Origin of the sequence: Bacillus sp. FJAT-49736, from assembly GCF_018343615.1 — a bacterium.
Lineage (GTDB): Bacteria > Bacillota > Bacilli > Bacillales > Bacillaceae_C > Margalitia.
Map to the genome: position 1 here is coordinate 2,150,221 of NZ_JAGYPI010000001.1, position 57,671 is coordinate 2,207,891.

At 36.5% G+C, this 57,671-nt stretch carries 59 protein-coding genes, 1 riboswitch and 1 other annotated feature (2 of these 61 only partly in view); of the genes, 20 read left to right on the forward strand and 39 right to left on the reverse strand.

The window, feature by feature from the left end; translation table 11 throughout:
* A protein-coding gene (locus KHA87_RS11165) for a cell division FtsA domain-containing protein (protein WP_249310261.1) crosses the window boundary here: on the forward strand, positions 1–1,982 show its 3' portion. Its footprint begins 175 nt before the window's first position; only the last 1,982 of its 2,157 coding nucleotides appear in the window; its start codon lies off the left edge, out of view; the stop codon is at positions 1,980–1,982.
* A gap of 52 nt (positions 1,983–2,034) precedes the next feature.
* Here the strand turns inward: KHA87_RS11165 and KHA87_RS11170 are convergent, their stop codons facing one another.
* On the reverse strand, positions 2,035–2,379 hold the full coding sequence (locus KHA87_RS11170) for a YtxH domain-containing protein (RefSeq protein ID WP_213094124.1): 345 nt from the start codon (positions 2,377–2,379) through the stop codon (positions 2,035–2,037).
* A gap of 12 nt (positions 2,380–2,391) precedes the next feature.
* Positions 2,392–2,880: a DUF948 domain-containing protein gene (locus KHA87_RS11175; RefSeq protein WP_213094125.1), complete on the reverse strand. Its 489-nt coding sequence runs from the start codon at positions 2,878–2,880 to the stop codon at positions 2,392–2,394.
* Positions 2,881–3,116: 236 nt separating this feature from the next.
* Here KHA87_RS11175 and KHA87_RS11180 point away from each other — a divergent pair, with 236 nt between their 5' ends.
* A complete protein-coding gene (locus KHA87_RS11180; protein WP_213094126.1) occupies positions 3,117–4,232 on the forward strand; it encodes an aminopeptidase in 1,116 nt (371 codons plus the stop codon).
* A gap of 34 nt (positions 4,233–4,266) precedes the next feature.
* Here the strand turns inward: KHA87_RS11180 and murC are convergent, their stop codons facing one another.
* Positions 4,267–5,571, reverse strand: coding sequence for a UDP-N-acetylmuramate--L-alanine ligase (gene murC, locus KHA87_RS11185; RefSeq protein WP_213094127.1), 1,305 nt, complete (start codon positions 5,569–5,571; stop codon positions 4,267–4,269).
* Positions 5,572–5,908: 337 nt separating this feature from the next.
* A complete protein-coding gene (locus tag KHA87_RS11190; RefSeq protein WP_213094128.1) occupies positions 5,909–8,785 on the reverse strand; it encodes a DNA translocase FtsK in 2,877 nt (958 codons plus the stop codon).
* 220 nt (positions 8,786–9,005) lie between these two features.
* On the opposite strand from KHA87_RS11190, the gene KHA87_RS11195 reads away from it, so the two are divergent.
* Positions 9,006–9,593 (forward strand): YhcN/YlaJ family sporulation lipoprotein, encoded by a 588-nt coding sequence (locus KHA87_RS11195; RefSeq protein ID WP_213094129.1) that lies wholly within the window; start codon positions 9,006–9,008, stop codon positions 9,591–9,593.
* A gap of 61 nt (positions 9,594–9,654) precedes the next feature.
* Here the strand turns inward: KHA87_RS11195 and KHA87_RS11200 are convergent, their stop codons facing one another.
* The 6 genes from KHA87_RS11200 to KHA87_RS11225 form a co-directional block, all read right to left on the reverse strand.
* The gene (locus KHA87_RS11200) at positions 9,655–10,452 is read right to left on the reverse strand and encodes a DUF1444 domain-containing protein (protein WP_213094326.1); all 798 of its coding nucleotides are present in this window, start codon (positions 10,450–10,452) and stop codon (positions 9,655–9,657) included.
* A gap of 90 nt (positions 10,453–10,542) precedes the next feature.
* Positions 10,543–10,860, reverse strand: coding sequence for a thioredoxin family protein (locus KHA87_RS11205; protein ID WP_213094130.1), 318 nt, complete (start codon positions 10,858–10,860; stop codon positions 10,543–10,545).
* Positions 10,861–10,878: 18 nt separating this feature from the next.
* A complete protein-coding gene (locus KHA87_RS11210) occupies positions 10,879–11,385 on the reverse strand; it encodes a hypothetical protein (RefSeq protein ID WP_213094131.1) in 507 nt (168 codons plus the stop codon).
* A gap of 86 nt (positions 11,386–11,471) precedes the next feature.
* Positions 11,472–11,993, reverse strand: a complete 522-nt coding sequence (locus KHA87_RS11215) for a DUF84 family protein (protein ID WP_213094132.1) — start codon at positions 11,991–11,993, stop codon at positions 11,472–11,474.
* Positions 11,994–12,249: 256 nt separating this feature from the next.
* The gene (locus KHA87_RS11220) at positions 12,250–13,320 is read right to left on the reverse strand and encodes a M42 family metallopeptidase (protein ID WP_213094133.1); all 1,071 of its coding nucleotides are present in this window, start codon (positions 13,318–13,320) and stop codon (positions 12,250–12,252) included.
* 235 nt (positions 13,321–13,555) lie between these two features.
* On the reverse strand, positions 13,556–15,439 hold the full coding sequence (locus tag KHA87_RS11225; RefSeq protein ID WP_213094134.1) for an LTA synthase family protein: 1,884 nt from the start codon (positions 15,437–15,439) through the stop codon (positions 13,556–13,558).
* A gap of 152 nt (positions 15,440–15,591) precedes the next feature.
* On the opposite strand from KHA87_RS11225, the gene KHA87_RS11230 reads away from it, so the two are divergent.
* Positions 15,592–15,906 (forward strand): PepSY domain-containing protein, encoded by a 315-nt coding sequence (locus tag KHA87_RS11230; RefSeq protein ID WP_213094135.1) that lies wholly within the window; start codon positions 15,592–15,594, stop codon positions 15,904–15,906.
* 53 nt (positions 15,907–15,959) lie between these two features.
* Here KHA87_RS11230 and KHA87_RS11235 read toward each other — a convergent pair whose 3' ends face one another.
* Positions 15,960–16,802: a YtnP family quorum-quenching lactonase gene (locus KHA87_RS11235; protein WP_213094136.1), complete on the reverse strand. Its 843-nt coding sequence runs from the start codon at positions 16,800–16,802 to the stop codon at positions 15,960–15,962.
* A gap of 257 nt (positions 16,803–17,059) precedes the next feature.
* Entirely contained in the window at positions 17,060–17,704 is a 645-nt protein-coding gene (gene trmB, locus KHA87_RS11240) for a tRNA (guanosine(46)-N7)-methyltransferase TrmB (protein WP_213094137.1), read from the reverse strand.
* A 251-nt stretch (positions 17,705–17,955) separates the two neighbouring features.
* Between trmB and KHA87_RS11245 the strand changes: the two genes are divergently transcribed.
* Positions 17,956–18,234 (forward strand): YtzH-like family protein, encoded by a 279-nt coding sequence (locus tag KHA87_RS11245; protein ID WP_213094138.1) that lies wholly within the window; start codon positions 17,956–17,958, stop codon positions 18,232–18,234.
* Here KHA87_RS11245 and KHA87_RS11250 read toward each other — a convergent pair.
* From KHA87_RS11250 to thpR, 3 genes are all read right to left on the reverse strand, one after another.
* Entirely contained in the window at positions 18,231–19,010 is a 780-nt protein-coding gene (locus KHA87_RS11250) for a phosphotransferase family protein (protein WP_249310262.1), read from the reverse strand. The genes KHA87_RS11245 and KHA87_RS11250 overlap by 4 nt on opposite strands.
* Before the next feature lie 283 nt (positions 19,011–19,293).
* Positions 19,294–20,256 (reverse strand): NERD domain-containing protein, encoded by a 963-nt coding sequence (locus tag KHA87_RS11255; RefSeq protein ID WP_213094140.1) that lies wholly within the window; start codon positions 20,254–20,256, stop codon positions 19,294–19,296.
* A 2-nt stretch (positions 20,257–20,258) separates the two neighbouring features.
* Positions 20,259–20,840 carry an RNA 2',3'-cyclic phosphodiesterase gene (gene thpR, locus KHA87_RS11260; protein ID WP_213094141.1) on the reverse strand — a complete coding sequence of 194 codons (582 nt, stop codon included), beginning with the start codon at positions 20,838–20,840 and terminating at the stop codon, positions 20,259–20,261.
* Between the two features lie 150 nt (positions 20,841–20,990).
* On the opposite strand from thpR, the gene KHA87_RS11265 reads away from it, so the two are divergent.
* Entirely contained in the window at positions 20,991–21,146 is a 156-nt protein-coding gene (locus KHA87_RS11265) for a hypothetical protein (protein WP_213094333.1), read from the forward strand.
* Positions 21,147–21,346: 200 nt separating this feature from the next.
* Here the strand turns inward: KHA87_RS11265 and dat are convergent, their stop codons facing one another.
* On the reverse strand, positions 21,347–22,210 hold the full coding sequence (gene dat, locus KHA87_RS11270) for a D-amino-acid transaminase (RefSeq protein ID WP_213094142.1): 864 nt from the start codon (positions 22,208–22,210) through the stop codon (positions 21,347–21,349).
* Between the two features lie 180 nt (positions 22,211–22,390).
* Positions 22,391–23,824, reverse strand: a complete 1,434-nt coding sequence (pepV, locus tag KHA87_RS11275; RefSeq protein ID WP_213094143.1) for a dipeptidase PepV — start codon at positions 23,822–23,824, stop codon at positions 22,391–22,393.
* A gap of 382 nt (positions 23,825–24,206) precedes the next feature.
* Between pepV and KHA87_RS11280 the strand changes: the two genes are divergently transcribed.
* Entirely contained in the window at positions 24,207–24,428 is a 222-nt protein-coding gene (locus KHA87_RS11280) for a DeoR family transcriptional regulator (protein ID WP_213094144.1), read from the forward strand.
* Between the two features lie 264 nt (positions 24,429–24,692).
* Here KHA87_RS11280 and KHA87_RS11285 read toward each other — a convergent pair whose 3' ends face one another.
* A complete protein-coding gene (locus KHA87_RS11285) occupies positions 24,693–25,424 on the reverse strand; it encodes a pseudouridine synthase (RefSeq protein ID WP_213094145.1) in 732 nt (243 codons plus the stop codon).
* A 202-nt stretch (positions 25,425–25,626) separates the two neighbouring features.
* Here KHA87_RS11285 and KHA87_RS11290 point away from each other — a divergent pair, with 202 nt between their 5' ends.
* A complete protein-coding gene (locus KHA87_RS11290) occupies positions 25,627–25,875 on the forward strand; it encodes a hypothetical protein (protein WP_213094146.1) in 249 nt (82 codons plus the stop codon).
* Between the two features lie 87 nt (positions 25,876–25,962).
* Here the strand turns inward: KHA87_RS11290 and KHA87_RS11295 are convergent, their stop codons facing one another.
* Entirely contained in the window at positions 25,963–27,582 is a 1,620-nt protein-coding gene (locus KHA87_RS11295) for a putative polysaccharide biosynthesis protein (protein ID WP_213094147.1), read from the reverse strand.
* 249 nt (positions 27,583–27,831) lie between these two features.
* Between KHA87_RS11295 and KHA87_RS11300 the strand changes: the two genes are divergently transcribed.
* Complete coding sequence (locus tag KHA87_RS11300; RefSeq protein WP_213094148.1) at positions 27,832–29,103, forward strand: BaiN/RdsA family NAD(P)/FAD-dependent oxidoreductase; 1,272 nt, start codon at positions 27,832–27,834, stop codon at positions 29,101–29,103.
* A 25-nt stretch (positions 29,104–29,128) separates the two neighbouring features.
* On the opposite strand, the gene KHA87_RS11305 is transcribed toward KHA87_RS11300, so the two are convergent.
* The 7 genes from KHA87_RS11305 to KHA87_RS11335 all read right to left on the reverse strand — a co-directional run bounded on the left by KHA87_RS11305 (position 29,129) and on the right by KHA87_RS11335 (position 35,525).
* Positions 29,129–29,311 carry a sporulation protein Cse60 gene (locus KHA87_RS11305; protein ID WP_213094149.1) on the reverse strand — a complete coding sequence of 61 codons (183 nt, stop codon included), beginning with the start codon at positions 29,309–29,311 and terminating at the stop codon, positions 29,129–29,131.
* Positions 29,312–29,425: 114 nt separating this feature from the next.
* A complete protein-coding gene (locus tag KHA87_RS11310; protein ID WP_213094150.1) occupies positions 29,426–30,154 on the reverse strand; it encodes a peptidoglycan recognition protein family protein in 729 nt (242 codons plus the stop codon).
* A gap of 380 nt (positions 30,155–30,534) precedes the next feature.
* Positions 30,535–30,846, reverse strand: a complete 312-nt coding sequence (locus KHA87_RS11315; RefSeq protein WP_213094151.1) for a rhodanese-like domain-containing protein — start codon at positions 30,844–30,846, stop codon at positions 30,535–30,537.
* Positions 30,847–30,934: 88 nt separating this feature from the next.
* Positions 30,935–33,349 carry a leucine--tRNA ligase gene (gene leuS / locus KHA87_RS11320; protein ID WP_213094152.1) on the reverse strand — a complete coding sequence of 805 codons (2,415 nt, stop codon included), beginning with the start codon at positions 33,347–33,349 and terminating at the stop codon, positions 30,935–30,937.
* Positions 33,350–33,404: 55 nt separating this feature from the next.
* Positions 33,405–33,631: a binding site (T-box leader), on the reverse strand.
* A gap of 65 nt (positions 33,632–33,696) precedes the next feature.
* Positions 33,697–34,887, reverse strand: coding sequence for an MDR family MFS transporter (locus tag KHA87_RS11325; protein ID WP_213094153.1), 1,191 nt, complete (start codon positions 34,885–34,887; stop codon positions 33,697–33,699).
* A gap of 170 nt (positions 34,888–35,057) precedes the next feature.
* Positions 35,058–35,228 (reverse strand): glycogen biosynthesis protein GlgD, encoded by a 171-nt coding sequence (locus KHA87_RS11330; RefSeq protein WP_213094154.1) that lies wholly within the window; start codon positions 35,226–35,228, stop codon positions 35,058–35,060.
* A gap of 21 nt (positions 35,229–35,249) precedes the next feature.
* Positions 35,250–35,525, reverse strand: coding sequence for a YtzC family protein (locus KHA87_RS11335; protein WP_213094155.1), 276 nt, complete (start codon positions 35,523–35,525; stop codon positions 35,250–35,252).
* Positions 35,526–35,690: 165 nt separating this feature from the next.
* Between KHA87_RS11335 and mnmL the strand changes: the two genes are divergently transcribed.
* Together mnmL and mnmM are read left to right on the forward strand one after the other, a co-directional pair.
* Entirely contained in the window at positions 35,691–36,650 is a 960-nt protein-coding gene (gene mnmL, locus KHA87_RS11340) for a tRNA modification radical SAM protein MnmL/YtqA (RefSeq protein ID WP_213094156.1), read from the forward strand.
* The gene (gene mnmM, locus KHA87_RS11345) at positions 36,647–37,219 is read left to right on the forward strand and encodes a tRNA 5-(aminomethyl)-2-thiouridylate-methyltransferase MnmM (RefSeq protein WP_213094157.1); all 573 of its coding nucleotides are present in this window, start codon (positions 36,647–36,649) and stop codon (positions 37,217–37,219) included. The genes mnmL and mnmM overlap by 4 nt, the downstream gene beginning before the upstream one ends.
* Before the next feature lie 23 nt (positions 37,220–37,242).
* On the opposite strand, the gene KHA87_RS11350 is transcribed toward mnmM, so the two are convergent.
* Positions 37,243–38,367 carry a tetraprenyl-beta-curcumene synthase family protein gene (locus tag KHA87_RS11350; protein WP_213094158.1) on the reverse strand — a complete coding sequence of 375 codons (1,125 nt, stop codon included), beginning with the start codon at positions 38,365–38,367 and terminating at the stop codon, positions 37,243–37,245.
* Positions 38,368–38,380: 13 nt separating this feature from the next.
* Complete coding sequence (locus tag KHA87_RS11355) at positions 38,381–39,187, reverse strand: alpha/beta hydrolase (RefSeq protein ID WP_213094159.1); 807 nt, start codon at positions 39,185–39,187, stop codon at positions 38,381–38,383.
* A 343-nt stretch (positions 39,188–39,530) separates the two neighbouring features.
* Here KHA87_RS11355 and KHA87_RS11360 point away from each other — a divergent pair, with 343 nt between their 5' ends.
* Positions 39,531–40,289, forward strand: a complete 759-nt coding sequence (locus KHA87_RS11360; protein WP_213094160.1) for a C39 family peptidase — start codon at positions 39,531–39,533, stop codon at positions 40,287–40,289.
* A gap of 41 nt (positions 40,290–40,330) precedes the next feature.
* Here KHA87_RS11360 and asnB read toward each other — a convergent pair whose 3' ends face one another.
* Both asnB and metK read right to left on the reverse strand, forming a co-directional pair.
* Positions 40,331–42,229 carry an asparagine synthase (glutamine-hydrolyzing) gene (gene asnB, locus KHA87_RS11365; RefSeq protein ID WP_213094161.1) on the reverse strand — a complete coding sequence of 633 codons (1,899 nt, stop codon included), beginning with the start codon at positions 42,227–42,229 and terminating at the stop codon, positions 40,331–40,333.
* A 208-nt stretch (positions 42,230–42,437) separates the two neighbouring features.
* Positions 42,438–43,634: a methionine adenosyltransferase gene (metK, locus tag KHA87_RS11370; RefSeq protein WP_213094162.1), complete on the reverse strand. Its 1,197-nt coding sequence runs from the start codon at positions 43,632–43,634 to the stop codon at positions 42,438–42,440.
* A 238-nt stretch (positions 43,635–43,872) separates the two neighbouring features.
* Positions 43,873–44,055, reverse strand: a riboswitch (SAM riboswitch).
* A 273-nt stretch (positions 44,056–44,328) separates the two neighbouring features.
* Between metK and pckA the strand changes: the two genes are divergently transcribed.
* The gene (gene pckA, locus KHA87_RS11375) at positions 44,329–45,915 is read left to right on the forward strand and encodes a phosphoenolpyruvate carboxykinase (ATP) (RefSeq protein ID WP_213094163.1); all 1,587 of its coding nucleotides are present in this window, start codon (positions 44,329–44,331) and stop codon (positions 45,913–45,915) included.
* An 80-nt stretch (positions 45,916–45,995) separates the two neighbouring features.
* On the opposite strand, the gene KHA87_RS11380 is transcribed toward pckA, so the two are convergent.
* Together KHA87_RS11380 and KHA87_RS11385 are read right to left on the reverse strand one after the other, a co-directional pair.
* Entirely contained in the window at positions 45,996–46,238 is a 243-nt protein-coding gene (locus tag KHA87_RS11380; protein WP_213094164.1) for a DUF2584 domain-containing protein, read from the reverse strand.
* Between the two features lie 46 nt (positions 46,239–46,284).
* A complete protein-coding gene (locus KHA87_RS11385; protein ID WP_213094327.1) occupies positions 46,285–47,010 on the reverse strand; it encodes an alpha/beta hydrolase family protein in 726 nt (241 codons plus the stop codon).
* Between the two features lie 165 nt (positions 47,011–47,175).
* On the opposite strand from KHA87_RS11385, the gene KHA87_RS11390 reads away from it, so the two are divergent.
* Genes KHA87_RS11390 through KHA87_RS11400 form a run of 3 tightly spaced genes read left to right on the forward strand, consistent with a single transcriptional unit; the run spans position 47,176 to position 49,763 of the window.
* The gene (locus KHA87_RS11390) at positions 47,176–48,177 is read left to right on the forward strand and encodes an ABC transporter substrate-binding protein (RefSeq protein ID WP_213094165.1); all 1,002 of its coding nucleotides are present in this window, start codon (positions 47,176–47,178) and stop codon (positions 48,175–48,177) included.
* A 16-nt stretch (positions 48,178–48,193) separates the two neighbouring features.
* Positions 48,194–48,967, forward strand: a complete 774-nt coding sequence (locus tag KHA87_RS11395; protein WP_213094166.1) for an ABC transporter ATP-binding protein — start codon at positions 48,194–48,196, stop codon at positions 48,965–48,967.
* Positions 48,951–49,763, forward strand: a complete 813-nt coding sequence (locus tag KHA87_RS11400) for an ABC transporter permease (protein ID WP_213094167.1) — start codon at positions 48,951–48,953, stop codon at positions 49,761–49,763. Before KHA87_RS11395 ends, KHA87_RS11400 begins: the two co-directional genes overlap by 17 nt.
* A 32-nt stretch (positions 49,764–49,795) precedes the next feature.
* On the opposite strand, the gene KHA87_RS11405 is transcribed toward KHA87_RS11400, so the two are convergent.
* A complete protein-coding gene (locus KHA87_RS11405; protein WP_213094168.1) occupies positions 49,796–50,125 on the reverse strand; it encodes a hydrolase in 330 nt (109 codons plus the stop codon).
* Positions 50,126–50,256: 131 nt separating this feature from the next.
* Between KHA87_RS11405 and KHA87_RS11410 the strand changes: the two genes are divergently transcribed.
* From KHA87_RS11410 to KHA87_RS11425, 4 genes are all read left to right on the forward strand, one after another.
* Positions 50,257–50,508 carry a DUF6154 family protein gene (locus KHA87_RS11410; protein ID WP_213094169.1) on the forward strand — a complete coding sequence of 84 codons (252 nt, stop codon included), beginning with the start codon at positions 50,257–50,259 and terminating at the stop codon, positions 50,506–50,508.
* A gap of 110 nt (positions 50,509–50,618) precedes the next feature.
* A complete protein-coding gene (ytzI, locus tag KHA87_RS11415) occupies positions 50,619–50,780 on the forward strand; it encodes a YtzI protein (protein WP_213094170.1) in 162 nt (53 codons plus the stop codon).
* Positions 50,781–50,847: 67 nt separating this feature from the next.
* Positions 50,848–51,090, forward strand: coding sequence for a membrane protein insertion efficiency factor YidD (gene yidD, locus KHA87_RS11420; RefSeq protein WP_213094171.1), 243 nt, complete (start codon positions 50,848–50,850; stop codon positions 51,088–51,090).
* A gap of 203 nt (positions 51,091–51,293) precedes the next feature.
* A complete protein-coding gene (locus KHA87_RS11425) occupies positions 51,294–51,455 on the forward strand; it encodes a DUF1540 domain-containing protein (protein ID WP_213094172.1) in 162 nt (53 codons plus the stop codon).
* Between the two features lie 51 nt (positions 51,456–51,506).
* Here the strand turns inward: KHA87_RS11425 and menC are convergent, their stop codons facing one another.
* The 6 genes from menC to KHA87_RS11455 form a co-directional block, all read right to left on the reverse strand.
* Complete coding sequence (gene menC / locus KHA87_RS11430; protein WP_213094173.1) at positions 51,507–52,610, reverse strand: o-succinylbenzoate synthase; 1,104 nt, start codon at positions 52,608–52,610, stop codon at positions 51,507–51,509.
* Positions 52,607–54,091 (reverse strand): o-succinylbenzoate--CoA ligase, encoded by a 1,485-nt coding sequence (locus KHA87_RS11435; protein ID WP_213094174.1) that lies wholly within the window; start codon positions 54,089–54,091, stop codon positions 52,607–52,609. The genes menC and KHA87_RS11435 overlap by 4 nt, the downstream gene beginning before the upstream one ends.
* A gap of 77 nt (positions 54,092–54,168) precedes the next feature.
* On the reverse strand, positions 54,169–54,987 hold the full coding sequence (menB, locus tag KHA87_RS11440) for a 1,4-dihydroxy-2-naphthoyl-CoA synthase (RefSeq protein ID WP_213094175.1): 819 nt from the start codon (positions 54,985–54,987) through the stop codon (positions 54,169–54,171).
* A 118-nt stretch (positions 54,988–55,105) separates the two neighbouring features.
* Positions 55,106–55,921, reverse strand: a complete 816-nt coding sequence (menH, locus tag KHA87_RS11445; protein ID WP_213094176.1) for a 2-succinyl-6-hydroxy-2,4-cyclohexadiene-1-carboxylate synthase — start codon at positions 55,919–55,921, stop codon at positions 55,106–55,108.
* The gene (gene menD, locus KHA87_RS11450; RefSeq protein WP_213094177.1) at positions 55,912–57,663 is read right to left on the reverse strand and encodes a 2-succinyl-5-enolpyruvyl-6-hydroxy-3-cyclohexene-1-carboxylic-acid synthase; all 1,752 of its coding nucleotides are present in this window, start codon (positions 57,661–57,663) and stop codon (positions 55,912–55,914) included. The genes menH and menD overlap by 10 nt, the downstream gene beginning before the upstream one ends.
* Positions 57,656–57,671: the 3' portion of an isochorismate synthase gene (locus tag KHA87_RS11455; protein WP_213094178.1), read on the reverse strand. 1,373 nt of this gene lie beyond the right edge of the window; the window shows 16 of its 1,389 coding nt (coding positions 1,374–1,389); its start codon lies off the right edge, out of view; it ends in the stop codon at positions 57,656–57,658. Before KHA87_RS11455 ends, menD begins: the two co-directional genes overlap by 8 nt.

The window sequence follows — 57,671 nt, forward strand, 5'->3', positions numbered from 1 at the left end:
TTCGGGACGTAAAAGAAGAAATGGAAAAAAATCATGGACCACTAACGAAGGTTTGTGTTGCCGCTGCAGGTCGTGCCTTAAAAACAGAAAAGGCAAAGGTATCCATATCAATCAAGGGCAAGCCCATGATCACAAAAGAAGATATATTGCATCTTGAATTAAGTGCTGTTCAAAAGGCTCAGAGCATAGCAGCTGAGAAAAACTCCTCCACAGAAAGCAGAAATTACTACTGTGTTGGTTATTCCGTCTTCCAATATCAACTGGATGGGGATGAAATTGGAAGCTTAATTGACCAGCAAGGGGATGAAGCTTCTGTAGAAATTATTGCTACCTTTTTGCCAAGAGTTGTTGTAGAATCATTGATTTCTGCACTAAATCGTGCGGATTTAGAAATGGACGCATTAACTCTTGAACCAATTGCTGCAATAAATGTACTTATACCAGCATCGATGAGAAGATTAAATGTTGCACTTGTAGATATCGGGGCGGGGACATCTGATATAGCGTTAACAGAGCTTGGAACGGTTACAGCCTATGGCATGGTTCCTGTAGCTGGTGATGAAATTACAGAAGCCATTAGTGATCAGCTGCTCCTTGATTTTCCGCTTGCTGAGAAGGCAAAAAGAGACCTGTTAAATAATGAATCGATAGTAGTGGAAGACATCTTAGGTTTTCAATCGGAATGGACCCATGATAATGTTGTAGAGCAAATCGATTACGCAGTTGACCGCCTAGCGAATGCAATATCCAATGAAATAAAACAGTTGAATAATGGCAAATCTCCAAAAGCGGTCATGCTTGTTGGAGGCGGAAGCTTAACACCTAATTTGCCTAGGAAAATTGCTACTTGCCTTGACCTTCCTGAAAATCGCGTAGCTATCCGTGATTCCAGTGCCATCCAAGGACTTATTCTATCTGAACAGATTCCTAAAGGACCAGAATTTATCACACCAATTGGAATAGCTATTGCTGCAAAGCAAACACCGGTTCATTATGTAACCGTCTATGTAAACGACCAGCCGGTTCGTTTGTTTGAAGTGAAGCAGCTTACAGTTGGTGATTGCCTTTTAGCATCAGGTACGAAAGTGAGCTCACTTCACGGTAAGCCTGGTATGGCTATTATGATTCAAATGAATGGCCAGCAAATTACCATTCCAGGTGAACATGGGCAGCCTCCAATTATTAAAAAGAATGGAGAAAATTGCAGTCTGGATGAACCGGTTCAAAACGGTGATCAAATTATTGCCCTTAAAGGTATGGATGGGCGATCACCAGAAGTAAGGATTAGTCAATTTTTAGATGATATCCCTGCAAAAACCGTTTATATTAATGAGAAAAAATATGAAATTGCAACCATTATTAAAAGAAATGGAAATAATGTTACTTCAGAAGAAGTGGTTGCAGACCGGGATATACTGGAGGTGCAACTTCCAGATACAATTGAGGCGTTATTAAAGTCTACTAAGCACAATCATTTAATTGCGGATTTGGAACCGTTTAGAATCCGCTTAAATGGCAAGGAAACTTTTTTGCTTGCTTTTTCAAGCAAATTATTTTTAAACAATAAGCCTGCTAAACTTTCACATCCATTTCAAAATAATGATCATATTCAAGTGATAAAAAGCTCGTTAAATACGGTTAGACAATTGGCAGAAATAAAAAATATACCTTTGTATAATCTAATTCATGTCTTCTTCAATGGTGAGATGATAACAATGAAGAAATCAAAAACAGAATGGTATCGAAATGACGTTAAACTAAAGGAAGACGACATTATCTCGCACGGTGATATCATTGAAATGAAAACCATTGAAATGGAACCTTTTATCTTCCAGGATATTTTTCGTCATGTAGAAATCGATATTCCAAAGGAAAGCTCCGGAAAATTCCATCTATTAAAAAACGGTGAAGAAACTACCTTTTACGAAATAGTTAATGATGGTGATAAATTAGAAATCTTATGGGACCCCGTTTTACGTTAACAGTAAAAAACAAGCAGTGGTTGTTGTACCACTGCTTGTTTTTTATATAACATTATTTCGATGCTTTCTCTGCAAGATGCTTTGTCTTTTCTTTTACTGTCTCTGCGATATTCGTTCCTTTATCTATTGTCATATCACGTAATTGAGATGATTTTTCTTTTGTTAATGCAATAAATTCAGTACCTTTTTCGGAAGCAATCGTCTTTAGCTGATTGCTTTTATTTTTCAAAGAATCAAATTGTCCGGATAACCCACCACGGATTTCTTTTCCAGACTTCGGAGTTAACAATAACGCTGTTGCTGCTCCAAATACACCACCAACTATGGCACCTATAAGAAATGTCTTCGCATCTATTTTTTCATGCATTTCGCTTCTATTCATTTCTGTGTTTTCCATTATAGATTCCTCCTATTTACTTCTTACTCTCTTTACCTCTCTTAATTCCATATCTCCTTGATCCTCAAAGGTCTTCGTTTCATAATTTCTTTCTCTTTTTTCCATCCATTTGTCACGTAGCTCTTTAATAACCGTCCCCCATTGGATAACCTGTGCAATTTTATCCTGGTTATTAACTACTTGAGTGGAGAGACTGGATGACACCTTACGAATGGATCCGTTAAATTCCTTAATAGTTGTACCTACATCTTGAACAGCATAAACAACGCTGTTCAGCTTTTCGGATTTTTGTTGAATATCCTCTGCTAATTCATTTGTCTTATGTAATAGTGATGTTGTTTCTGTCGTAATACCTTGTAATTGTCCTTCCAAATTCTCCATTGTCTTTGATACACTGTCCATAGTTATTTTCATTGATTTCAAGGTTTTTGAAATACTGATGACAAGGATTAAAAATGCCACCGCAATTAATGCTACGCTTAAATAAAGAATAATAATCATATGCAAACCTCCAATTAAATAAACATTTCCCCAATTATGGACAACCTAAACGTATTTATGTATTCATTCTTCATTTTCATTTATCAATGTCCTAAATCGAGATTTCACTTCTACTATTTTCTCATAATCGAGTTGTTTCGCCAAATATTAAATTATTTAGACTTTTTCATACCACAACTTCTATCAATTTAGGTTACAATATAGTTGTACGTAAATTATTTTTGGAGGAATTCAACATGAAAGATCCACGAATTGAAAAACTGGCACATAATTTAATTAACTACTCCGTTCAATTAAAGCCCGGTGAAAAAGTACTAATTGAAAACTTTGGACTACAGCGGGAGTTAGTAGTTGCCCTTGTAAAAGAAGCGTATGCAGCAGGCGGATATCCGTTTGTTTCCTTAAAAGATCAACAGGTAGACCGTGCACTTCTAATGGGTGCTGTCCAAGAGCAATTCGATATGAAAGCAGACTTTGAAGCAAACGTGATGAAAAATATGGATGCCTACATTGGTCTACGTTCAGGAGATAACATTAACGAACATGCAGATGTTCCAGATGAAAAAATGAAAATCGAAGGAAATACCGTTGGCAAAAAGGTACACAGAGAAATTCGTGTACCGAAAACAAAATGGGTAGTACTTCGTTATCCAAACTCTTCTATGGCTCAGCTTGCAAAAATGAGCACGGAAGCGTTTGAAAACTTTTATTTTGATGTATGTAACTTGGATTACAGCAAAATGGATAAAGCGATGGATTCATTAGTAGAACTAATGAATAGGACAGATAAAGTAAGACTAGTGAGCCCTGGAACGGATTTGACTTTTTCTATTAAAGATATACCGGCAATTAAATGTGCAGGCCGTTTAAATATACCAGATGGAGAGGTATATACAGCACCTGTAAGAGATTCTGTAAACGGAACACTTACATATAATACACCATCCCCTTATCAAGGCTTTACTTTTGAAAATGTAAAACTTACCTTTAAGGATGGAAAAATTGTCGAAGCTACTGCAAATGATACAGAAAGAATTAATAAAATCTTCGATACGGATGAAGGAGCAAGATATGTAGGTGAGTTTGCTATAGGAGTAAATCCGTACATACTTCATCCAATGCAGGATATATTATTTGATGAAAAAATCGCCGGAAGCATTCACTTTACTCCTGGCCAATGCTATGATGTAGCTCCAAACGGGAATAACTCTAATATCCATTGGGATATGGTATTAATTCAACGACCAGAATATGGCGGCGGAGAAATTTATTTTGATGATGTTCTAATTCGCAAGGATGGTATATTTGTATTACCTGAATTAGAATGCCTAAATCCTGAGAGTTTAAAGTAACAATAAAAAAGGCTGCATTTGCAGCCTTTTTATTTTATTTTGCTTGAAGCATATTTTCATATGCCTTTTGAAACTTTTGAATATCTCCAGCACCCATAAACAAAAATACGCTATTATCAAGTTGTAATAATGGAGATGTATCTTCTTCTGAAAGGATTTTGGATCCTTCAATCTTTTCTTGTAAGTCTTTAATCGTTAATTTCCCATGATTTTCTCTAGCGGAACCAAAGATTTCACATAAGAAAACATCATCTGCCATACTAAGGCTTTCAGCAAATTCATTTAAAAATGTCTGTGTTCTCGTAAAGGTATGCGGTTGAAAAACAGCAACAATATTACGATCAGGAAATTTTTGTCGTGCAGCGTCAATGGTCGCTTTAATCTCAGTTGGATGATGTGCATAATCATCAATAACGATTTGGGATCCAATCTGTTTTTCCGTAAAGCGCCTCTTTACTCCCTGAAATGATTTGATATGCTCCTGAATAGCTTCTGTTTCAAACCCTTCATAATGACATAAGGCAATAATAGATAATGCATTAAGTACATTATGATCACCAAATGTCGGTATCTCAAAGGATGCATAGAAATTATTGCGGACAAACACATCGAATTTGGTTCCGGTCGTTTCTTTTATAATGTTTGTTGCTTGGAAATCGTTTTCTTCCTCAAATCCATAAAAAAGAACCGGTACTTTTGCTTGAATTTTTTGCAATTGTTCGTCGTCCCCATAAGCAAAAATTCCTTCTTTCACTTGTAATGCCAGCTCTTGAAATGCAGAGAATACATCGTCAATATTAGCAAAGTAATCCGGATGATCAAAATCAATATTCGTCATTATAGCATAATCTGGAAAATAGGAAAGAAAATGCCTTCTATATTCACATGCTTCGAACACGAAGTACTCAGCATTTTTCACACCACTTCCAGTACCATCTCCTATGAGATAGGAGGTTGGTCTTACATTTTTCATTACATGTGCTAACAATCCAGTTGTACCAGTTTTTCCGTGTGCTCCAGTAACAGCTACACTTGTGAATTGTTGCATAAAGTCACCTAGAAATTTATGGTAACGAATAACTGGAATCCCTTTATTTAATGCTTCTTCAATTTCTTCATGTGTATCAGGAAAAGCATTTCCTGCTATTACCGTCAAACCAGGCTGAATATTTTCACGCTGGAAGGGCAATATTTTTATACCTGAATCTTCCAAGGCTTTCTGGGTAAAAAAATACTTTTCATAATCTGATCCTTGCACCTCATAACCCATATCATGCAGTATTTGTGCCAAAGAACTCATTCCGGAACCCTTAATGCCTACGAAATGGTATACAGTCATAATAGAACCTCCAACAATGTCTATATGTATGCATTATATGACAAAGACTATTTTTTGCTAAGAAAAAACCTGCAATTTTACATTAGTATGTATAGCAATAAATTGCCGAATAATTTCGTTTCATGTCTTCGCCATATTATCTATACGAAAAACATACTTAATTATTATAGCACTTTTTATAATTGGTGACTATGGTATCTTCGGAGGAGTTATTTGTACAGATAGCATTCCCTTTTTTAGGGATTTTTATCTTAAGAATACGAATGCAATGCAAACTTATATGCTAATTTAAAAAAAGATCGGGGCACTGAATATAACGCCCCGACTAGCATTCTTTTTAAACCTCCGACGTTCCGGAAAGAATTTCATATTCCTCTTTTGAAATCAAAATATCCCTAGGTTTGCTACCCTTCGCCTCCGAGATAATCCCTTGCTGTTCCATCATTTCAATCAAGCGCGCCGCCCGATTATAGCCAATCCTAAAGTTTCTTTGAATAAGGGAAGTAGAGGCAGCTCCTTGTTCCATAACAAACTCACATACATCTTGAAAAATTTCATCCTCTTCATCTTGGATGATCGCTTTTTTCAACAATTCCTCTTGTTCAAACAAGTAATCAGGCTTTCTCTCGGCACGTACGTGGGCAACTACGTTATCAATTTCTTCATCCGATACATATGTGCCTTGTAATCGTACAGGCTTAGATGATCCATTTTCTAAGAAGAGCATATCTCCCCGTCCTAATAATCTTTCAGCTCCACTAATATCGATAATTGTTCTCGAGTCTACTTGCGAGGAGACAGAGAACGCAATTCTCGTTGGAACATTTGCTTTAATGAGCCCAGTAATGACATCAACGGATGGCCGCTGTGTTGCAATAATTAAGTGAATTCCACAAGCTCTTGCCTTTTGGGCAATCCGGCATATTGCTTCCTCTACATCAGTTGGTGCCATCATCATTAAATCTGCAAGCTCATCTATGACAATCACAATAAATGGCAGCTTTTGATTAAATTGCCTACTTTGTTCTGCGAGTTCATTGTATCGCTGAATTTCTCGGACACCAGTATGAGCAAATAGTTCATATCTTCTTTCCATTTCCTCCACTGCCCATTTCAATGCTGCCGTAGCTGCTTTTACGTCGGTTATTACAGGGCTGACTAAATGTGGAATGTAATTATAGGGTGCGAGTTCCACCATTTTTGGGTCAATCATCAATAGCTTTAGTTCATCCGGAGTTGATTTATATAATAAGCTTACCAATATCGAATTAATACAAACACTTTTACCAGATCCTGTGGCACCGGCAATTAATCCATGCGGCATTTTCCTTAAGTCCGTAATAACCGGTTTCCCGGAAATATCCAGTCCTAAAGCAGCAGTCAACGGTGAATCACTGTTTTGAAATATTTCGCTGGAAATAATTTCGCTAATATAGACTGGCCTGCTATCAGCATTAGGGAGTTCAATTCCGATGGTATGCTTGCCTGGAATTGGTGCCTCAATACGAATATCTTTTGCAGCTAGGCTCAGCTTAATATCATCACTTAAATTAGTTATTTTATTAACCTTTACACCTGGCTCAGGCTGGACCTCAAATCTTGTTACGGATGGACCTTGACTTACATTTACGACCTTAGCACGAACATTAAAGCTCATTAAAGTTTCATCTAGTAGCTCACTTTGCCTTAATACCCATTGCGTATCTAATTCATGTAAAACAGGAGGATTTAATAATGTTGGGGACGGAAAAACATAGTCCTCTAATACATATTCCTCTGTTGCTTCCATGCTTGCTGCTGATTCAGATTTTGAAATCAGAAGTTCCTCTGGCAATTGTTTATGAGCTAATTTTTCTCGATCTTTTTTGAGCATTATCACATTGAATGGTATATGAGAGCGGACAGATGAATCACCACTTTTTCCTAATTCTTCCTCAGATTCCGTCTCCGGTTCCACTTCGTTCATTTCATATGATGGAAACGATTCATTTTCCATATTTTCCGCTGATTTACTATGAAACAATTCGGATTGCTCATCTTCTATTAGTTCATCCAATGATGTATCATTAATCTTTGGGATTTGCTCTTGCTCGACTTTCTCTCCCATGAATTTATAATCTCTCACTAGGGTCTGCTCATATTCTGTTTCCACTTCCATGGATTTATCATCAATTACTATGGATTGCTCACATGCTTCTTCCTCTTCCATAATTTCATCAGCAATCATTGTTGACTGCTCTTGTTCCACACTCTTCATGAATTGATTCTCTTTCACCGGGGATTGCTCACATGCTGTTTCCTCATCCATAGTTTCATCAGCAATCATTGTTGACTTTTTTTCTTGTTCCACGCTCTCCTTGTATTCATTCTCATTCACTGAGGATTGTTCACGTGCTGTTTCTTCATCCATAGTTTCATCAGCAATCATTATTGACTGCTCTTGTTCTATGCTCTCCATGAATTCATTCTCTTTCACTGAGGATTGCTCACATGCTTCTTCCTCTTCCATAATTTCATCACCAATTATGCGGGGTTGCTCTTGTTCATCTTCCTCGTCCATAGATTTATGATACATCTTTGCGGATTGTTCATATTCTACTTCTTTATCTTTTGGTTCATTATAAAAGTATTGAGAATGCCGCTCCAGTTCATTCGAAATCGAATGAATTATTGCCGGTTCCAATTCCTGTACTGATTCTACAATTTCATCGTTTTTAAAATCGGTTTGATGACTTTTGGAAAGCTTTGAGTCTCTTCCTACGTTTTCACCTAGAATATTGTCCTTTAAGCCATTTACAAAATCATTTGTTTTAATTCTTTTCGGTGGCTTATTAAAACCATAAACCGGTGAAGGAATTTCTGTAGGGCGAAACGGTTGTTTTATTTTTGGTTCAATTTTCACATGATTTCTCTCATGTGGAACTCGGGGAGCTGATTTTTCAGAAGGACGACTGACCTTACTCTGTGATTGTTTCTCTTTTACTGCATAATTGGGTTTAATCTTCGGCTCATGTGAATTTGTTTGCGTTATATTATTTTTTTCTTCCAAATGTAATGGAAAGCGAAAATTTCCTTTTGGATATTGATATGTAACTTTAGTTTCCATTTGTCCAGCTTGTTCATTTTGCTTTGATTTAATATTATTTTCAGATTCCTCATAATCAGCCTCTTCATGAGAACCAAATAATTTCATTATGTTTTTAAACCAACTCATCTTATCACTCTTTCTATTGTTCAACCTTTCCCATATAAATTAAAAAATGGCATAAGGTATCTCTACTATTCATTATACAGGGATATAGCGAAATTTCGAGGTATTTTCTTTTGGAGTAAAAAAATAAGAAAATAAGCCGCCTATTATAACAATATTTAGCAGAATAAATCGATTTTTGTATGGAAAATTAATAAGGATTAACGAAAAAAAGGAGGTTTTTATGTTGAAATTCGTTAAAACAGTTATATCTATTGGTATTGCATCAAGCTTATTATTAGGATGTACCAACAATAACAACGGAAAAAGCAATGTAAGTCCTGTACGTTATAATCCAAATACAAACACGGATAATAACAACAATATGGACCGTGTAAGCTATAACGACAATTTAGGTCCTGGAGCCAACGTTAACTACCGTAATCGTACAGACAATCTTGGCACAGATGTCAGCTATAACCGATATAACAATAGAGGCAACTATAGGATTGCCAAAGAAGCTGCCGACCGAGTAGCAAATTTAAAAGAGGTCGATAGAGCAAATGTATTGGTGACAGGAAACAATGCATATGTTGCGGTATTGTTGGACGATCGTTCCAGAAATGAATTACCAAGAACATTTAAAAATAAAATTTCAAATGAAGTAAGAAAAGCAGACAATTCGATTGATAATGTATATGTAACAACGAACCCTGATTTTTATGATCGTGTGACTGATTATGGAAGAGAACTGCAAAGTGGACATCCAGTTAGAGGATTATACGATCAAATTAGCGGTACCATTAAAAGGGTATTCCCAAATAACAGGTAAGAAAATAATTGCGAATTAAACATGAAGCAAAGCAAAGGGTCAGCTAATCACTGACCTTTTGTTATTTATTTCTACGATTTTTCGCCATAATAAAAATAGGCTCCAGCTCTCCATCTTCATACATGAAGGATAAAGCTGTAATTGGAACATGACCGTTTGTAAAGAAACTCATTGTCATTTGAGCTAAAATATCATAGCCTGTTTCATTTTGAATATCACATATGATTAATACATCCTGATGAGGGACAGCAATAGCCATCTCACCTTTTATTTTTTCTGAGGTTTCCTTTAAAAACCGATCATTTAATATCCTGCTTGCATCATAACCATCATTTGTATTCAAAAAATAAAAATCATTTCCTGCTACTGTATCTTTTTTCATTTCCGTTGATAGGGAACGAAGATTAAACCTTGCGATTTCACGGATTTTATCCTGATCCCATCCTTCTTTTTGCAATAACTCTTCATCCACTAATCGATAAGTATTTCCCAAATCTAGAGCATAGTAAATTCGAGTTTCTGCTGTATGCTCATCCGTAATAAAATTATTTCCATCGGACGATTGTTGTGGAAATGAGGTAGAGCGTATGACTGGAAAGATTTTTTTTTCGTTTCCTGCCATTCTTTGGTCTTTTCCCATGACACCTAATGCTTCCTCGACATAATATACTACTTCATTAATTGCTTTTTCTTGTTGTTCATGCCATTTTGAGACAGCACTGGCTAAGGATACAGTAATTCCTTTTCCTGTTTCCTTATTTTCAATCCGAATAGTTTCTTTTTCACGATCATACTGAATACTGCGATTTTCTTGTTGCAGCCTTGTTTCCAGCTCTCTTTTCATTTTTTTTGTATCCATTTTCACCTTTTATCATCCTCTTTGCTAAGAAATTCATTAGCCTTATATTACAGGAAAAAACCTCTATCATAAAGACAGAGGATTTTTCTTTTATTGTTCCAGTCCATTAATGAAGTTTTCAATCTCTTCTTTTGTTTTACGATCCTTGCTTACAAATCGGCCAATTTCCTTTCCATCTTTACAAGCAATAAAGCTCGGGATGCCAAAAATGCTTAATTCCCCGCAGAGATCAATAAATTGATCACGATCCACATAAATAAAAGTAAAATCAGGATATTCCTGTTCAATTTCTGGAAGAACAGGTTCTATAAAGCGGCAGTCCGGGCACCAATCCGCTGAAAACAAAAAGATGTGTTTTCCTTCTTTTATTAACTTATGGTATTGCTCCGCAGATGTTAATTTTTCCATAGTGATCCTCCATTACTTCTATTTTTTATAGCTCGCTGAATTAACTATTGTCATCATCCGTTCGGCATCATCAGCAATATTGTCCATGCTGGTTTCCGTTGTCATCTTAATACCACCGATTCCCGCTGTCACTTCATAAAGATTCTTTTTTACCTTGGAGATAAGCAAATAACCAAATTTCTTCTTTGTGGTAAACTGTTTATCCACTGCAAGTCCTTTATTTGGCTTGGAGATTTCGTATATTTCATGGCTTTTTTTATCTTCTTTTTGATTGTAAAATAAAATATAACTTTGTTTACCCCTGTTAATAATAATATTATTTGGGGATTTCTTATTAACATGCATTCCAAATGGCAGATAAAATTTTATCTGTTTTGCGGATTCTTTTGCCGTTTTTGGTTGGCTGGAAAAGACTTCGCTTACATTTTTAATTGCAACCTTTTTTTGTTCCTTTATGGTGGTACTGCAGCCGGATATTAGGCATGCCATTAATAATAAAATTAATCCCACTATTAATTTACGCAAAATAATATTTTCCCCCTATGCACTTGGGTCTTCCATACTATTTTAGCTTTTTCAGACAAATCTTGACAAGTATAGAATTTTTCTGCTCAATGCTTTAAGTCTTGAAACTGATATTGACCTATTAATAATTTCATGACATGAACAAACATTTCCTCTCGAGTCACAAGTCCATTCGTAAAAATTCCTACTGCACCTTCTTTTTTGCGAACGTTTTGCTTATGAGCGTAGTCATCCATTACTGGTCCTAGCTCGTTACCAGTTCTCAGGCGTGCAGAAATTTCTTCAGGCAATATGAACCTTGCTCCTCCCGCAATAATAGGGTTACTTCCTTTTACAATTAGCGCTCCCCAATTACATATGCTTAAGCCATATTTCGTTTCTGTTACTCCACCTTCAAGACCAATAGCTATATCCATTTTCGGGTCCATTAAACAATTTTCAGCTCTTTGAATTGCCCCTTTGATTGTTTCTTCATCTGAAAAAGGCTGTGCACTTACTCCTGAAGGAACATCCATGGGTTGTAAGTTTATATCAACCTTGATCTCCTTAAAAGCAAGCTTAACTGCATTTATTTTTGCCGGGTTTTCCGAACCAATTGCAACGAACATTAGAATCTCTCCTTACAACACCTTATGTTTAGTCAAGCGCGATATAATGATTAACATAGGCAATTTTTATATAAACAGTTTTTTCTCGTATATTGTTATAAATCCTCATCAAGGCGTGGTTTCGTAGCATCATTATTTATAGGATTACAGAATCTTATCCTAATATGGAATGGTATAAGATTTTGTTAACAAAAAAAGCAAATATGAAATGAACCTTAAACAAAAGAGAGGAGCAATAAGCTCCTCCACTTCTCCATTATTTAGCTCGAATTGCATCAACTGTTGATTGATCACAGGCTTTTACAAGCTTCACAAGCAGAGCCTTAGCGGCTGCGTAATCATCCACATGGATGATAGAAGCATGTGTATGGATATAACGGGAACAAATTCCCACAACCGCACTTGGTACCCCATCGTTAGAAGTATGGACACGGCCTGCATCCGTACCACCTTGGGAAACAAAATATTGATAAGGAATATTATTGCTTTCCGCTGTATCAAGAACAAATTCACGCATTCCCTTATGTGTTACCATGGAACGGTCGAAAATACGTAATAATGTTCCTTTTCCAAGCTGACCAAACTCATTCTTATCTCCAGATATATCATTTGCAGGACTAGCATCTAGTGCAAAGAAAATATCCGGTTTAATCATATTTGCTGCTGCTTGCGCACCGCGGAGACCTACTTCCTCTTGTACATTAGCTCCTGAATAAAGAGTATTCGGTAATGTTTCACCTTGTAATTCCTTCAATAATTCAATCGATAATCCACAACCGTAACGATTATCCCATGCTTTAGCTAATATTTTCTTTTCATTTGCCATCACTGTGAAAGGACAGATTGGAACAATTTGCTGGCCGGGCTTAACCCCAATTCTAATAACATCTTCTCGATCATCAGCACCGATGTCAATTAGCATATTTTTAATATCCATTGGTTTATTACGCTGGCTGTCTTCTAATAAATGCGGTGGAATGGAGCCAACAACCCCTACAATTGGGCCATTTTCCGTAATAATTTGTACACGTTGAGCTAATAGGACTTGACTCCACCAGCCGCCAAGGGTTTGAAAGCGAATCATTCCATTATCCGTAATGGAAGTTACCATAAAGCCTACTTCATCCATATGACCTGCAACCATAACTGTTGGGCCGTTTTCTTTTCCGCGCTTCACACCAAATATACCGCCTAAACCATCTTGCACCACTTCATCTGCATATTTTGAAAGCTGTTCGCGCATAAATTTTCTAACTTGATGCTCATTTCCAGGTGCTCCAGGCAATTCCGTTAATGTTTTAAATAATTCCAGCGTCTGATTTTCCATGTTCATACCCCTTTACTAATGGCTCATTTCTTACATATTGTTACTTTTGTAATCGAAAATCTTATAAACTTCCTCTTTCGGGTTAGAATCGATATCCATTTTTAAGAAGATACCCCTATTAAGATGTAAAATATTTACGAATAGCAAGCAACAATTTGCAAAAATAGCCTTAACTAATATGTACATTTCCATTTTACAGAACTTTCATACTGCTTGCCAGTCATCTGTTTGAACATTATTTTTTCAGGGCAGGATTTCTAATAATAATTCCATCACTTTCCAAAAAGCGGAGCAAATCCCCAAAAATCACATTATCTGAATACATTAATTCATTTTGTACTTTATCCTGATAAGATGTGCAAAGGTTTCTCTTTACCTTCTCACCAGTTGTTTTGCGGTAGCAGCCATTTTCTAAGTATGCATACTTATTTGTCACAAAACTTCCATCACGGAAAATAACTAAATTTTTCTGATCCGTTGAGAATAAACTTCTGCCAAAGTCAATTGCCTCTTTTTGTGGTTCCACACCCATTATGTCAAAAATGGTTTGCCTTATATCTATTTCGCCACCTAAGGAATTTATTTGTTTTCCTCTTTCACCTGGCACATGAATAATAAAGGGAACCTTTTGAAGATCGAGTTGATCCGTGTTTGAAATTTTCTTCCCTAGTACTGCCTCCAGCTCTTGATCATAGCTTTTGGAGATACCATAATGATCCCCATATAATACGATGATAGAATTATTGTACAAGCCTTCTTTTTTCAGCATTTGAAAAAATTTCTTGATTGCCTCATCCTCATATCGAACTGTTGCAAAATAACGATGAACCAAATCGGCATTATTCTCATCTATGCTTAAATAAAGATCATCTTTATTATCAAGCAAGAATGGAAAATGATTCGTCAAGGTCAAAAATTTAGCATAGAACGGCTGTGGAATATTTTTTAAATAAGGCATGGATTGTTGAAAAAACGGAATATCCTTCAATCCGTAATTCACGGAATTTTCGTTACTCACTTCATAGTCCTTTTTTGAAAAAAAGCGGTCATATCCCAAGGTTTGATACATATTACCTCTATTCCAGAAGGTTTCATCATTACTATGAAAAACGGCACTGTAATAGCCTTGTTCCTTTAAAATTTTCGGCAGTGCATAATAATCATTATGGGGCCTTCTTACAAAAACAGACCCTCCTGAAAGAGGATACAGTCCGTTGTCTATCATAAATTCTGCATCAGATGTTTTTCCTTGTGCAGTCTGATGATAGAAATTTGGAAAGTAATAGCTCTCTTTAATTAATTTATTTAAAAATGGCGTTATTTCTTCACCATTAATTTTCCGATTTAAGACAAAGGATTGGGTCGATTCTAATGAAATTAAAATAAGATTTTTCCCCTTCGCCTGCCCATGATATTCCGATTTAGATAATGCAGAATTATTTTCTTTCTTCAAATAGTTTTCTACTTTATGAATATCATTGCTTTCTGCAAATGCAGATTGAACGAGCATCTTAGAATTAAAGAGGATATCGTATGCATGATAATTGAAGGTTCCAATCGTTTTTACTAGAAGCTCCCTATCATATGTTTTCTTATAAAGGCTTGGATTTTCAACTTCACCGCCCACTAACACTGTTAAAATCATCATGATGCTAACAGCTAATGAAGCTCGAGATTGTTTCTTTGATAGTATTTGGGATGTATGGATGAATTTCATTCCAAACCAAATAAGAAATAATAAATCTATAATAAGTAGCGGGTCTGTCCATCTTAATAATTCTACTGTGCTCTGACTTAGTCCACCTACATTTTGAAATTGAAACAACACTGGTACTGTCACATAATCTATGTAAAATCGATAATAAAGGATGTTTCCAAAAAGTATACCAGTCAATATCGTATACATGACCAGCATTAACGTACGTCTAAATTTTTTAGAAAAAAAGAAACTTATTCCTAGTAAAAAGGTAATCGAGCCAATTGGGTTTATTAACATAAATATTATTTCCAAAAATGATTTACTCCGTAAATCAAATTCGAAGAAATAGACAAGAATTGTTTTAACAGACAATAATAATACTGCCAATATATAAAAAGTAAACTCACTCCATTTTTTCATCTTGCATCCTCACCCCGCTTTCTATATAGTAAAAAATTGGACAACATATTACAAGAAAAATCATTTTATATTTTAAATGTTACGAAAATGATAAACATGATATACTAAAATTGTAATGGGACAGGACACTTAAAAACAGGAGGTTTACATATATGACCTGGAAATCCTTTATTAGTGGTCTTGCTATAGGGGCAATTAGCGGTTATTTATTAAATGAAGCAGTAAAGAAGAACACTACACTCTCCAGTGAAACTGTGTTAGCAAATGTAAAGAAAGCATTTAAAGAAGAAGGACCCATCGATGGGTCTTGGATTCAAATGACAAAAGAGGATTTTGCCAGATATGCTGTTAAAACAAAGATTTATCGCGGTGGAATCACAACGAATCAAAATGGAGAAAGAAAGCAATTTGAATTTATTGCAGACGCATATACAGGCAGTGTATTAGATGTATATCCGATCTCTTAAAGTACATAACTAGTAAGGAAGGAGAGTCCTATGACCCTCCTTCCTTATTTAATTTAGAGCTCACATTTTACAGCATCGATTAGATTGCCCTCTTCATCCCATTTTATCGCACGGTAAATTGCATCATGATAAAAAATAAACCATGCACCATCTTGAATCGCTTCTTTAATCCATTTTTCTTTTGCAAAAATAGAGGTCATTGGATAATCATCATAAGCCATCACCCATAATGGATTTTGATGTGCATGCGTCGGCATAATGTCAGCCATATGAATTGCCTTTTCTCCATTACTTTCAATAAGGATGATAGAATGCCCGTCACTATGCCCCCCTGTATGAACCATTCGTAGTGCTCCTTCAATCAATACTTCATTTTGAAACGGCACAACCTGAGACTCGATTGCTTCCCAGTTCTCTTTCCAATACGTACTTTTTGAACGAATATTAGGTTGCTTCATTTCGTCCCATTCTATTTGCGAAGTATAAATGATAGCATTGGGAAACACGGATACATATCGATCTTCTTTCGGTTTTGTGAGTCCACATACATGGTCAAAATGCAAATGTGTCATGCAAATTATATCGATGTCTTCTGGAGTAATTCCTAGATCCTTCAACGATTCCTCCAGCTTCGATTCTTCTGTAACACCAAAATTTCTCTTTTGCTTCTCTGTTAATTTGCCATTTCCAATTCCAGACTCTATTAAAATATTCTTACCATTAATCTGCAGGAATATCGGATGGGTTAATAAAGGAATTTGATTGTTCTCATTGACTGGGTATTTTTTCGACCATAATGCTTTTGGAACAACACCAAACATTGCTCCTCCATCCAGATGAGTGATTCCTCCATTTAACCATTTCAATGTTATGTCGCCGATTGTTAGCGTTTGCATTTTTACTCCCTCCCTACTATTCTCTTTATTTTACCATTATAAGAGGTTCTTTCTTAAATAATAAAGCTTATATAAAGTATATTTTTTCTAAAATTCTTTACAAGAATTGAACTCATTAACAAAACGCTATCGCCATCCGACATTCATCCCCCACCTACACACTGGGCTTCGCCTTTCCGTCTTTCAGTCGGAAAACGATAAAATAATGAAAAAAATACCTTCTTGCAAAAATGCTCGATAGAAGGTATTTTACAATTTTATTTATTTTGGTATTGTACTTCACATCGGTAGATTCGCTGACCCCGTGAGGAAAACTTTTCCTCATACTCCGTCATGATATTATTTTCGAAGTCACTGTTGTGTAAATCGAGGCTTACAAATTTCAATAAAAGTCCATATTCCGAAAAACTCATTAAGGAAAATTCGAACAGCCCTTGATTGTCTGTTTTAAAATGAATTTCACCATTGTTTACAAGAATATCCTCATATAATTTTAAAAAGGTTTTATACGTAAGTCTCCGCTTTTCATGGCGTTTTTTTGGCCATGGATCAGAGAAATTCAAATAAACCCTGTCTACATCGCCTTTTGCAAAGAAGTCCCTCAAATTAGAACCGTCTACATTAAGAAGCTTAAGGTTTGACAGCGGTTCTTCAATTATTTTATCAAGCGCAGAAACAATAACACTGTCTTGCATCTCAATTCCAATGTAATTTATATCCGGATTTGCCTTTGCCATCCCATATATAAACTGCCCTTTGCCGGTGCCAACCTCAATGTGGATAGGTCGGTTATTTTGAAAGATTTCACTCCATTTATTTTTAAAGTTTTCAGGGTTTTGCACAACATATTCTGAATACTCCCGAAGCTTATCCTTTGCCCATGGTTTATGTCTCAGACGCAATTTACACACCTCATTTAATATTATGTTGATTTTTAATTGAATAAAGTTAGAAGAATTTCGAAAAACTATACTGTACCAGAACTAATCCTCTAGCCGATGGCTGCTTAGGCTAAATGTAGACGATTTTCCGACAGTTATACAAAAAGGTTAATTTTAATAATTTCCTAAAACGCAAGAACGAAACTGGCCGGTTCGCCAGTTTCGTTGCCTACGATTTTTAAAATAATGATGTTGAAAGGAATGTACTCAAAATGCCACTAAGTCATCGAGACCAAATGACATTAATAAAAGATATATTAAGCAATCATCAAACGGACGCCTGCGGTTCCGTTGCCGAATGTGAACAATTAAAAAGACTGGTAAAATCTCTTTTAGTAAATCCAAGTATAAATAATAATATTAGACCGATTTTAGAGCAAGTATATTCCTATAGTCAAGACGGAATGAATACTCAGCATTTGGATGACCATATCCTATCCAATCAAAATAATCTTTCCAAGTGGGTGGAGGATATGAATTCATATTCCTAGCCTTTCATAACTTCCTGTAAAAATTGAATCCAATTGTTCATTTCATGAAAACGATGCTTATCTTTATGCCACTGAATATATATCAACGCTTGCCTTATTACATGCCACTTCATCCTGAGCAAAAGATTGTCCGTAAAATCTATACCATATTGGTCTAGCCACTGGGACCAATTTTCACGTGGGATATAAAGGTAAAGAAGCATGCCTATATCTAATGCAGGGTCAGCAATTACCGGGCCATCCCAATCAATTAAATATAATTCATCATCATCCGAAAGCAGCCAATTATTATGATTAATATCGCTGTGACAAACGACAAATTCTGTATTTTTAACGTTATTCAGTTCACTTTTAAGAAATCTCATTGCAGCACTAGCATTGGGGAGTTGTATAATTTCGTGATCGATGCTGCTTTCCAGCTCTAGAAGCATCTTTCCCGGTTCAAATGAAGCCTTTCCTAATCGTTGAAGCATCGAAACTAATGGAGTAGAATCATGTATCTTCTTCAAAAGCTTTGCAACACGTTCTTGGCTCATTTCTTCAGGCTTTAATTCTCTGCCGTTTAACCATGCTTGAGCTGTTATGACATCCCCATTTTCCATCCTTTTTGTCCAAACGAGCTTCGGAACAATTCCTTCAGCTGAAAGAACTGCTAAAAAAGGAGATGAATTTCTTTTCAAAAATAATTTCTGTTCTTGATGTTTGGCAAAGAATGCTTCTCCTGTTGCCCCCCCAGCCGGAGTTATTTCCCAGCCATGACCAAGTATGTGTTCCAACTTCATTCACCTTCAGTTTCATTCGCATGTATCTCTCATACGACTCATCTTAAATCAATATTATATACTAAAATAAGTAAAAAACCTATTGTTTCATTAATGGTAAACAGAAAAAAAGATAGCTATTGAAACAATATTAGACAACAATAGCCATCTTTTAATAAATTTTATCGCTTTTTGACTTTTTTCGTCAAGGTGATTTTTCGCATTCCTTTTTTATCCAATGCGCTTTTCTTAAATAAAGATGCTAAGTAAGCGATTTCTGCCCTGTTCAGAGTTCCAATCAGTTTAAATTTTCCTCTTCAAAAGGATCTAGACTTTCTTCATCCCATTCCATTCTTTTGAAACTGGCAGTTTGACAATAGTCAAGAAGGATTTTTGCCGCTTTCAGCTGCATATGTTTTAGCGGAGCACGGGTATTTCTCATCTGCTCGAACCATTTCGGATACTCCCGTTTTTCCAAAATAGATAAATCGTATGGCTTCTCTGGGAAATCTATGTATCCGTTTCTGCAAACAATTGCTTTTTTTATTGGAAGATCCACTTGATAATGAGATAAAATTTGCTGTACAATTTTAGTCATCCTATTTAAAGAAATCATTGGGTTCAGCACTTTCCTCTCGCTTTTATTGGATCTTTTTAACCAGAACCGATCAGTGGAGCCTAAGAATACCGCATCCTTCTCTTCTTCCAGAAAAGTAATACACCATATTTCCATTGGGGTGATTAAAATTATCTCCATTTCAACAGGTGCTTTTTTCAATAATAAAACTGGCTCGTACAAAAGGAGAAATGTATCCGGAAATCTTTGTAGAAAAGTATGTAATTTATCATCATAATAATATTTCATATGAATATTTGATTTTTCATATATGGTGGAACTTGCCCATTTTAATTGGAAATTAAATAACTGATCCAAGAATATTTGCTTCAATTCATCTTCTGTATCAGGCCGGAACGATAAGAGTGGAGCAAATTGGAGGGAGTTATTCGGTTTAATTTCCACTTCTTCTTGAATCTCTATTTTTTCTTTTTTAAATAAGCCTGTCACCTTATTTAACAGATTTGTTTTTTTCTTTTCTATTTCTTCCCATTCAAACTCTTCATAATGAAGGGAGTTTGTTTCCCATGCTTTCTTCAATTTTTCCCATTGCTGCTTTTTCAATCGAATATACTGAGAAGGGTACCGGAATGCATCCTGTTCATACCGTGAAACATAGTCTTGCAGCTTAATTAATTGCGCCAAATTCAGTCCTTCCCCTTTCCAACTGCTGTTTCTAGAAGCTTATATTTTTTCTTTATAACGTATTTAGGAGTTTTGTCTAAATGTGTTTCATATAACACAATATACTGAGCAATAAAATCTTGTCTTACCGATAGTCTTTGTTTCAATTGTTCCAATTGAAACCGATCTTCCCCGGACCAATTTCTTGCGAGCGTAATATGAGGCTTAAATGGTCTCGGATCCAGTTGGAAACCCGTCTTCACACAGGCATCATAAACTTCCTTTCTTAGCTTATTTAAGCTATCTGAAGAAAAAGTATTTGCCCAAAATATTCGTGGTGATTCCTGGCGCCCAAAGACTCCAAATTCATTTAAACATAATGGAAAGCTTTCAGCAGTATATATTGCATTTTGTATGTACTCATCCGCTCTCTCAAGTTGTTCCTTTGTTGCATGGCCTAAAAAAGCCAGAGTAATATGGTAATCCTCTTGATGAACCCATCTTATAAAAGGAAAATCACACTTTATCTCATCGCATTTTTCACGAAGATATTCTTTAATCGATTGAGGCAATAGCAACGCATAAAAATAATGATGTCCTTCCAATTTATAAACCTCTCATTTCTTAATTTATAATTATATTTTAGCAAACTTCTTGCTCATAGACATATTTCTCTTTTTATTGACATATATTGATTTCGAATTATTACTATTTTAATTCATTCACAAAAAATCATTTATGAGGAGAGAATATCGATGAAAATAGGTGATATTGTTGAATATAAAGGAGAAAAATGTGAAATTATTTATTTATATGATAGCGGTTATTGTGAAATAAAAAGACCATTCAGAGTAAATATCCAACTAGTAAAGCAATCTGATATTAGAAAAGCCCAAGCACCGCAGCTCTAGTGTATGGATGCAAGGTTTAGGTAACAAGGTGAATGGTAATTCGTTGTTTCCTTATCTTAGGGGAGAAGACGGAGAAATCCATTTACCGACGGCTGCTAGCACTAGACTTATACTACATGCAACCTATGTAATTGGAATAAAAAACATTATACTTTCCTCTACTCTAAATGAAGACCCGCCAAAAAGGCGGGTTCTAATCATTAATGTGAAAGAGCTTTTTCACATTGTTTTTGGATTTCATCTTCAAAAATTTGTTGAAGCTTTTTCGTGATTTCTCCCGGTTTTCCATTTCCAATTGCGATACTATTTAATCCTACAATCGGCATAATTTCAGAAGTAGTACTAGAAATAAAAACCTCATCTGCTTCTGTTAGTTCACTAACGGAAAACTCTACTTCTTTAACCGGAAATTCATTTTCCTTGCAAATTTTTAAAATGACCTGTCTTGTAATACCATTCAAGATTAAATTTGTTACAGGATGTGTTTTTAAAATTCCATCCTTTACCATAAAGACATTGGAAGAGGAGCCTTCTGTAATCTTATCGCCGCGATGTTGTATAGCTTCATAGCAATCTGCCTCCGCAGCTTTTTGCTTGGCTAAAATATTTCCAAGTAAATTTAAGCTTTTAATATCACATCGTAGCCAGCGGATATCCTCGACAAGTAATCCATTTACTCCGGATTTCATCAAATTTTCGGCACGCTTCATTTCCTTTGTGTATGCAACAAACACTGGTTCAACTTCCTTTTCAGGAAAGCCGTGCTGGCGTGGATAAACTCCTCTTGTAAACTGCAAATAGATGATGCCAGTATCTAGACTATTCACCTTTACTAACTCTTCTAATTTTGAACCAAAGGCATCTTTATCATCCTTTATTTTCAAACCGATTTTTTCTGCACTTTCATATAAACGCTGAATATGCTCATTCTTCGTAAAGAGTTTGCCATTATAGACCCGGATTACTTCGTAGATTCCATCGCCAAATTGATAACCGCGATCTTCTATATCAATTGCAGCAGTAGTTCTATCAACAATTTCTCCATTAAAAATAATTTTAGCCATGGCCCTCTCCCCTTTTCCCTTATTAATTATGGCTATTTTCGCATAGATTGTTTTTTTTCGTATAAGTTCATCAACCCGTATATTCACGACATCTTTTCAGGAAAATGCGAAAATTGACTAGAAACTTAAGTTTTTGCTCCTTATGAAGGTCCAAAAGGAACAAAGTTTATGAAAAGAGCCTTAATTTGTTTTCTCTCCAGCTAGCTCATAAATGGCCTGAGCATAGATTGCAGTTGCTTTCAATAAGTCTTCAATGAACATATACTCATCTTTTTGATGCATAACATCCGGTCTGCCTGGAAAGAGTGCACCAAATGCTACACCGGACTTTAATGAGCGCGCATATGTCCCGCCTCCAATGGACAGTAGTTCCGCTTTTTCCCCTGTTTGCTCTTCATACACTTTCTTTAATGTTTGGATTAATTCATCCTTTTCATCTACATGGTGAGGCTTAGAATCAGAGAAATTTTCAATCGAAAAGCCTTCTTTTGCAACAATCTCTTCGATTTTATTTTTCCCTTCTGTCATGTCAAATGTGACAGGATATCGCATATTTAATCCAAATCTGCCGCCATTATTTTGAGTGTACTCTATTTTTCCGACATTAATCGTCAGCTCGCCAGTAATATCATCCTTATATTGAATACCAAATCCTTCACCGCGGGATTGATCCAATAAATGATTTACTGCAAATTGGATAAATGTTCCGCCTTGTTCATCAAGTATAGTATCTTTTAGGAAGGACGCCAATAACAGACCAGCATTTTTCCCGTTTTTCGGCTCCATACCGTGTGCAGAAATTCCCTCTAATTCTAATATTAATACACCGGATTCTACATAATACTTACCTTTTACCTCTAACTGTTGAAGAAAATCATTGTATTTTTGTAAAATCTCTGTTTGCTTTTCTTTGACTAGAAGTTCTGCTCTAGCAAAATCAGGCACCATATTATATCTTCTTCCAGATTGGAAAGAAATTAATTGAGCAGCCTCCTTTTTATCGGTCTGAACATTACTCGATAGATTTTGAACGATATCATAATCAGATATTCCCTTTTCCGCATATATAATTGGAAAATCTGCATCAGGTGCAAATCCCATATCGGGCATTTCCTCATGCGTGAAATAATGAGATACACATCGCCAGTCACTTTCTTCGTCCGTTCCAATAATCATGCGTACACGTTTTTCTAGTGGAACACCTAGCTCCTTTACAATTTTCATCGCGTAGTAAGCAGCCATTGTTGGCCCTTTATCATCACTGGAGCCACGAGCAAAAATTTTATCGTCCTTCACAACACCGCCATAAGGATCAACAGACCAACCGTCCCCTTCAGGAACGACATCTACGTGACAAAGAATGCCAACTAACTCTTTGCCTTTTCCCATTTCTAGATGACCAGCCAGGTTACCTACATTTTTAGCAGTGAAACCATCCTTCTCTCCTAAATTTAATAAATATTGTAATGCTTCTTTTATCCCAACGCCTAATGGAGCATCTTCAGTTGCATTTTCCTCATCTAGTACACTTTTAATTTGGAGCAGACCTTGTAAATCTTTAATTAAATCATCTTTTCTTTTTAAGACCTCATCCATCCATTGAATTGACATCATATTAACTCCTTTAAACCATGTTTTGAAAAGTTTCTTTATTCCAGATTATTTTACTCCTTTTTATTACTCAATAAAATATATAGTCATTATTTTTTGATATTCCGCTACCAAACCATACCTTAAACCTATACTAATTATTCTTTCTATACATAATATAAGATAAAGTCAATTTCTTAAAATATTAGTAAATTCCCACTATAGACTGGAAATTTATGAAAAGTAGGTGTAGAATGTAATTGTCTGACATCTAAAGTCTTCGAAAAATGTCGAGAAAGAAGGAGTTGTCTGCAAAAAGGTTTTTCAAAGCTTGAAGAGATTTTCTTCAAACCAATTAGTCGTCCGTAGTCTGAAGTCTTTGGAAAAAGGATGAGGGAGTGGTTTTTTGAAACCTTCAACAAACAGGATGTTAACCCGAATTAAATCAATCTATGTGTTTATTAAAGAAAATGGTACTGTAACAACACAGGAGCTGGTGGATGAGTTCGGAATAACTCCACGTACAATTCAAAGGGATTTGAATGTACTTGCTTATAATGACTTAATTAAAAGCCCACACCGTGGGACGTGGACAACAACAGAGAAAAGGGTAAAAATGTCATCATAATAGAAGTAAAGCGTCAGCGCCTAAAGGGAGGAGAGGAAGAACTCCACTAGCCATAGGCGCTGGTGAAATTTGAAGTTCTAATTTCACTTGGTAAAATTTGAAGTTCTAATTTCACTTGGTAAAATTTGAAGTTCTAATTTCACTTGGTAAAATTTGAAGTTCCAATTTCACTTGTAACTAGACAAATACTAATCTAATTTAGTGATCAATTATACAAAAAATTATATATGTGAAAAAAAGAGCTGTCTTATTTGGACAGCTCTTTTAACTTATTTCATTTGGTGTTTGATAATCTTTTAGTAATTGTATTTCCTCATCCGTTAATTCACGATACTGTCCTAGTTGCAGGTCTTCATCCAGCATAAGCGGTCCCATAGAAATGCGTTTTAAATAGACAACTTTTTTTCCTACTGCTTCAAACATTCTTTTTACTTGATGAAATTTTCCCTCTGTAATCGTTAACTCTATATCAGATCGAATGCCTGATTTCAAAATTTTTAATTCTCCTGGCTTCGTGTGATAGCCATCATCTAATATTACCCCTGACTTAAACGCTTCGACATCGGTCTGTAGGACCTTCCCTTCAATGACAGCAAAATAGGTTTTGGGAACGTGCTTCTTCGGAGACAAGAGTCTGTGTGCCAATTGACCATCATTTGTTAATAATAATAGTCCTTCCGTATCTTTATCCAGCCTCCCTACAGGAAATGGATTTTGTACAGAATCTTGTATCTCTAATAAATCAAGGACTGTCTTTTCATGATAATCCTCCGTTGCCGAGATGACTCCTTGCGGTTTATTCATCATCAAATAGATGAATTCTTTATAGACTACTTGCTCCCCATGGATAGTAATAAAGTCATCAGTTGGATTGACATGAGCTTTTCCGTCTTTTACAACCACTTGATTTACCATCACGATACCATCTTTTAATACCTTCTTTACCTCTTTCCTACTACCATAGCCAATATTTGCAAGCAACTTATCCAATCTCAAATAAAACACCTACCTCTTTCGTATCCATAATATTATTTTTTTATAGGCAGCTACCCATACGTAAAACATTCGCCTACATAGGCTATAAGGGAATGGCAGAAGAGATTTTAGTTGTATTTTCTTTAGAGATAATTAAAAGAAACCAAGAAATTTACAGCTAAAATCTTCTAGCCTTAATTATTTTAATGAGGTGAAATGCAAAATGGATTACAGACAGCAAATGTTTCCCCAAATGTCTATGCAGCCCGGCCAACAATATGGGCAATTTCCGACATCCATGCAACAACCAGGAGGTCAAATGTCTTCAACAGGTGCATCCTTTCCAGGAGGTGGCCAAGGCCAATTCAGTAGGCGTTTGGACCGACTAGAAAGACAAGTGGATAGAATGAATCGTCGAATTACTCAGATTGAGCGCCAAATGCAATTTTGGGGGCAAATGGGACATCACTAAGGGAGAAACATAAGTTTTAGGTCGATAGCTAGGAAGACTCGAAGACCTTATAGAAGGAGGTCACTAATTATAGCTGACCTCCTTCCATTATCCTATATGAAGTCTTCTTTTTATTCCTTTTAGCCTTTCGCCAAATAATTTATCCGCAAGCCCAGATCTTAATCCTAGATAACCATAAACAATAGCTCCAACCGCACCGCACACAATAACCATTATTAAGGATTGCATTTTGGAGGCTGGCGATAAAAACAAGGTCAGAAGCTTGTAAAGTACCATAACAACTGCGATCATAATCGCATTGAACAGGAGGATTAAAATACTTCTTCGAGCCACTGTTTTAAAAGGATAATCGGCAAAAAATTTGATGACAATTAGATTAATAATGATGGAAACGGAATATCCCAAAGCTGTCGCATATACTGCTCCATCGGTTTGGAATAACTTTATGAAAGGAATATTTAAAGTGAGTTTTACTAGCAAGCCAGTCAACAAACTTAAAATTGTAAACCTCTGTTCATTAATCCCTTGCAAAATAGCTGCTGTAACAGAATATAAGGCAAACAGTATGGCAACAGGTGCATAATGTCCTAAGACATCGGCACCGAGCTTACTATGCTGATAAAATACTGTAAAAATGGGGTCGGCTAGCATGGAAAGACCCATTGCTGCAGGTACGGTTAAAAACAAGAGAATTTGAAAGGTTTGATCAACCTGTCGAATCATGGATCCGCGATTCCCTTTTGCGAATGATTCCGTAATAAGCGGAACAAGAGTTAAAGAAAAAGATGTTGCAAGGGAAACAGGAATAATGACTAGCTTATGTGAATCGAAGTTAAGAATACCAATCGCCTCAAGTGCTTCTTTTCCCTTATTAATAGCAGCCATTCCTCTTGTAAAAGTCAATTGATCTACATATTGATAAAGGGAATTAGCTACACCTACAAATACAAATGGCAGAGCATAGATAAAAATTTCCTTATACATTTCAGTCAATGACACATGAAGAGTTCCTCTATCTCTTTCCAGCAGTTCATCAAAATGATGTTTTCTTTTTTTCCAATACCAAAATAATATAATTAAACTCGCTATACCACCTACAAATGCTGCAAATGTGGCAACACTTATAGCCGTAACCATGCTACCATGGAACACGTGTAGAACAAAAAAGGCTCCGAGTAAAAGAAACACAATCCTTACAATTTGCTCAAGTACTTGCGAAACCGCCGAAGGACCCATCGATTGATGACCTTGAAAATAACCGCGAATTAAACTCATCACTGGGATAATGATGAGCGCAAAGCTGACCGCCCGTATAATAGTCGTTACATTATCGATGGAATATTTCTTGGATTCCACTCCTGACATACTTAGCTCGGCAAAGGTTGGAGCGAAGATGTACATAATTAGAAAACAAACAATTCCTGTCATTAGCATTAATATAATGCCTGATTTAAAAAGCTTTCTTCCTACTGCATATTCCTCAAGTGCATTATATTTTGCAATATATTTGGAAACAGCAAGCGGAACACCTGCCGTTGCGATACTAATAAATAATGTATATGGGACATATCCAAATTGATATAATGCTTCCGGCTCTGAACCGCCGATGATGGCGTGAAACGGTATAACGTAAAATAAGCCGATAAATTTGGAAATAAACGTACCTAACGTTAAAATAAACGTACCACGAATAAGTTTTGAAGACATATAATCCCTACTTTAACCATGATTCAACGACATTTTATTAAATTCACTAATTAGTAGTGTACAACTAACAATGGCAATTGACAATTTATTCGAAAAATCTTTTTTTTCATTGTGCAATACAACTTTCATTACATTCTTGATTTAGTAGGCTATTCATACTAAAATGAAGCGAATATAGATTGGAACTTAGATGTCAGTGCTAAACACTATCCTTTAATTTATTTTTGAAAAGGTGTTGAAATTTGAAATATGAAATATGACGTAATTGTGATCGGAGGAGGTCCATCCGGATTAATGGCAGCTATAGCAGCAGGGGAAAGCGGAGCGAAGGTTCTATTAATCGATAAGGGGGACAAGCTTGGCCGAAAGCTTGCAATTTCCGGCGGCGGAAGATGTAACGTGACCAATCGCCTGCCAATAGATGAAATTGTGAAGCATATTCCAGGAAATGGGCGATTTCTATACAGTGCATTTTCTATTTTTAATAATGAGGATATTATTCGCTTTTTTGAAGGTCTTGGAATAAAACTTAAGGAAGAAGATCATGGAAGAATGTTTCCAGTATCGAATAAAGCCCAATCCGTTGTTGATGCTCTTTTAAAAAGACTTGAAGAATTAAACGTATCTATTAAAATCAATACTCCCGTAAAAAAAATATTGTATGATAATGATCAAGCTTCGGGCGTGGAACTTAAAAATGGCGATATTATTTTTTGTTATTCTATTGTGGTGGCTGTCGGCGGAAAATCTGTTCCACAAACAGGTTCCACTGGAGATGGATTCCCATGGGCAGAGAGAGCAGGTCATACTGTTACAGAGCTCTTCCCAACAGAAGTACCAATTACCTCTAATGAGGAATTTATTAAAGAAAAAACATTACAAGGATTATCGCTACGTGACGTAGCTGTAAGCGTCCTAAATCCAAAAGGCAAACCGATTATTACACATAAGATGGATATGATTTTCACACATTTTGGCATTTCTGGGCCCGCTGTTTTAAGATGCAGCCAATTTGTGGTAAAGGCCAAAAGAAAATGGGATTTACATGAAGTGCAAATGAGCATTGATGCAATGCCGGATGAAAATGAAGAGCAACTTTTTCAACATATTGTGAAGATATTAAAAGAAGAACCGAAAAAAGCAGTTAAAAACTGTTTAAAAGGTTTATTGCCTGAGAGATATTTATTATTTTTACTGCAGCGCTGTGAAATAGATGAAAATATGCAAGCTTCCGCCATTCCTGCGGATAAATTGCGTGCTTTTTCACAAGCATGCAAGCATTTTACCTTTCAGGTTAATGGAACGCTACCGCTAGAAAAAGCATTTGTTACAGGCGGAGGTGTTTCCGTAAAAGAAATTGAACCGAAAACAATGGCCTCCAAATTAATGCCTGGCTTATATTTTTGCGGAGAGGTCCTCGATATTTATGGATATACGGGCGGTTATAATATTACATCAGCCTTAGTAACAGGAAGATTAGCTGGGATGAATGCAGCTGATTATTCCTTGCAAAGAGTATAAGATATTTTAGAGCCTTTTATAGGCTCTATTTTTTATATAGGACCATTGCGCTGAAGCAATATATTTGCTCGTCTTCTTCCTCAGCCATGACAGCGACATGATACTTAATATCTAATAAGTTTTGATCATCAATTGTTTTTAAAAATCGATTAACATCTTTTTCTAAATCCTTTTCATGCTCGTAATCAAATACCTTTACTTGAATCATCCTATTATCCTCTCTCCTTTTTATTCCTATTGTAGACAGGATAGTGAATTTTCAAACAATAAAAGGAGGTTTGAAACATATTCCATGCTTTCACCTCCTTTAGTTTGTTTTTGTTTACTTCCACTCTTTTGCTGCAATTTCCTTCATTTTTTTGGATATGAGAGGGTATAAATTATTCTTTGCACTTGTTGTGCTATTACCACCAAAAAAACCTGTTCCTGGGCATGTTTTTACTGCATGACCTTTACCATTATCTAAAACCCTTTCCCCCGTTTTAATATCCCACCAATGATGGTATGTGATGCTGTCAACCGTAGGCGTTAATCCGTACTTAATACAAAGGAGTGCTGTTACGGTTACGATAGTTTCTTTTTGCTCTCTCGTCATTTGATCATGCCCTTTATCGAAATCCCCGATATTTTCAATCGCTATTGAATCCGCTTCAATAGCTCTCATAACAGCTTTATTATTTAAACCAAACGTTCCTTCCGGCGGAAGGTTAAATGGTCTCCCCAAGGCTACCCTTCCATCAGGAAATATGGTTAAATGCTGGCTGATATGACTCCACTTCATCCGGCTCTTATGATAATTCTCCATGCCCTTTAACATTCTCAAGTGATTCGATCCATCAAATTGCTCGTATGATGGCTTCCATGTATGATGGAGCTGAATTTTCCCTACCTGTCTAGAGAATGTTTGGTTAAATAACCAATTCTTAAATTCATCTCTCGTCATAATTTTAAATGAAGTGTTTTCCGTTTGATTTGCTGCTTTTGCAGGTGTCAAAAAGTTCATTCCCATTATAAAAAGAAAACTACAAACCAATAACCTTTCTTTAGTCATTTTTTTCTATTTCCTTTCTTTATTGCTTGATTCTGCATTTATAGTCTTATAAATGGGAATGAATTTATTCAAGGTATTAAACGATTTACCAATGAATGAGGTTTAATAAGGATACAGGTTCCGTTATTGTTCGCAAAAACCACTATTTCATCATATCAGAGGACTCACAATCCGTTATATTATGAAAATCACTCTAATTATGAAAATCACTCTAAAATAGCTAGATTTTACCTTGATAACGGAACGTGTGTCCTCAAAACCAAAAATACACCTTTTTTGTCACAGATAACGGAACCCTGTCCTTTTTCAAACCTTTCTTACAATCAACCGTTGCTTGAAGGTATAAATACTAACATTTGCGTATTCCGGTCCGGTTCTTTTTACAATTTTGGCTTTATTTCGCCTTTCCATTGAAGCATGCCACCTGTCATATTAACCACATTATATCCTTGATCTTTTAAGAAAAGACAGACCTTTTCGCTGCGACCACCTGAACGGCAAATAATAATATATTCCTCATTCTTATCTAATTTATCCAAAGAATCTGGGATATCACCCATTCGAATATGGATAGCTTCTGGTATCATTCCTTCCGCCACTTCATCGTCTTCACGAACATCAATTAAATTTAAGGTTTCATCATTTTTTAATTTTTGTTCTAGTTCTTCCGGTTTTATTTGATTAATTTCCAAGCCATTCATTCCTTTCCATTAATTTCTTTACGATTATATCAAATACTTTTAGCTAATAACAAAAGAAGGGTTATATAACCCTTCCTCATTAATTTGCAACGATATTCACAAGCTTTCCTGGAACTGCAATAACTTTACGAACGGTTTTTCCTTCCATCATCCCTTTAATCGTCTCATCATTTAGAGCGATTTCTTCCATTTCCTTAGGAGAAGCGCTACGGGAAACTGTCATTTTCGTACGAACTTTTCCATTTAATTGAATCACAATTTCTACTTCATTATCGACCAGCTTCGTTTCATCGTAAGTTGGCCATGCCTCATAAGAAATAGATTCTGCATGCCCAAGCTTTTCCCAAAGCTCCTCGCAAAGATGCGGTGCAATTGGGGAAAGCATTTTTACGAAACCTTCCACATATTCTTTTGGAAGAACGTCTGCTTTATAAGCTTCGTTTATGAATACCATAAGTTGAGAAATAGCAGTGTTGTAGCCAAGGTTTTCATAATCCTCTGTAACCTTCTTCACGGTTTGATGATAAACCTTTTCCAGCACGTTTTTGTTGCCATCTTGAATCTTACTGGAAAGCTCGCCAGTTTCCTCTACAAACAAACGCCAAACTCGATCAAGGAATCTTCTAGCTCCATCAAGACCATTTGTTGTCCATGCAATGGAAGCGGTTAGTGGACCCATGAACATTTCGTAAAGACGAAGTGTATCCGCTCCATGACTGGAAATAATTTGATCCGGATTCACAACATTCCCTTTAGATTTACTCATTTTTTCATTATTTTCTCCAAGAATCATTCCTTGATTAAGCAATTTTTGGAAAGGCTCCTTAGTCGGAACTACGCCAAGATCATACAAGAACTTATGCCAGAATCGAGCATATAGCAAATGAAGAACAGCATGTTCAGCTCCGCCAATGTACGTATCCACAGGTAGCCATGCTTTTAGCTTTTCTGGATCTGCAATCACTTGATCATTATGCGGGTCGATATAACGGATAAAGTACCAGCAGCTTCCCGCCCATTGCGGCATTGTATTTGTTTCCCTACGTCCTTTTTTACCTGTTACCGGGTCCACTACATTTACCCAATCTTCGATATTGGCTAGCGGTGATTCACCAGTTCCGGATGGCTTAATATCCGTTGTTTTTGGTAGTGTTAGCGGCAGCTCCGCTTCAGGAACAGCAGTCATCGTTCCATCTTCCCAGTGAATAATAGGAATAGGCTCTCCCCAATAACGTTGTCTGCTAAATAGCCAATCACGAAGGCGATAGGATATTTTCTTTTCACCAATACCCTTTTCCTCTAGCCATTCGATGATTTTCTTGATACCATCTTCTTTATTTAAGCCATTAAGGAAATCGGAATTGATATGCTCGCCATCTCCAGTATAAGCTTCCTCCGCAACATTCCCTCCTGCTACAACCGCTTTAATTGGAAGGTTGAATTTTTGGGCAAACTCATAATCTCGTTCGTCATGTGCAGGTACCGCCATTATTGCTCCTGTTCCGTAGCTCATTAGCACATAATCAGCAATCCATATTGGCATTTTTTCATTATTCACCGGGTTTACTGCATAAGCACCTGTGAATACACCTGTTTTATCTTTAGCCAAATCAGTACGTTCAAGATCGCTTTTAGATTTAATTTGATCAAGATATGCTTCAACAGCCTTTCTTTGTTCTGCTGTTGTAATTTCTTCTACAAGTGGATGCTCCGGTGCAATTACAGCATAGGTTGCACCAAACAATGTATCCGGACGGGTTGTAAATACAGTGAAGGTTTCTTCCGTACCATCTATAGGAAAAGTAACCTCTGCACCCTCGGATCTGCCAATCCAATTTCTTTGCATATCTTTAAGGCTTTCTGGCCAATCAAGATCATCCAAATCTTCTAGAAGTCTGTCTGCATAAGCGGTAATTCTTAGAATCCATTGTCTCATTGGGCGGCGTTCAACCGGATGACCACCGCGCTCGCTTTTCCCGTCTATTACTTCCTCATTTGCAAGGACCGTTCCAAGAGCAGGACACCAGTTAACTGGCACCTCATCCACATACGCAAGACCTTTTTCATATAGTTTTAGGAAGATCCATTGGGTCCACTTATAATAATCCGGATCTGTCGTATTGACCTCTCGATCCCAATCAAAAGAAAAACCAAGAGAGTTTAACTGCCGTCTGAAAGTTTCAATATTATGTTTTGTAAATTCAGCAGGGTCGTTTCCGGTATCAATGGCATACTGTTCAGCAGGAAGACCGAAAGCATCCCAGCCCATTGGATGAAGGACATTGTATCCTTGCATTCTTTTTAATCTCGCCAGGATATCGGTAGAAATATATCCTTTTGGATGCCCAACATGAAGACCTACACCTGAAGGGTAAGGGAACATATCTAGAGCATAATAATTTTGTTTTTCTTTCTCTTCCGTTGTTTTAAATGTTTGATGATCTTTCCAATACATTTGCCACTTTTTTTCGATTTCAATATGATTGTAACTCATGAAAATTGCCTCCTTTTATTTAAAAACAAACAAAAAACCTCTCATCCCTATTAAAAATAGGGACGAGAGGTTGCTTTATCTCCCGCGGTACCACCCAAATTAGTGCAATGCACTCGCTTCATTCTTCCTTAACGCGGAAAACGGCAAGAATTACTAAGGGGTTTCCCCGTTCACGATTGCAACTAATAGGTGAGTTCATGATGTATCTGATTGGCTTGCACCAACCGCCAATTCTCTATTTTACAGATAAACATCATTACTAGTCCTACTTAACGTTTCAATTATGATTAAATTATTTATCATTTTAGCCAATTTTAATCTTGGTTGCAAGCCTTTTTTCTTTTTTTTTACATCGATATTGTTTGCTCTTGTTTTGCAGTTGACTTTAATGGTCTATCATAAATAGCAGACAATCCAATCGAAATAATAAATAAACCAATTAATGAAATAAATAAAGTGGACATATTCGATAAATCAACAATTATTCCACCTAATAATGGCCCCACCATACGGCCCCCAGTAGCTGTACTATTAACAATTCCCTGGAAAAGCCCTTCCTTCCCTTTCGGTGAAAGTTGATTTGCAATGGTAGGAATAGCTGGCCATACAAGCATTTCTCCCAATGTAAGAATGATCATTGCTATGACAAAAGCACTTAAGCTATGTGCAACACTTACAACGGCAAAGGAAATAATGAAAATAATGATACCAGTAACAATTTGGCCTTTCATGCTAGCACGGAATTTTTTGATGAGCGGTGTCATAACCGGCTGCGCAATTACAATTAATGCGCCATTTATAGTCCATAGAAGACCATATTCTTTTAATGTTATTCCAATATGCTGTGTGTAGCTTGAAATTGTAGCCTGCCATTGAACATAGCCAACCCAGCATAATAAATATGCTGAACATAGCATTATTAGTGCCTTTAGTACTTGTTTATTTTTTATTCTGCTTTGCTGAGCAATCACGGTTGCTTGTTTTCCTTGCTCTGCTGACATATTTTTATAACCAAAGAACGCGATGAGTAAAAAGATAATAAACATCAGTAAATTTGCTATAAAAATATAGCTAAATGAATAAGATGCCACGAAACCGCCTAATGCAGAACCGACAGCAACCCCTACATTTTGGGCCACATAGATTGCATTGAAGGCTCTTCTTCCCCCTTCTTTCCAAACAGAACCTGCCATAGCAAATACACATGGAAAAATAATACCGGATCCGAATCCAGTAATAGTTAGGAAGATAACGTAGTTCGGCCAATCATGCCATAAGGTAAGCCCAAGCGCGGCTAAAATGGTGAGGATAATACCGAAAAGTACAGTTCGATAACCGCCTAATTTATCAAAAAGTGCTCCACCCAGTAAATTACCTATAACACTCGCAGCTGAGTTTAGCATTAGTACAAATCCTGCAACTGATAATGATTTCCCCAAATGTTCATTGATGTAAATAGTGTTTAATGGCCATAAAAAAGAAGAGCCAGTTGTATTCACCATCATCCCAATTACTAAAAGCCATAAGGATTTAGGCATAAAAAAAACCCTCCTTTTCCCCTATATTGTTCAATCCAATCCCCATTTTATTCTTTTTAAACTTACACTACAAGGGGTAAAAAAATAATTTTGTTTTCAGAAAAAGGATAGGAAGGAGTACTGTACTCCTTCCTATCTTTTCTAGTGCAAGACGCTTCTGCTTTTCCTATTTAATCCGGATTCTCGATATGCTGCTTAGAACGAACCGGCTGACTTTTTTTTGCATTTTGCTTTTTTAACTTCTTTACCGGATCATAGTCTTTACCAAGCTCCATATCTTGATTATTAATTCCATTTCGGGTTTTTTGTTCAGGGTTATTTTGTTTGGATCTTTTTTTCATATATTACCTCCATAATGAATATTATATCGGCCTATCATGATTGAGGAGGATCATTTGATTTTGCAGTTGCTGTAGCATAAGACGCTTTCGATGTAAAATTTCCCTTTGCTGCGAGTTTGCACTATTTGCTAATTGGCAAACCTCATTATATGCTGCTTCTAGCTCTTGAAGTGCATTTGTATAATCATGATCATGATAATGCTCCTGACGAAGTCCTTCGGTATATTGCTCTTGTGCATATTCAATTGCTTCATCGCATTTTTGGATACAATCATCGATTGATTTTCTAGTAGCCACAGGTGAACTCACTCCTTCCTCGGGTTGAAGCAAAACATGCTTCCCATTTAGTTTGTTTCACCGATGGCGCGACTATGTAGGAAATCCAAGGTAAAGTGATTGTAGCTTTTCCCTTCTAATATTTGATATATTTTTTATGTAGTGCCTGAATTAGGAGGTAATCTTTTGAAAGAAATAAATCCATTTCCATTTTCAAATGACCATAAAAGGTATTTGACTTGGAATTTTCATTTACGTGAACATTTCGGACATAAAGTCTTTAAAGTTTCATTGGACGGCGGATTTGACTGTCCAAACCGTGACGGGACAGTGGCGCATGGGGGTTGTACATTTTGCAGTGCAGCAGGCTCTGGAGATTTTGCAGGTGACCGTGTAAAAGACATAGTTACTCAATTTAATGAAGTGAAGGAACAAATGCATAAAAAATGGAAAGATGCAAAGTATATGGCCTATTTTCAAGCCTATACGAATACTCATGCTCCTGTAGATATCTTGCGAAGCAAATATGAACCTGTTCTTCGCCAAGAAGGAGTTGTTGGCATTTCCATTGCGACTCGCCCTGATTGCTTGCCAGATGATGTTGTGGAATATTTAGCAGAGCTAAATGAACGAACATATCTATGGGTAGAATTAGGACTTCAAACTGTTCATGAAAAAACCTCTAATCTAATCAATCGTGCTCATGATTATCAGTGCTATGTTGACGGTGTGAAAAAGCTTCGGAAGCATGGGATTCGTATTTGTACCCATATAATTAACGGACTGCCTCAAGAAACGAAAGAAATGATGCTTGATACAGCAAAAGAAGTTGCAAAATTGGATGTACAAGGTATAAAAATTCATCTTTTGCATTTGCTTAAAGGCACACCAATGGTAAAACAATATGAAAAAGGCATGCTCCAATTTCTTACATTCGATGACTATATAAACTTAGTGTGCGATCAATTAGAAATTTTACCTCCGGAAATGATTATTCATCGGATTACAGGTGATGGCCCTATTGATTTAATGATTGGTCCTATGTGGAGTGTTAACAAATGGGCTGTGATAAACGCTATTGACGCGGAGTTAAAGCGAAGAAACAGCTGGCAAGGAAAGTACTATACAGTGGAGATGAATGTATGAAACTTTCGCGAATTATAAATTTTGCACATTCCCTTCTTCAGACTGCAGTGGAAGAAGGGGATACAGTTGTCGATGCAACAGTGGGCAATGGGCATGATACTTTACTATTAGCAAAGTTAGTTGGTGAAAGTGGACAAGTCTTCGGCTTTGATATACAGGAAGAGGCAATTGCTCAAACCGAAAAACGAATGGAGGAGAATATGCTAGCTCACCGGGTTACCCTTTTTAATAGGGGACATGAGACAATAAAAGAAACTATTCCTATGCAGTATTACTCCACCATTTCTGCAGCTGTTTTCAACCTTGGATATTTGCCAGGTGGAAATAAAGAAATAGTAACAAAAAGCAATACAACTATTTCTGCTATCACCCAATTACTAGAGATAATGCCGCAAGAAGGTATAATTATTATAGTCATTTATCATGGTCACCCTGAGGGAGCAAAGGAACGAAATGAAGTATTAAACTTCGTTACACATCTGGATCAAAAAGCAGCTCATGTATTGAGATATGAATTTATTAACCAGAGAAATAATCCGCCATTTATTATCGCTATAGAAAAACGATAAGAGTTCCTCCTCTTATCGTTTTTTCATACCATCTTTTTTTCGTTTTTCACTCGATTGTTCAGCAATGCTTTCATTAAACCGGTTGGAATCGCATTCTGTACACTTCTATAAGCCCTGCCATTCCAGTAGAAGAAATAACTGATGGATCCCGCGTACTTCATCAGTCTTTTTGATAATTTTTGGACGTCCTTTTGTTTACTTACCTTTTCATCAGATAAATAAACACCCAATAATCCTCGATTAATTAATTTATGGAATTTTTGATCTGGTAGCTTATTCGTATGCTTGTCTGCTTCTTTTAGAAAATGAATAAGTCTTTCAAATAATTGCTTTTCATTCTCATAATAAAAACAAAAATTTAAGTCGCCACCTTCTCTGTCCTCATCTTGATCAATAAAATAATCAAGCAATATATGTAAACCTTGAATATAGGGAAAATATCCTTCCCTAATTATTTTTGCATGTTCCTTTTTAAAGTCATCTCTCATGGCATAGGATACAAGACAAAAAATCCCTAAAGTAGAACCGGAGCATGCTGAGAATTCATGCCATTCCATTTCTGGAAGTCCATTTTTATATTGGTTATACATATTCTGCAATCTCTCTACTCTTTCTTCTACTCGCACATGTTTATGGACTTGTAAATCACAATAATATTGGCATAATTCAATTAAGTAAGGCTTGATTACCTCATATTGGTCTATTTCAGCTAAAACCTCTTGGCAGGTTTTCACCAAATGCTGCAAGTATCCACCGTCATTCTGATCTTCGCGAAAGCGATAATAATTCTTGACCTCTGCACCAACTGTCAACGAATCCTTCATTGATTCGTGCAATGCAGCAAAATCCTCCGGATCTAAAGAGGTACTTCGATCACAAAGATTATCTAAATAATCACTAATGGTTTGATATGCCACAATAAACTTTATTGCTTCCTCTTTTCTTGTTAAAGCTAATAATGCTAAAATGGATCCCCCTTCACAATGAAAGGTTTTATGTTCAATACTTGCAAGTGCTTGTTTTTTAAGTTCTTCATTCGGAATGGCATTCGCCAAATCCTTCCAATAAAATAGTTCACGATGAACATTCGGCATTACCTTTCGATATACCTGATTCATAAGTGAAAAAGGATGGGAGGGTACAGACATTTATTCATTCACCTCAATCAACAATATAGCCAATTAAACGTAATTGATTTTCCACAAAATTTTTACTGTATAAAAATACATTTTCTCGTTCAGGCTCATTAAAAATTTCATGATAGCATTTTGGCCACTCTTTATAATTTTTTTCCGATAGCTTCACTTGGTTAAACCAATCATATACAGAAGCCTTACTTACAATTTTATCATCTCCCCCTTGAAGAACCAAAAGTGGTATATCAGGGAATGTTGAAATATTTGTGAAGGCAAGCTTCATGGCTTTAATTAATTCACGATACCACCTGACAGAGATCTTAGTAATGAACAGTGAATCATTAACGGCGGATTCCATAATTTCTTCGTTTCTTGTAGACATTTGAATGGTCAAAGGGCTTTTGAAGCGAATCTCCGGTGCGATTTTATTTAATCCGACAGCAAGACTGTTTACTATTTTAGATGGATACTCCACGAGACCTAAACATGGAGAGGAAAGAATCACACCTGCAATTTTTAATTTCATTTCCTGAAGTGTTCGAATAGCAACTAGGCCACCCATACTATGTCCAAGCAAAAAAATGGGAACTTCAAATTGATAAGCCGTTTGTACCCAATCTTTTATTTCAAATATATATTCGTCAAAGGAATCAATATGCCCTCTTTTAGACCTGGATGTTATGCCTTGTCCAGGCAAATCCCCCATTATCACATGGTAACCGGAGGAGCGCCACATTTCAATTAACCAGCTATAACGCCCATGGTGCTCCATTGCACCGTGAACCATAACAATGACTGCTTTTGGATCCTCATCTGCTTCCCATTTCCACATAGCTCCGCCTCCCTTATTCTGTTGAAGTATTATGTAGGAGAATACCTATTATTTTACCCTATATATAGGAAAACTCTTCACTTTATTATAGGCTCATTTTTTAAACTTTGTTACATTTTCAGTCGAAAACCATAGTATCGTCCTATCTTTTAGTAATAGAAGATCATTTTTCAAGAAAAAGATGTCTTGAGATAAGTCTCAGTTAGCATTTAGAACAATATATGAAAAACAAAAAGATTATAAGAAAACAGCCGCCTTTTTATATATCTTTTCATATTAGTCATTAACTTTTTCAAAAAATTGACGATGTATAACATAGAATCTTTTTTATTAGGTGATCTGAATGAAACAAATAATTTCAGGAATATTATGTTTTGCCTTTCTTATTGGGACAGGAATATTTGTATATGGAATACGGAATACAGAGGAACCGTTTGATCTCGTACAAGGTACATCTGCCGCCAATATTCATGATGACCAATACAAGGTGATCAAAATAAAGGATTCTGTGTCCATTCCTGCAAAATCTATTTCTCAATATCCTGAATTACAAAGAGGCTGTGAGGTTACAAGCCTTGCCATGCTGCTTGAGACTGCAGGGGTCCATGTCGATAAGATGACGCTCGCTAAACAAATCCAAAAAGATCCTACCCCAAGAAAGGTTCAAAATGGGAAAATTTATTTTGGAGATCCAAATTCCGGTTTTGTCGGCAATATCTATACCTACGATAAGCCCGGCCTCGGTGTATATAATAAACCCATTTTTGATCTTGGGGATAAATATCTTCCAAATAAAATGATTAACTTAACTGGACATTCTTTCGAAGACTTAAAAATTTATCTGTCCGATAACCGCCCAATTTGGGTCATTATCAATACAGAATATAGAAAGCTGCCGTCTTCGTATTTTCAAACTTGGAATACACCTAATGGTAAAATACAAATTACTTATAAAGAACATTCTGTTCTAATAACTGGATATGACCAAAAAAATATATATTTTAATGATCCGCTTACAGGACAAAAAAATAAAGCACCCGTCGGTTCCTTTATGGATGCTTGGATGCAAATGGGAAGCCAAGCAATTACTTACAACAAATAAGTAATGTGCTTGGCTTCTATTTTTGTCTAGCAACTCTAACCTTAAACGGTTGCTTGTGCAGCTTTCAATTCATATTGCTTTTGAAAATCATATTTTTCCTCTAAATATACTGCATGCCAGATCATAAAGACTAGCACCGTCCAAATCTTACGGCTATGGTCTAATTTACCTTGGCAATGTTCTTCTAATAGATTTAAGACATAGTTTTTATTAATAATATGGTCTGTTGGACTATTACGGATAATTTCTACTGCCCAATCATGCATTTCATCCTTCAACCAATGTCTAATAGGAACTGGGAAGCCAAGTTTTTTACGATCTAACACATGGTCAGGAACAATTCCCTCCGCTGCTTTTCGCAAAATATACTTAGTTGTATTATTAGCTGTTTTTAAGCTAGTTGGAATATTCGATGCTACTCTGAATACCTCTTTATCCAAGAATGGAACACGAAGCTCCAAAGATTGAGCCATGGTCATTTTATCCGCTTTTAAAAGAATGTCGCCACGCATCCAAGTATGGATATCGATATATTGCATACGGTCGACAGGATCATAACCAACCGTTTCAGAATAAAGCTGTTTTGTTATCTCCGTATAATCCAAGCCATGACGATATTGAGATAAAAGGTCCATCTTTTCTTTTTCCGTGTACATTTTGGCATTGCCGATATATCGCTCCTCCATTGGAGTTACGCCGCGTTCAATAAAGCTTTTTCCTTTAACGCCTTCTGGGAGAATCTTAGCTAATGCTCTCAGAAGCGCCTTTCCGATAGTAGGTATTTTATTAAATACCTCTAAGGATTGCGGTTCACGGTAAATATTATAACCACCGAAAAGCTCATCTGCCCCTTCACCTGACAATACAACCGTTACATGCTTTCTAGCTTCTCTTGCAACAAAATATAACGGCACACAAGCAGGGTCTGCCAATGGATCGTCTAAATGCCACATAATCTTAGGCAATTCTTTCATATATTCTTCTGGAGTGATCACATAGCTTATATTTTCAACACCAAGCTTTTCCGCTGTTTCCTTCGCAACATCAATTTCACTAAAACCATTGCGTTCAAATCCGACCGAAAAGGTTTGAATATTTGGATTAAACTGCTTTGCAATAGATGCAATAATAGATGAATCAATCCCACCTGATAAGAACGAACCTACAGGCACATCACTACGCATATGGACATTGACAGAATCCATTAACACATCTCTGATTTCTTTTACATATTCGTCCTCTGACTTATGAATCGGTTTAAATGCAGCCTTCCAATAACGGTTAATATTAAGCGGTTGCCCGAGCTTTTTAATAAAATAATGACCAGGCTCTAATTTTTTTATTCCGACTGTCATAGTTTCCGGCTCTGGAACAAATTGATAAGTCATATAATGCTGAACTGCATCATTGTTCAATACATCGTTTTCCATTGCTAATAATATACTTTTCTTTTCCGAAGCAAAGAAAGTACGATTATCTTCTTCCAAGTAAAAGAAAGGCTTAATGCCAAAAGGATCGCGAGCACCTAACAACGATTGCTCTTGTTTATCCCAAATAACAAATGAGAACATTCCACGCAGCTTCTCAACAGCTTTTTCTTTATAATGACTGTACAAAGCTAAAATAACCTCTGTATCTGATGATGTAGCAAAAGTTAAACCCGCTTCGATTAATTCATTTCGTAATTCAACATAATTGTATATTTCGCCATTAAAGATAATCCAGTATCTTTCATTTTCATATGTTAACGGCTGATGACCACTTTCTAAGTCAATGATACTTAGGCGGCGAAACCCAAATTGAATATGCTCATCTTCATAAAAACCGTCATCATCCGGACCACGATGAGTAATAATGTCATTCATATTTTTAAATAGTTGTTTGTCGGTATCACGAAGTTCAATAGAACGGTCATGAATACAGCCTATAAATCCACACATTATGTATGTCACCTACTTCTTTTAATTAACTGCAACTTTCATTCGTTTATTTAAAAAATTTCATACTTCATTATACTATCATTTTTCTATTCATTTTTGCATAGCCATTTTACTTATATCGACAAATAAATTTTACCAAGCTGCCTTTCTTAATTTGCTACCAAACAAAAAGGAGCTACAAATAAAAATCTGCAACCCCTTTTCCTTATTATTTAACAAGCTGGCTTAAACTTTCCGCTTTGTCTGTTCTTTCCCAAGGTAAATCTAAATCATTACGTCCAAAATGACCATATGCTGCTGTTTGCTTATAGATTGGTCGTCTTAAATCTAGCATTTTGATAATGCCAGCAGGACGAAGATCGAAGTTTTCACGAACAGCCGCAATTAATTCCTCTTCGGATACCTTACCTGTTCCAAATGTATCGATTGAAATAGACACAGGCTGTGCCACACCAATTGCATAAGCAAGCTGTACTTCACATTTATCTGCAAGTCCTGCAGCAACAATATTTTTTGCTACATAACGTGCAGCATATGCTGCAGAACGGTCAACCTTAGTAGGATCCTTTCCAGAGAATGCACCACCGCCATGACGAGCGTAACCACCATATGTGTCTACAATGATTTTGCGACCTGTTAAGCCTGCATCACCTTGTGGTCCTCCAATAACAAATCGTCCTGTAGGATTAATAAAATATTTTGTATTATCATCAATCAGCTCCTTAGGAACAACTGGGGCAATAACATACTCTTTCACATTACGCTGAATTTGTTCCAAGCTGATTTCAGGATGATGCTGTGTAGAAACAACAATTGTATCAATTCGAACAGGCTTTCCATTCTCATCATATTCAACCGTTACTTGTGTCTTCGCATCAGGACGTAAATATGGAAGAATCTCTTCCTTTCTTACCTCTGAGATTCTGCGAGCAAGCTTATGAGCTAATGAAATTGGTAAAGGCATTAATTCTTTCGTCTCGTTACATGCAAAACCAAACATTAATCCTTGGTCACCTGCACCAATTGCTTCAATTTCTTCTTCAGACATTTGGCCTTCTCGAGCTTCAAGCGCTTTATCCACACCCATTGCAATATCAGCAGATTGTTCATCTATGGATGTTAAGACTGCACATGTTTCCGCATCAAATCCGTATTTCGCACGAGTATATCCAATATTTTTAATTGTTTCCCGAACAATCTTTGGTATATCTACATATGTGCTAGTAGTTATTTCACCTGCAACAAGTACAAGACCTGTTGTAACTGATGTTTCACATGCGACTCGAGCATTTGGGTCCTTCGCTAAAATCGCATCCAAGATGGCATCAGAAATTTGATCACAAATTTTATCCGGATGACCTTCCGTAACGGACTCAGATGTGAATAAACGACGTTTGTTAGTCATCTTTTTTCCTCCCTATAAGTTATGTAATACTCTATATTTTTCGCCTCACGGTACTCATTTCCCTAATAGTATGAAATAATCAAAAGATTTTATCCTTGATTCTTTCAAGTTGCTTATTTGGAAAGTGCTCTACCTTCCATTTTGAGCAGATATATTTAGGTAGCAGCGCATAACTAAATAAAACCTTTCCCTATTCAGTATATGAGGAAAGGTTTAAATTCGTTTATTACGCCTTTCACTCTTATCGTTCAAGGAATTACCTTGCTACAGGTTAGCACCTTTGCATTCAGTAGGCAAAAAAAATGATTTATCTAACAAGTAATTTCTGTTAAAATATATTTCTCTCATTTTTTTTACATACAACAGTATGCCGGTTGCTGGGTTTCATCGGGCCTGTCCCTCCGCCAACTCGGGATAAGAGTATCCGTTCAAGGTAAAATCATACGCAATTTGTCAGACCATGTCAACTACTTCCTGTATTTTTCTTATAAGAAATTATGGAGAAAATCAATTGCTAATATGTATAACTATTCAAATTAATTAGAGTATATATAAGGAAGAAAAACGTATTTTTTAAAACTTTGTGTCTCGAAAAAAATATACACATATAGTATAGACTAATTATATAATTGTGTTATACTAATTAACATAGTGATAAAATATAAATTCTTTAATAAAGGATGGTAACGCATTCATGAATTCGATAGGCTTATCTCACGATTTAGCTGAATTATTAAATGGAAATAATGTTTACACTCAATTATCTGTACCACGTTTAGTAGAAAAAGTATTATCCCGCAATGAAGGTGTTTTAACATCAACCGGTGCTGTAAAGGCAGAAACCGGAAAATATACAGGCCGTTCCCCTAAAGATAAATTTATAGTGGAAGAGCCTTCCGTAAAAGATAAGATCGATTGGGGCTCTGTAAATCAACCAATTTCAATGGAAGCATTCGATAACTTGTATCATAAAGTTATACAATATTTAGAAAAACAAAATGAATTATTTGTTTTTAAAGGCTTCGCAGGTGCGGATCCAATAAGCAGGCTTCCAATTCAAGTTATAAATGAATATGCTTGGCATAATCTTTTTGCCCATCAGCTTTTCATCCGTCCTACAGAGGCAGAATTAGCGACACATGAAGCACAGTTTACTATTTTATCTGCCCCAAATTTTAAAGCAGATCCAGAAGTAGATGGAACAAAATCCGAAACATTTATCATTGTTTCCTTCGAACGCAGAGTTATTTTAATTGGCGGTACCGAATATGCAGGTGAAATGAAGAAATCCATTTTCTCCATTATGAATTATTTATTACCTGAAGCAGGAATATTACCTATGCACTGTTCTGCAAATGTTGGTTCTGAAGGTGATGTTGCACTATTTTTCGGTCTCTCTGGAACAGGAAAAACAACATTGTCAGCAGACCCTAATCGCAAGCTAATAGGTGATGACGAACACGGCTGGTCCGCAAATGGAGTCTTCAATATTGAAGGAGGATGCTATGCTAAATGTATCGGGCTGACACGTGAAAAGGAACCTCAAATATTTGATGCAATCCGATTTGGTTCTGTATTGGAAAATGTTGTTGTAGATCCTGAGACACATGAAGCAATTTATGACGATAATACATTGACAGAAAATACACGTGCTGCTTATCCAATTCAATCCATCGATAATATTGTTGATCCTAGCGTTGCTGGCCATCCACAAACGATTGTATTTTTAACAGCGGATGCATTTGGTGTACTGCCTCCAATCAGCAAACTAACCAAGGAACAAGCAATGTATCATTTCTTAAGCGGTTATACTTCGAAGCTTGCAGGAACTGAACGAGGCGTAACTTCACCAGAAGCAACGTTCTCAACATGCTTTGGAGCACCATTCCTTCCGCTTCCTGCTACTGTATATGCAGAAATGCTTGGTAAAAAGATTGATGAATACGGCGTTGATGTCTTCCTTGTTAACACAGGATGGACCGGCGGTGAATACGGTGTGGGATCACGTATGAAGCTAAGCTATACACGAGCAATGATACACGCCGCACTAGAAGGCGAGTTACACAATGCAGAAACCGTGAAGGATGAAATCTTTGGTTTAAATATACCTTTACATGTTCCTGGTGTACCTGATGAAGTTTTACTGCCAAATAAAACGTGGGAAAGCCAAGAGGAATACGTTCAAAAGGCGAAAGAGCTTTCTGGAAAATTCCAATCAAATTTCCAACAGTTCAAAAACGTTGCGAAGGAAATTGAAGATCTTGGTGGACCATTGAAATAAGAAAAGCGCAAGTGCATTTAAATAAAAAATTATACTTTATTATCTATAAACTAAAAGGGTGGCTTTCGTGAGCCACCCTTTTAGTTTATAGAGTTCAATGAAACAAGCTGATAAAATATAGTTGTTGTTTCCTTACCCCATTCTAATTTCTGAATGATAGCGGTTCCGCTTGAATCACTTTCAATAGTCCTCCTAACATCAATTGGAATATCAATTGGATATAAACGGTATCCTGCTTTTTCTAAAATAAATAAATTATCATCTAATCTATTTTCTTTTCCTTTCGTTACAATCATCGTATTTAATTCTAAAGGCATTCCCATTTATATATCTCCTCTTTTCAACATTCTTAAAGATATTCTATCATGTTCATGCTTGTTTTTTCATCCAGGAACATAAATCGGTGACAATTTGTCGATTGATTGCTGGAGGAAAATAATGAGTAAAGTTTGGAAAATACCATGTGTCTACTGATTTTCCCAAAGACCTTAATCTTTCTTCTAGTCTTTTTGCATGTTCGAATGAAACGTTTTGATCTTTATTACCATGAATAATCAAAACTGGGGCATCTATTTCCTTCAAAGCAAATAATGGTGTCCGCTCTTTATATCGATCGGGAAATTTACTAGGTGTACCTCCGATTACCCTCTTCAACATCTTTCGTAAATCTGTACGTTCATAATAAGTTAGCTCCATATCGGAAACCCCACTCCAAGTTACAACGGATATAGCTTCTTTTCTATGAATAGCAGTATGAAGAGCCATTGCTCCTCCTCTTGAGAAGCCAAAAATATGAATTCGGTTCTTGTTAATCCGATGATAATTCATAAGAAGATCGAAAGCATTATAGGCGTCCAAACGATCGTCACCTGCAAAATCCTCATTTCCTTCACCACCGCGATTTCCGCGATAAAATGGGGCAAACACGATAAAACCCTCACTAGCAAATTGACCTATTCTTGCCGGCCTCACCATACCTACACTTTTTATTCCTCCCCTCAAATATAAAAAACCATCATATTTCCGATTGTCATTTGGTTCTGCCAGCAATCCTTTCACTTTTAATGAACCTGAAAGATATGTAATTAAAAACATCTTTATCTTGGGGTTTGGCGATGGGAATGGACTTTTTTCTATAATATTCAAAGAAACACCTCATTTACTCTTTAGATTTATTTATAGGCATTCACACATTTTTTTTAAAATCATACCATATGTAACAAATCAAAAATAAACGAATGCCTATAAGGAGGTTCCTGTATGAAAAGGTGGCTTAAAATTAGCTTTGCACTTTTCTTGACATTCATTTTGCTCTTTACGCTCGGAGCATGCTCTAAAAAAGAAGGACTTAAGAAAGTTCGTGTTGCAGAAGTTACCCGATCTGTTTTTTATACCCCTCAATATGTAGCTATCCAAAAAGGCTTTTTTAAAGATGAAGGCCTAAAAATTGACTTAAAAACGACCGCTGGCGGAGACAAAACTATGACCACATTATTAGCAAATGGAGCTGATATTGCTCTGGTTGGTTCAGAAACTTCCATTTATGTTCACGCTCAAGGAAGTGACGATCCTGTAATTAATTTTGCCCAGTTGACAAGAACAGACGGTACATTTCTTGTCTCCCGCAAAAAAATCGATAACTTTTCATGGGATCAATTAAAAGGCTCTACCTTCCTCGGGCAAAGAAAAGGCGGCATGCCACAAATGGTGGGGGAATATGTTTTGAAAAAACATAGCATCGACCCTCATAAGGATTTAAACCTCATTCAAAATATCGATTTTGCTAATATTGCAAATGCCTTTGCATCCGGAACAGGTGATTTTGTTCAATTATTCGAACCAACTGCTTCCGTTTTTGAAAAAGAGGGTAAAGGATATATTGTTGCCTCCTTTGGAAAGGAATCTGGCAATGTCCCTTACACCGATTATATGGCAAAAGAAAGCTATATCAAAGAAAATAAGGATACGATTGAGAAATTTGTCCGTGCTCTTTATAAAGCGGAAAAATGGGTGAAAGATCACGATTCAAAACAAGTGGCAAAAGTTGTTCAGCCATTTTTTGAAGACACAGATATCGATATTTTATCCGCTTCAATCGAACGCTATCGAAGCCAAGGCTCATTTGGCACAGACTTAGTTTTAAGTGAGGATGGCTGGAATCATTTGCAGGAAATTATGGGGGAAGCAGGAGAATTACCAAAAAAAGTTGACTATAAAGCACTTGTCAATTCATCTATAGCCAAAAAGGTAATAAATGAATAAGGAGGTTAAACATTTTATGAGCTTCCTAACTGTAGAAAACGTCCATCATAGCTACTTTACACCAAAAACAGCTACGGATGCTTTAAAAGATATAAGCTTTGAAATTGAAGAAGGGGAGTTTATTTCCCTCCTTGGTCCAAGCGGATGTGGCAAAACAACTATGCTATCCATCCTTTCAGGTCTTATTAAACCAACAGAAGGGAACGTATTGATTGAGGGTGTCTTGCCTAGTTCATTGACATCCTCGATTGGTTATATGCTGCAGCAAGATTATTTATTTCCATGGAAAACAATCGAAGAAAATATTTTACTTGGTCTTAAGTTAAAAAATCAATTGAACGATCAGACGAAGAAAACGGCCCTACAGTTGCTACATGAAATAGGATTAGACGGAGTTGAAAACCAATATCCGCGTCAGCTTTCTGGAGGCATGAGACAACGTGCAGCTCTGGTAAGAACATTAGCGATTAATCCGAAAATTCTTTTTCTCGATGAGCCATTTTCAGCTCTTGATTATCAAACAAAGCTAAAGCTGGAGGATCTGGTATTTGAAACACTGAAAACATACAAAAAAACGGCTGTTTTAGTTACGCATGATATAGGAGAAGCCATTTCTATGAGTGATCGGATATTATTATTTGCCGCCAAACCTGGCCGATTATATAAAACATTTAATGTACCTGATGAGTTGAGAGTGATCAGGCCATTTGAGGCAAGAAGCAAAGAAGCATACTCTGTCCTGTTTCAGGAAATTTGGAAGGAGTTGGAGTCTCTTGAAGGTGAAAAATAAACCAAATTTCCTCTATCACCAATATCTTAATAACATTAAAGTAGAAAAAAGATGGGTTAGATTTTATCAAGTGATTATTTTGCTCGTGTTTTTTGCCCTTTGGGAAACTGCTAGCCGACTACATTGGGTCAATCCGTTAATATTCAGTGCGCCTACAAAAATTTGGTCATTATTTATCAACAAGATTCAAGATGGAACCCTTTTTAGTCATATCGGTATAACTGTTTTCGAGACCATAATGGGATTTATCCTCGGTACTCTTTTAGGAGCACTATTAGCTGCAATTCTTTGGGCATCTCCTAAATTTTCAAAGATTTTGGATCCCTATCTTGTTGTTTTTAATGCCATGCCAAAGGTTGCCCTTGGTCCAATATTAATCGTTGTCTTCGGTCCAGGGTTAACCTCCAGTATTGCGATGGGAATAATCATTTCTGTAATCATTACAACCATCGTTATCTACACTTCATTTCGCGATGTGGATTCGAACTATTTAAAAGTATTGCAAACTTTCGGAGCAACCCGCTTTCAAATTTTCAAAGAAGCGATATTACCCGCATCCTTTCCTACTATCATTTCTACTTTAAAAGTAAATGTTGGTTTATCATGGGTAGGTGTTATTGTCGGAGAATATTTAGTAGCCTCAAAAGGTTTAGGATATTTAATTATCTATGGCTTCCAGGTCTTTAATTTTACTTTAGTAATGCTATCTCTAATTATCGTAGCAATTATCGCTACAGTTATGTATCAATTAGTGGATCTATTAGAAAAGAAACTTATTAAGGATTCTTACCTATAAGGGGGCCCTTGTTTACGGCACCCCCTTTCTATTTATTTAGAAGTAAAATCTTTTAATATTCCTATACTGTCTATATGCTTTTTTGCATCCTCATCTCCTAATTCATACAGCATCTGATACGCACGAAGTAAATTCTCATCAGAAATGTCATTCGGACGGTCATGATGGTATTCCAATACAGGTATATGGGCCCGGAGAAAGCCTTCAATATCTGCGTCATAATTGGAATCGAAAATTTGTCTTAACTTTGTTATTTCCTCATCGGTTGCTTCTATTTTAAAATTCCATACGGAGTCCGCCCTACTTCTTGAAATTTCCCCGCTCCCAAGATCAACATAATATGTGTGCTTATTTGCTTCCATCTATATTCCCACCTCTACATGATTCTTGATACAAAATAATCTTTATGTATCGTTTCCCACAAATCGACTTAAAATATTCTTATAAAAGGAAAGTCTTTACTCGAACCTTAAAGAAATGGGAGTGTTTCAACTTGAGATTAGTGGATGAGCTTTTTGAAATTTATCGAGATAAATTAACAGGCGATGAAGAGGATTTAGATATGATAGCATTAGCCGTTGTGGAAAATAATAATCGAAATGAACTATTAAATATCGTGAAGGAAATGACCGATTATGAATTGCATTATTTTGTCAGTTTATATTTGACAGAAACACTCAAGGAAAAATTTGCGCAAGGTACAGGCGATCTCGATTTCTTACCACATAGCAAATACTTGCATTAAGCAGTTTATTTCCCATCCTATTTTTTCAATTCCCGTTCACAATCTATTCCATATTCTATTCAAATACATGGTAAGATAAAATAAGGAATTGAAAACAAAGGAGAATTTGAATGTTTACTTTAATTTTAGTAGTATCGCTCATTATTATCGTTATCATTATGTCTGCTGCCGTAATTACAACATCGAAGGCATACTCATATAAACATACAGTTGATCCGATTGAAAACAATCCAAATATTAAACGAGATGAAAAAGAACCATCCAATCATTAATGGCTGGTTCTTTTGACTCTTTCATAAAAAAGTATTACTCTAAAGAAAAAATTGAAGGATGTCTACCATGTTTAAATTTTTATTTATTTCCATTATTCGTTTTTATCAGCTTGTCATTTCTCCAATGAAGCCACCTACATGCCGTTTTTACCCGACTTGCTCCCAGTATGGTCTTGTAGCAATTAAACGGTACGGTGCTTTCCGTGGCGGCTATTTAACGATAAAACGGATATTAAAATGTCATCCGCTTCATCCAGGAGGAGTTGATCCTGTTCCTGAAAAATGGCCATCAAATAAGCAAGAAAAATAATTCTAGTATCGAAGCCCCTACTCGGTATTATTTTTAAGCTCTCATATCAAAACCATTCCATATGATTATTAGATTTTATATATGATGTTAATACATTGATTAGAGCATTAATTTATTCTTCCTTTGATTTCCGTGATATTTTTATACCGGCTACAAACAATAAGTATGTATCATCCATTTTATTAAAAAGAGGTGGTATAAAAATGGCAAAAGATGTGCTGTGTGAAGTAAACAATTGTCATTATTGGAAAAACGGAAATAAATGCTCTGCAGAACAAATATATGTTGTAAGTCATCAAGGAAATGAAGCAAAAAACCAAGCAGAAACGGATTGTAAAACCTTTAAACCTGAAGGAAATTGGTAATTTAAGTGTTAAAGGATAATTAGAAATCGGCGAATAAGCCGATTTCTTTTTTTATCGATATATCTCCTTAAATAAGGTAACCTCATTCAGACGTTTTTTATTTAGCTCATATCCGATACCGTATCCTAATGAAGCCGTAATTCCACCATTGTTTACACTTATTTCGGGCTCGATAATATCCTGTTCCCAATACCTGCTGGAGGAAGAAATATCACCTGGAATAGAAAAACCTTTCTTGGTTGCTAGTGCTATATTATGTGCCTTAGAGATGCCAAATTCAATCATTCCCCCGCACCACACCTTAATGTTGTTTTTAATACATAAATCATGCATCTTGATTGCATTCCACAAACCGCCAACCCGTCCTATTTTTATATTGATAACTCCACAGCTTTTCAAGTGAATAGCACTTTTCGCATCATGAATAGAAACAATGCTTTCATCTAAACAAATTGGTGTCTGTATCTCCTTTTGCAAAAAAGCATGTTCCACAATATCATCTACCCCTAACGGCTGTTCAATCATCAATAAATTAAATTCATCCAGTGCCTTTATGGTCTGAACATCCTTTAAGGTATAGGCAGAATTAGCATCCGCCATCAGATCTATTGTCGGATAATGCCTTCTAATTTTATGCAAAAGCTCATAATCATGACCTGGCTTGATTTTAACCTTAACCCTGGTATATCCTTCTTGAAGATATTTTGATATACTTTCTACGGCTTCAGCGGGATCCTGTGTACCAATAACAACACCTGCAGGTATTTGCTCCCTGTCTCCTCCAATAAGCTGCCACAAGGGCTTTTCCTGCTGTTTTGCATACAAATCCCATATGGCCGTTTCAAGCCCCGCTTTCGCCATTTGATTTCCCCGAATAGCTGCAAAAATAACAGATACCTCACTTGGATGCCGGACAGGCTGATTAAGTATCAATGGTATTAAAATATCTTTAAGCATATGAAAAGCGGTGTGAACCGTTTCCTCCGTATACCAAGGTGTCGAAAAAGCAACGGTTTCCCCAAATCCAATCGTACCATCTTTGTCCATGACCTTTATTATAATACCTTCTCTTTCCACGACTGTGCCTAAGGCAGTGGAAAACGGAGCTTTTAAAGTCATATTTATAATATTTAAGCTAACCTCTTTTATATTCATCTGTCCATATCCTTTGGTATTAATTCAGCTAATTTTCTGCGAAGCAATTTATTGGACGCATTTCGCGGTAAAGATGTTACTTCGTATATTTTTTTCGGTATCTTATATTTAGCCAATCTTCCCTTGCAAAACTCCATTAATTCTTCTTCTGAAACTGGGCCATTTATGACAACAAAACCTATTGGAACTTGTCCCCACACAGCATCTTCGCTTCCCGTCACTCCCACTTCTGCAACATATGGATGAGCTAACAGCACCTCTTCAATTTCAGCAGGGTAAATATTTTCACCACCCGAAATAATTAAATCGGAGCGTCTATCCAATACATACAAATATCCTTCATCATCGACATAGCCAATATCCCCTGTATAGAGCCATCCATCTTTAAAGCTAGTTTGATTTGCTTCCGGACGATTGAGATAGCCAATGGTTACATTTGGTCCTTTGACCACTATTTCTCCCGCTTCAAATGGCATATTCTCTCTACCCTCAGACATTATTTTCAATTGTGCCGGAAAAAGAGGCTTACCTGCAGAGCCGAGCTTTCTAAAGCTATCCTCTGGAGACAATGTAACGATTTGTGAGGAAGTTTCTGTCATTCCATAGGATTGAAAAACGGGAATACCTTTTTCAGCACACGCTTCCAATAAAGGACGTGGAGCAGGTCCTCCCCCTAGCAGCATACAGCGAAACTTTGAATGATATTCTTGTTTGTTTAAAGAATGAATCAATCTCGTAAGCGTCGTTCCAACTACGGACATAATAGTGACATCCCCTGCTATCAGCAGTGCATTTACCTTATCTTCATTAAATTGCTCCATTAAATAAACAGGGATTCCGTAAATTACGCTTCTCATCAATATTGACAATCCACTGATATGGAATAGAGGAACCGTACAAAGCCATGCATCGTCCTCTTTTAACCCAAGATTAAGTGCAGAACCAACGGCGCTCCACCAATGATTTCCATATGTTTGCAAAACGCCTTTCGGATGGCCTGTCGTTCCCGAGGTATACATAATCGAGCAAACATCTGATAATGAATATTCCTGTACAAGTTTTATCTCCTGGATCGGCAACTTTTCCATTTCCGCAATTGTTTTTATGTTAATGGAGCTAATATGCTGATGGGTATCATGAAATATATTCTCAAATTCAATATCACAAATAACTAGCTTTGCTTGACTATCTTTCAACTGAAATACCATTTCAGTTGGGGTTAAACGATGATTTAAAAATAAAGTTTTAACACGAAGCTGTTGTAAAGCATGAATAATTAATACTGTAGAGGGGCGGTTTTTCAATAGCAAAGCAACAGTGTCTTCTTCCTTTATACCTAAAGATGAAATTTTCTGTGAGAGAATTACTGCTTCTTCAAACATTTCTCTAAATGTCCATGACTTCCCATCAAATATAATTGCATGACGGTCAGGTGTTAAAAATGCACGTTGCTTCAAAAAGTTTGGAATGTTTGTTTCCATTATTCTTCACCTTCATATTTTTTACCAATTTTTTGCTAAGAAAAAAGCTTGATGTACTCCACCAAGCTTTCTTTACATCAAGGGAAACGAGGGAATTGTCCGAAGTCCGGCTTGCGTTTTTCTTTAAATGCATCACGGCCCTCTTTTGCCTCATCTGTTGTGTAATATAGTAATGTTGCATCCCCGCCAAACTGCTGTAATCCTGCTAATCCATCTGTATCAGCATTAAAGGAAGCTTTTAAGAAGCGAAGAGCAGTTGGACTTTTCTCAAGAATTTCATTGCACCATTTAATGGTTTCCTCTTCAAGCTGTTCTAAAGGAACAACTGTATTTACTAATCCCATATCTAATGCTTCTTGAGCATTATATTGACGGCATAAATACCAAATTTCACGAGCTTTTTTATGACCAACAATTCTTGCTAAATAGCCTGCACCGTAGCCTGCATCGAAAGAACCAACCTTTGGTCCAGTTTGACCGAAGATAGCATTGTCAGCGGCAATAGTTAAGTCACATACCACATGTAAAACATGACCGCCTCCAATAGCATAGCCGGAAACCATTGCGATAACTGGCTTTGGAATGAAGCGAATTAATCTTTGTAAATCTAGAACATTTAAACGTGGAATATTGTCATCACCAACATATCCGCCATGGCCGCGTACCTTTTGATCTCCACCGGAACAGAAAGCTTTATCTCCCGCTCCAGCTAATACGATAACACCTATTTTGCTATCGTCACGTGCATAAGCAAATGCATCAATCATTTCCGCAACTGTTTTAGGTGTAAATGCATTATGTACATGAGGGCGATTAATGGTTATTTTCGCTATCCCATTATACGTTTCATATAAAATTTCTTCATATTTTCGTTCGGCAACCCATTCTACTGCCATGAATATTCCTCCTTTTTAATTTTGCTTAAAATGGCGGGTCAAATTTACACCGGACATTACCGATAAGATTTATTTTACAGCTATATGTTTCTACTGCCCTACTTCTCTCTATTCGACTTTAAATATCCGATTTCGCCAAAAACTCCATTACTATTGTACCAAACTTTTTTGGACTTTCCACATGAATTGCATGCCCTACCCTCGGCATGGTAATCCATTCAGCATGCAATAAGCATTTCTTCATTTCATCTGCTATTAGGCAAAACTTTTTGTCCAGTTCACCTGTGATCAATAAAATAGGCATTTGTAACCTGGAAAGAGTATTCCACCACGAAGGCTGACTGCCAGTCCCCATTCCAAGAAGACTATTTGCCAGACCAATGGGATTATTAGCCAGCCTTTGTAATCTAATTTCAGATTGAACAGAGGCATCCAGTAATTTCTGTGATTGGAATAATGGAATATTCGCCCAATAATCCACAAAAGCTTCTATCCCGTCTTCCAATATTCTATCAGCCAATTGTTTATCTCGCGCTCTTCTATCTATTCTATCTTTTTCCTGCATTAGACCTGGGGTTGCACTTTCCAATATCAATTTTTTTGTCATTTCAGGATACTTCTGGGCAAAGGTTAGTGCTAATCTTCCCCCCATTGAATATCCAAGAATTGCAGCATCATGCATTGCAAATTTCTGCATAATATCTTTTAAATCGTCCGCAACTAACTCAATATTATACCTTTTAGGCTCTGCAGGACTTTCCGTTAAACCATGGCCAACTATATCTACTAGAAGAACTTTATACTTTCCCTTTAAACGACCCGCGAGATCTTTCCATGTAGAGGTATCCCCTGTAAAGCCATGAAGTAGAACTACAGGTTCACCATCGCCAATAATTTCAACATGATATGATACATCATTAATATTTATGAGCATGTTACATCGCCATCTAACAAATGATCTTTTGCTTGAGAGACACTGTCCCATATTTTCCGGTGGATCTGCACATTTCTTTCGCGATTAGTCGGAACCTCTATTACATTTAAACCTGGGGTTTTGATAGCCTTATTAATTGATTCCCGATACTCATCCCAATTCATTACTTTCTGATAGTTTCCTCCATACATTTTTATAGCATATTCGAATTCGAGGTCAATTGGTGTCCCAAATAAATGCTCAAAATTTTTAGAAGAACCAGCCTGTGGAAGGAAGGAGAAGATTCCCCCACCGTTATTATTAATGACAATAACCGTTATATTTAATCGATGCATTTTGGCAGCTAAAAGTCCATTTAAATCATGGAAAAATGAAAGATCACCGATAAGCAAAAATAAGTTATCTGCATACACACTTGCCCCTGCCGCGCTTGACACTACTCCGTCAATACCATTTGCACCACGGTTAGCCATCACACGGATATTTTTTTGATTAAAATGAAAAAATGTATCGACATCCCTGATTGGCATACTGTTTCCGACAAAAAGAGTGCTGTTACTTGGCAATAGCTTTGTAAGCTCTACAACTGCTTTTCCTTCATCTAAGTCCTGTATATCCTCTACAGCTAACTGAACAATGTTTTTCGTTTTTTCATTTAATTGCTGCCAAAGCTGCAGCCATTTAAAATTCGTTGGATTTCTAACAATAGTAGCTAACCCATCGCAAAATATTGTTTCGTCGGCATGGATCATTTCTGTTCCCATTTTAATTGGATCTCGCCAGCCGCTGCCGCTATCTACAATGTAGTGAACGACATTTTGCAAACCCTTTAGGAATAAAGTTAACGGCTTTGATACCGCCATTCCTCCAAAACGGATAATAACCTCCGGAGAAAGCTCCTTCATATAGGTGCCAGCTTTTAAAATAGTGTCATAATTATCGATAATCGTTGCCCCATTATGTGATCCGCTTCTTAGCTGAGAAAGAGGATCTGCTAAAATTGGATAGCCCAATTTCTCGGATAGAGTGAGAACTGCTTGAGTAAATCCTGGCTCATCTATAACACCGCAAATAATTAACCCTTTCTCATGTTTCTCTAACTCCATACAAATTCTTTCCATCTCACCTGTTGGTAAAACCAATGCACCTTGAGAGCTTTTTACCGATTGTTTAACTTTTTCAAAAGGAGTTGGTTCCAACCTAGGAATTAAAGGCTCTCGAAATGGAAAGTTTAAATGTACAGGTCCTGCCGGAGCTTGCAAGGATATATTTACTGCCCTGGATGCAGTAGTTCTTACATAATAAAGAAGCTCTTCATGCTCATCCGGAATGGACATCTCAGCAAACCATTTTACATGCTTCCCGTATAAATGAATCTGGTCAATGGATTGGGGTGCTCCTATATCCCTAAGCTCATGTGGGCGATCAGCTGTTAATACAATTAGCGGTACCCGTGAAATCTTTGCTTCAATAATAGCTGGATAGTAATTTGCTGCAGCGGTTCCTGATGTACATAAAAGTGCAACAGGCTTGCGTGTCTGCTTCGCCATTCCAAGAGCAAAAAAAGCGGCAGAACGCTCATCAATGTTAACATGATAATTAAGATTCGGATGTTCTGCGATAAGCATAGCTAAAGGGGTTGATCGTGAACCTGGGCTGATGACAACATCCTCTACGCCACTTGTGACCAACTCCTGAATAAAATCAGCTAAATAGGTTGTAAGTACTTCTTGTTCATTCATTATTTTTT

What these genes read in the sequence shown, in the direction of transcription:
- KHA87_RS11305 (WP_213094149.1), bottom strand. Translation starts at nt 29,311, where the DNA reads ATGATTCAAGTAAAGGTATTTGATTACGAGCATGAAAAGGATTTAGAA.
- KHA87_RS11195 (WP_213094129.1), top strand. Translation starts at nt 9,006, where the DNA reads ATGTTGAAATTCGTTAAAACAGTTATATCTATTGGTATTGCATCAAGC.
- pckA (WP_213094163.1), top strand. Translation starts at nt 44,329, where the DNA reads ATGAATTCGATAGGCTTATCTCACGATTTAGCTGAATTATTAAATGGA.
- KHA87_RS11200 (WP_213094326.1), bottom strand. Translation starts at nt 10,452, where the DNA reads ATGGATACAAAAAAAATGAAAAGAGAGCTGGAAACAAGGCTGCAACAA.
- menH (WP_213094176.1), bottom strand. Translation starts at nt 55,921, where the DNA reads ATGCTCATAAATATTAATGATGTATCATATCATGTTGAAATTATTGGC.
- KHA87_RS11235 (WP_213094136.1), bottom strand. Translation starts at nt 16,802, where the DNA reads ATGCAAACGCTAACAATCGGCGACATAACATTGAAATGGTTAAATGGA.
- KHA87_RS11190 (WP_213094128.1), bottom strand. Translation starts at nt 8,785, where the DNA reads ATGAGTTGGTTTAAAAACATAATGAAATTATTTGGTTCTCATGAAGAG.
- KHA87_RS11230 (WP_213094135.1), top strand. Translation starts at nt 15,592, where the DNA reads ATGACCTGGAAATCCTTTATTAGTGGTCTTGCTATAGGGGCAATTAGC.
- KHA87_RS11355 (WP_213094159.1), bottom strand. Translation starts at nt 39,187, where the DNA reads ATGTGGAAATGGGAAGCAGATGAGGATCCAAAAGCAGTCATTGTTATG.
- KHA87_RS11170 (WP_213094124.1), bottom strand. Translation starts at nt 2,379, where the DNA reads ATGGAAAACACAGAAATGAATAGAAGCGAAATGCATGAAAAAATAGAT.
- KHA87_RS11220 (WP_213094133.1), bottom strand. Translation starts at nt 13,320, where the DNA reads ATGGAAAATCAGACGCTGGAATTATTTAAAACATTAACGGAATTGCCT.
- pepV (WP_213094143.1), bottom strand. Translation starts at nt 23,824, where the DNA reads ATGATGTCAATTCAATGGATGGATGAGGTCTTAAAAAGAAAAGATGAT.
- KHA87_RS11405 (WP_213094168.1), bottom strand. Translation starts at nt 50,125, where the DNA reads ATGGAAGCAAATAAGCACACATATTATGTTGATCTTGGGAGCGGGGAA.
- mnmM (WP_213094157.1), top strand. Translation starts at nt 36,647, where the DNA reads ATGAAACTTTCGCGAATTATAAATTTTGCACATTCCCTTCTTCAGACT.
- menD (WP_213094177.1), bottom strand. Translation starts at nt 57,663, where the DNA reads ATGAATGAACAAGAAGTACTTACAACCTATTTAGCTGATTTTATTCAG.
- KHA87_RS11325 (WP_213094153.1), bottom strand. Translation starts at nt 34,887, where the DNA reads ATGCCTAAATCCTTATGGCTTTTAGTAATTGGGATGATGGTGAATACA.
- KHA87_RS11380 (WP_213094164.1), bottom strand. Translation starts at nt 46,238, where the DNA reads ATGGGAATGCCTTTAGAATTAAATACGATGATTGTAACGAAAGGAAAA.
- dat (WP_213094142.1), bottom strand. Translation starts at nt 22,210, where the DNA reads ATGGCTAAAATTATTTTTAATGGAGAAATTGTTGATAGAACTACTGCT.
- KHA87_RS11175 (WP_213094125.1), bottom strand. Translation starts at nt 2,880, where the DNA reads ATGATTATTATTCTTTATTTAAGCGTAGCATTAATTGCGGTGGCATTT.
- KHA87_RS11390 (WP_213094165.1), top strand. Translation starts at nt 47,176, where the DNA reads ATGAAAAGGTGGCTTAAAATTAGCTTTGCACTTTTCTTGACATTCATT.
- KHA87_RS11395 (WP_213094166.1), top strand. Translation starts at nt 48,194, where the DNA reads ATGAGCTTCCTAACTGTAGAAAACGTCCATCATAGCTACTTTACACCA.
- menB (WP_213094175.1), bottom strand. Translation starts at nt 54,987, where the DNA reads ATGGCAGTAGAATGGGTTGCCGAACGAAAATATGAAGAAATTTTATAT.
- KHA87_RS11225 (WP_213094134.1), bottom strand. Translation starts at nt 15,439, where the DNA reads ATGAAAAAATGGAGTGAGTTTACTTTTTATATATTGGCAGTATTATTA.
- KHA87_RS11215 (WP_213094132.1), bottom strand. Translation starts at nt 11,993, where the DNA reads ATGTTCGTTGCAATTGGTTCGGAAAACCCGGCAAAAATAAATGCAGTT.
- KHA87_RS11295 (WP_213094147.1), bottom strand. Translation starts at nt 27,582, where the DNA reads ATGTCTTCAAAACTTATTCGTGGTACGTTTATTTTAACGTTAGGTACG.
- KHA87_RS11180 (WP_213094126.1), top strand. Translation starts at nt 3,117, where the DNA reads ATGAAAGATCCACGAATTGAAAAACTGGCACATAATTTAATTAACTAC.
- KHA87_RS11205 (WP_213094130.1), bottom strand. Translation starts at nt 10,860, where the DNA reads ATGGAAAAATTAACATCTGCGGAGCAATACCATAAGTTAATAAAAGAA.
- yidD (WP_213094171.1), top strand. Translation starts at nt 50,848, where the DNA reads ATGTTTAAATTTTTATTTATTTCCATTATTCGTTTTTATCAGCTTGTC.
- KHA87_RS11310 (WP_213094150.1), bottom strand. Translation starts at nt 30,154, where the DNA reads ATGACTAAAGAAAGGTTATTGGTTTGTAGTTTTCTTTTTATAATGGGA.
- ytzI (WP_213094170.1), top strand. Translation starts at nt 50,619, where the DNA reads ATGTTTACTTTAATTTTAGTAGTATCGCTCATTATTATCGTTATCATT.
- KHA87_RS11425 (WP_213094172.1), top strand. Translation starts at nt 51,294, where the DNA reads ATGGCAAAAGATGTGCTGTGTGAAGTAAACAATTGTCATTATTGGAAA.
- menC (WP_213094173.1), bottom strand. Translation starts at nt 52,610, where the DNA reads ATGAATATAAAAGAGGTTAGCTTAAATATTATAAATATGACTTTAAAA.
- leuS (WP_213094152.1), bottom strand. Translation starts at nt 33,349, where the DNA reads ATGAGTTACAATCATATTGAAATCGAAAAAAAGTGGCAAATGTATTGG.
- KHA87_RS11435 (WP_213094174.1), bottom strand. Translation starts at nt 54,091, where the DNA reads ATGGAAACAAACATTCCAAACTTTTTGAAGCAACGTGCATTTTTAACA.
- asnB (WP_213094161.1), bottom strand. Translation starts at nt 42,229, where the DNA reads ATGTGTGGATTTATAGGCTGTATTCATGACCGTTCTATTGAACTTCGT.
- murC (WP_213094127.1), bottom strand. Translation starts at nt 5,571, where the DNA reads ATGACTGTATACCATTTCGTAGGCATTAAGGGTTCCGGAATGAGTTCT.
- KHA87_RS11265 (WP_213094333.1), top strand. Translation starts at nt 20,991, where the DNA reads ATGAAAATAGGTGATATTGTTGAATATAAAGGAGAAAAATGTGAAATT.
- KHA87_RS11350 (WP_213094158.1), bottom strand. Translation starts at nt 38,367, where the DNA reads ATGTCTGTACCCTCCCATCCTTTTTCACTTATGAATCAGGTATATCGA.
- KHA87_RS11300 (WP_213094148.1), top strand. Translation starts at nt 27,832, where the DNA reads ATGAAATATGACGTAATTGTGATCGGAGGAGGTCCATCCGGATTAATG.
- KHA87_RS11290 (WP_213094146.1), top strand. Translation starts at nt 25,627, where the DNA reads ATGGATTACAGACAGCAAATGTTTCCCCAAATGTCTATGCAGCCCGGC.
- KHA87_RS11385 (WP_213094327.1), bottom strand. Translation starts at nt 47,010, where the DNA reads ATGTTTTTAATTACATATCTTTCAGGTTCATTAAAAGTGAAAGGATTG.
- metK (WP_213094162.1), bottom strand. Translation starts at nt 43,634, where the DNA reads ATGACTAACAAACGTCGTTTATTCACATCTGAGTCCGTTACGGAAGGT.
- KHA87_RS11330 (WP_213094154.1), bottom strand. Translation starts at nt 35,228, where the DNA reads ATGAAAAAAAGATCCAAACAAAATAACCCTGAACAAAAAACCCGAAAT.
- KHA87_RS11245 (WP_213094138.1), top strand. Translation starts at nt 17,956, where the DNA reads ATGCCACTAAGTCATCGAGACCAAATGACATTAATAAAAGATATATTA.
- KHA87_RS11360 (WP_213094160.1), top strand. Translation starts at nt 39,531, where the DNA reads ATGAAACAAATAATTTCAGGAATATTATGTTTTGCCTTTCTTATTGGG.